The sequence below is a fragment of the Streptomyces sp. NPDC088194 genome, assembly GCF_040702025.1.
Classification (GTDB): domain Bacteria; phylum Actinomycetota; class Actinomycetes; order Streptomycetales; family Streptomycetaceae; genus Actinacidiphila.
This window is the reverse complement of record NZ_JBFBIV010000040.1, coordinates 1-57,538: the sequence shown is the minus strand read 5'-3', so window position 1 is coordinate 57,538 and position 57,538 is coordinate 1. Positions and strand designations below refer to the sequence as shown.

The following is a 57,538-nucleotide window of genomic DNA, read 5'->3' as shown; positions in this document are numbered from 1 at the left end:
CCGGCCCGCGCGGGGGAGCGCCGGCCGGCACGGATCAGGGTGCGGCGTTCCCCGGTGCCCCGCCGACCGTCCAGCCCGTGTCCGCCGCCCACCGTTCGGCACCGGCCATCAGCACCTCCGTGGCCGTCGCCTTGATCTGGCCGTAGTCGAAGATGTCGGGCACGCTCGCGGCCAGCCGCCGCTTGAACGCGCCCCAGCCCGCGCGGGCGGCCTCGTCCGCGCGCAGGTAGTCGCGGAAGAGCAGCGCGAAGCGGGAGTTGGGGCCGTCGGCCCGCCGCAGGTGCACGTTGCAGGAGCGCGCCCCGGGCGGCGGCGCGAAGACGAGCTTGCGGCACTCCCGCCCGCCCGACACCTCCGTCCGGTTCCACGGCTCGGGCCGGCACCGGAAGTCGATCGCGGCGAGCAGCGGCTCCAGCCGTGCCTCGTCCACGTCGCCCACCCGTACCTGCACGTCCACGCAGTCCTTCGCCGCCAGGCCCGGCACGGACGTCGAGCCCACATGGTCGATCGCGACCGCCTCCGCGCCCAGCGCCCCACCCAGCACCCGCGCCAGCTCCACGAAGTCCGCCCGCCACGTGCTCTGGTGCGGCACGACCCGCACCGGCTTCAACTCGTCCTCGAACGGCATGGTTCGGCACGCTACCAAGCCCGGGCGCCGGGGCCGTCGTAGGATCTTCACCCGCTGCCGGAGGGAGCCGCGCGATGTTCACGGTCGAGGAGCGGGACCGCCTGCGGGAGCGGCTGGTCGCGCGCGCGGAGGCCGATGCCGCCGTGGTGGGGGCCGCGTTCACGGGCTCGTACGCGGCCGGCGCCGGCGACCGCTGGTCGGACACCGACCTGGTGCTGTCCGTACGCGGGGAGGTCGCGGACACGGTGGCGCGCTGGACGCGGTGGCTCACCGCCGAACTCGGCGCCCTGCACCACTGGGACCTGCCGGTCGGCACCGGCACCGTCCGGGCGTTCCTGCTGCCCGGCTGGCTGGAGGCCGACGTCACCTTCGCACCCGAGGCCGAGTTCGGCCCGCGCGGACCCAACTGGCGCCTGCTGTTCGGTACTTCGCAGCCGCTGCGGCCCTACCGGGACCCGGACCCCGACCTGCTGACGGGCCTGCTGTGGCATCACGCCCTGCACGTCCGGATCTGCCTGGCGCGTGGCCGCCTGTGGCAGGCCGAGCACTGGATCGGCGCGATGCGCGAGCACCTCCTCACCCTCGCCTGCCTGCGCCTCGGGCTGCCCACGGCCCACGCCAAGGGCGCCCACCTTCTGCCCGACGAGGTCACCGACCCGCTCGCCGCGACCCTCGTCCGCGCCCTCGACGCCGCCGAGATCCACCGCGCGCTGCGCGCGGCTGTCAGCGCGGCGAGCGGCGAACTCGCCCGTGCCGCACCGCGGACCGCGGCCGCTGCCGCCCGACTGGAGCCGCTGCTCACCGAGTTGGCGGAGGCCGACATCCCCCTCTGACCTCGGTTCCGGTCTCGGCTCCGGCCGCGGCCGCCGCTGGGAGGAGGCCGCTGGGGGAGGCGGTCCGCGCGCGGGTCCGGCCCGGCGCCCGCGTGCTCACCAGCGGACGTCCCAACTCGGCGGACGGCTAAGGCGGTGGGGCGCGGGCTCGCCGCCGAGGGGCGAGTCGCGCGACCCGGACCGTTCAGACCGTCGCCGCGTCGAGGAGGAAGGTCCCGCCGGCCGCCTCGGCCAGCTCGGGGCCGAAGAGCGCGCCGGGCGTGTACGCCCCGGGCTTCCCCTCGCCCCGCGCGAGGCGGCTCGCGACCTCCGAGGCCACCGCGGCCGTGAACGACATGCCGTCGCCCGCCCGCAGCCACCCTTCGCGGTGGCCGCCGTCGGCGTCCTGGACCAGGGCGCGCGCCCAGGAGAACTCCCGGTTCCGTTCGCCGGGGCCGACCTGGACCCGGGCGAAGCGGCGCTTCACCGCGTTGCCGAGCGGGCGGCGCGCCAGCAGGACGGCCGCCGCCGGCAGCACCGCGCGGATCGCCCGCCCGGCCGGCATCGCGCCCGACGCGGCGACCACGAAGGGCGCCCCGCTGGCCCGGTGGGCCGCCTCCAGCTCGCCGGACGGGCCGCCGGCGCTGTGGGCCGCCGAACCGTCGGGCAGGGCGAACCGCTCGAAGTCGTCGCCGAGCCGGGCGGACACGAGTCGCCCCCGCTCGTAACGGCGCCCGCCGACCGAGATCGCGTCGACGATGCTCGCCGCCAGCGCGGCCCCGATCGCGCCGGGCTCGTTCTCGACCGCCGCCAGCGCGTCGACCCGCACCCGCGCCGGCGCCGGCCGGCCCGCGCACAGCTTCAGCACGACGCTCTCGGTGGCGAGCACGCCGAACCCGGCGCCGGTCACCAGGCAGCGGCCGTCGGCGGCGGCCTCGTCGTGCAACCCGAGCAACCCGGTGACCGCGAGGAGCTCGTTGGCGAGATCGAGGTAGTGGGTGCCGGGCGGGCACGCGCGGGCGATCGGCAGCGCCGTCTCCGTGAACGGGCCGATCGTGTTGACGACCACGGCGGGCGCGGCCGCCGCGAGCTGCGCGGTGATCGCGGCGACGGTGGCGGCGGAACCGTTGGTACGTCCCCGGCGGGCATCGCCTGTGCCATTGGTACGGGCTGAACCACGGGTTCCTGCTGTGCCATTGGCATCAGCCGATCCCTGGGTATCGGCTGTGCCATGAGGCCCGGCTGCCCCGTCGGTTCCGGCGGCCGGTCCGATCACCACGGTCCGCGAGGTGCCGCCGATCGTCCCGGCCAGCTCGCGCAGCCGCACGGCATCGCGTCCCACCAGGACCAGCGGGGCGTCACCCGCCGCCAGCAGCGCGGCGATCGCGCGTCCGGTCCGGCCGGTCGCTCCCAGAATCCAGATCTCGTTCATGGTCGGCTCGTTCCGCTCGTTCCGCTTGTCTGCTCGTGCCGGTCGCGTTGCCACGGACCGGGCCGTCCGCGACGTGCCCGGGACGGCCGTACGGTGGCGCCCGGCCCGTGCTGCCACCTTGCGGGCGAGCGGCGCCACGGGTCCAATGAATGTTCCGGAATGCGCATCCCGATATTCGCAACATCGCAGGTCAGACCGTAGGCAAGCGGTGAAGCGGCCAGGTGCGGCCGCTACGCTGAAGTCATGACAGACCCGCCCGTGCCTCGCGAGGACCTCGACCTGCGGCTCGTGCGCTCCTTCGCCGCCGTCGCCGAGCACCGGCACTTCGGGCGGGCCGCCGCGGCCCTCCACCTCACCCAGTCCTCGCTGAGCCGCCAGATCAGCCGCCTGGAGGAGCAGGTCGGCGCCCGCCTGCTGGACCGCACCCCGCAGGGCAGCCGGCTCACCGGGGCCGGCGAGGTCTTCCTCCCGCTCGCGCGGGCGCTGCTGCGCTCCGCCGCCCAGGCTTCAGCGCGGGCCCGCTCCGCCGCCGAGCCCAGCCGTATCACCATCGGCTACATCACGAACATCATCATCACCCCGGCCGTGCGCGAGCTGCGTCGCAAGCACCCGGACGCCGACGTGCGCACCCACCACCTGCTCTGGCACGAAGCGGGTGAGGCCCTGCGCGACCACCGGGTGGACGCGGTGGTCACCCGGCTGCCGTTCGCCACCGGCCGGCTGCACGTGACGGTCCTCTACGACGAGCCGCGCGTCCTGCTGGTGCCCTACGACCACCGCCTCGCCGGGCGGGAGTCGGTCACCCTCGACGACGTCGCCGACGAACCCATGCCCCGCGTCGCCGACCCCGCCTGGAACGCCTTCTGGCGGATCGACCCCCGCCCCGACGGCAGCTCCGCGCCCGGCGGTCCCGTGGTGGACTCCGTCGAGGACAAGATCGAGCTGATCGCCGCCGGGCAGGCCGTGGCGATCGTGCCGCTCGGCTCCGGCACGATCGGCCCCCGCCCCGACCTGGCCCTGATCCCGCTCGAAGGCGTCGAACCGAGCCACGTGGTGCTGGCCACCCGCGCCGGCGACCACAGCCGGCTGGTGACCGCCTTCCGCAAGCACGCCGAGGCCCTCCTCACCGGCCCGGGCGGCGCACCCGGTGGGTCCGCGGGCCGGCCGTAGACTGGCCGGGTGACGATCGAGGACCTCGTCCGGCTCCGCAAGGCCAGAGACGCGATGGACCGCGACTACGCACAGCCCCTCGATGTGCCGGCGCTGGCGCGGGTCGCGCTGATGTCTCCCGGGCACTTCTCCCGCAGCTTCCGCGCCGCCTTCGGCGAGACCCCGTACAGCTACCTGATGACCCGCAGGATCGAACGGGCCAAGGCGCTGCTGCGGCGGGGCGACCTGAGCGTGACGGACGTCTGCTTCGCCGTCGGCTGTACGTCGCTGGGGTCGTTCAGCTCGCGCTTCACCGAACTGGTCGGCGAGAGCCCGAGCGCGTACCGGGCCCGCAGCCATGACCCGGGCGCGGCCATCCCGGCGTGCGTGGCCAAGATCCTCACCCGGCCGGTGCGCAACGGTCCGGCCGGGCGCGGAGGCGCGGATTCCGCCGCCCGCCCGTAGCGTGAAGTCCATGGACATCAGGCTTTCGCAGTGCTTCATCGCCGTCGACGACCACGACAAGGCGCTTGCGTTCTACCGCGATGTGCTCGGTCTCGAGGTGCGCAACGACGTCGGGTTCGAGGGGATGCGCTGGGTGACGGTCGGCTCGCCGTCGCAGCCGGACGTGGAGATCGTGCTCGAACCGCCGCTCGCGAACCCGAACGCCTCGCCCGCCGACAAGGACGCGATGGCCGAACTGCTCGCCAAGGGGATGCTGCGCGGCGTGATCTTCGCCACCGACGACGTGGACGCGACCTTCGAGCGCATCCGCGCGGCGGGCGCCGAGGTGCTCCAGGAGCCGGTCGACCAGCCGTACGGCGTCCGCGACTGCGCCTTCCGCGACCCGGCCGGCAACCTCCTGCGCTTCAACCAGCCGCGCAAGCGCTGACGGAGAGCGAGGGCCGACGGCCCCCACCACCCCGGTGAGGTGTGTGTGGCGAAGGTGCGGCTCATCGGCGCGGCCGCGGTCCGGATCGAGCTCGACGGCGAGCCGGCCGCGGTGAGCCTCGTGGTGGCGGACGCGCGGATCACCCGGATCTACGTGGTGCGGGACCCGCGGAAGCTGACGCGGATCGCGGAGCCGGCCGAACTCGGCAGGTAGCGGGCGTGGTTGGGGGGCGTGGTTCGGGCGGTGCGCGCCGTCCGGACCGCGTTGCGGGTGCGTGCCCGTACCCGCGCGGGCGAACTCCCCGCGGTGCGTGGTGCGAAGCGCGGACTGGCCCTCGACCGACTTGAGGGCCCTACGGTCGGCGGCCATGGCCTCACTCGACACCACCGACCCGGTCGTCCCCCCTCCCGCGCGGACGGCGCTTCCCCGGTCGTACCTGCTCTGGCTCGCGGGGACCCGGGCCTCGCTGGCAGGTGACGCGGCTCTCGCCTTCGCCCTGGGGTGGGCGGCCAGTGCGCGCGGCGGCCGGACGGCCGCGCTGGTGCTGACCGCGATCACGCTGCCCCGGGCCGTGTTCCTGCTGGTGGGCGGGGCGGTCGGGGACCGCTTCGGGGCGCGCCGGGTGATGATCGCCGGGGACGTGGTGATGCTCGCGGCCGTACTCGCTCTCGCCGTGGCGGGCCGGGCGTGGGGCGCGCCGCCGGCGATGCTGCTCGGGTTCGCCGCGGTCGTCGGGACGGTGGACGCGTTCTATCTGCCCGCGACGGGGTCCATGCCGCGCCGCCTGGTGGGCAAGGAGCAACTGCCCCGGGCGCTGGCCGTGCGGCAGGCCGGCGGCCAGGTCGCCGCCCTGCTCGGGGCTCCGCTGGGGGCGGTGCTGGTCGCGGTGGCGGGCCTGAGCGGCACCGCGCTGGTCGACGCGGCCACGTTCGCGGCGGTCCTCGCCGTCATGGCGTGGGTGCGGCCGGCCGCCGAGGCGCGACGGTCGCCGCGTCGGGAGGACCCGGGCGGGGAAGTCCCGGGTCGGGAAGCCCTGGGCCGGGAAGACCAGCGTCGGGACGTTCCGGGTCGGGAAGTCCCTTGTACGGAAAGCCTGTTCGCGGGGATCGCCGGCGGGGTGCGGCTGGCCGCGGCCGATCCCGTGCTGCGTCCCGCGCTGCTCCTGACGGCCGTGGCCGCCGCCGGAGTGCTCCCCGTGGTCGGCCTGCTCGCGCCGCTGCTGGCGCGGTCCGACGGCTGGGGGCCGGGTACGGCGGGCCTGGTCGCCGCCGGTCAGGGCGCCGGCGTACTCCTGGCCGCGCTGGTGGCCGCCCGTCGCGGACCGCTGCGGCGGATCGGCGCGGGCGCGGGCCTGGGGCTGGTGTCCGCGGCGGTGGGAGCCGCCGCGCTCGCGGCCGTTCCGGCGTCCGCCCCGGCCGCCGCCGTCGCCGCGGCCGTCCTCGTCGGCACCGGCTCGGGCGTGTTCGCCTGCCACCTGGGCCCCCTGGTCCTCGCGGGCGCCCCCGACACGCACCTGTCCCGCGTCCAGTCGCTCCTCGCACTCGTCCAGAGCCTCGCCCTGGTGGTCGGCAACAACGCCCTCGGCTGGCTCGCACACGCCTCCGGCCCCAGACCCGCGATCGCCCTCTGCGCCACCCTCGCCTGCCTGGCCGGCCTCGCCGCTCTCACCACCCCACCCCTGCGATCCCTGCGCCACGAAGGTCGGTAGCACCGCCGCGTCCACGGGCGGAGCCATGTCGGTGCGCCGGCGAACTCACCTTCCGTTGAAAGGGAGTTCGCGGGCCAGGAAGTCGCCGACCGCGGCGCGGAACGCATGGGGCCGCTCCACCCAGGGGAGGTGGCCGGCGCCGTCGAGCAGCGTCCGGGAGACCCGGGGGAGGGCCTGCTCCAACGAGTCGAGCGCCCAGTCCGGCCGGATGTCCTCGGCGCCGTGCACGATCAGCACGGGCACCTCCAACTCCTGGCAGGCCGCGAGCAGTTCGGGTGTGCCCGAGGTGCGGTTCACGTCGGCGTTGACGGTCGCGTTGCAGGCGAAGTTGACGCCGAACCAGGGTGTGGCCGATTCCTCGGCCTGTTCCCGCGCCTTCTCCCGATCGGCGTAGTCGGCCGACCACTGCAGCACGCACCACTCCCGGATCTCCGCCTCGGTGCGCTGCTCGCGGTCGCCGAGCACCTCCCAACGGTCCACGTCCGCACCGAGGTTGGCGCGCAGGTTCCGGTGGTAGGCCGACCGCCAGGTGTCGCGCGCGTCGATCCCGCTGCCGGAGACGTAGACCAGCGCGCTGACCCGCTCGGGGTGGTCCAGCGCGTACTGAAGGGCCAGTTGGGCCCCGTACGAATGCCCCAGGAGCGCCATCCGCTCCAGCCCGAAGTGGCGCCGTACGGCATCCAGGTCGGCCACCGACCGGGCGACCGAGTACGGCCCGCGCCGCTGCGACCGCCCGCATCCGCGCTGGTCCCAGCGGTACACGGTGGCCCGGTCCGCCAGCAGCCCGGCCAGGTCCCCCAGGAAGTCCCACAACCCGGGCCCACCGTGGCAGCACACCACCGGGGCCCCCTCACCGCCCCGGGTCGCCCACAACCGCGTCCCGTCCTCCGCCGTCACCACCTCATCCGCACCCATCCGCCCCACGGTGCCACCCCCACCGACCCCTGTCACGCCCCCGCCGCGGATGGAGGGAAACAGTTGCAAGCGGGTTGCTTGCAAAAGTTAGCAGGGTGGGGCACGCTGGGGACATGGGTGCGTTGAAGGTGGGCGAGCTGGGGGAGTTCCTGCGGGAGCAGCGGCGCAGCGCGCAGTTGAGCCTGCGGCAGCTCGCTGATGCCGCGGGGGTGTCGAACCCCTATCTGAGCCAGATCGAGCGCGGGCTGCGGAAGCCGAGCGCGGAGATCCTGCAGCAGCTGGCGAAGGCGCTGCGGATATCGGCGGAGACCCTCTACGTGCAGGCGGGAATGCTCGACGCGCGGGAGCGGGACGAGCTGGAGGTGCCCGCGGCGATCCTGGCCGACCCGTCGATCAACGAACGGCAGAAGCAGGTGCTGATCCAGATCTACGAGTCCTTCCGCAAGGAGAACGCCGCGGCCCCTGAGGGGGCGGACGGCACGGGCGCCGCGTGGGAAGCGGGTCGGGACGGGGCGGCCGCTTCGGTGGTGGCGGGCCGGGCAGCACCCGGCAGGACCGGCGGGCAACCGCCGAACGAGTGACTAAGCAAGCGATGAGCAAGTGACGTGCAAGCGACGAAGCAAGGAAGAAGAGGGACGAGAGCAATGACGATCACCGATGACATCGTGAAGGGCCTGCGCAACCCGACCCCGCTCTACGCGGTCGCGGGCACCGCGGACCTGGCCGCGGAGAAGCTGCGGGAGGTCCCGGGCCTGCTGGAGAAGCTGCGCGAGCAGGCGCCCGAGCGGTTCGAGAAGCTGCGGGCGACGGACCCGAAGGACGTGCAGCAGCGCGTCACCGAGGGAGCCAAGGACGCCCAGAGCAAGCTCAACGAGACCTTCTCCGACCTGGACCTGAAGGAGCTGCGGCCGGACCTCCGCAAGATCGGCGAGTCCGTGCAGGGCTTCGCGCTCCAGGGCGTCGGCCGCGCCGCGGAGTACGCGGTGCGCACCCGCGAGACGTACGACGAGCTGGCCGTGCGCGGCAAGGACGCCGTGGCGAAGTGGCGTGGCGAGCCGGCCGACGAGGTCGTGGACTTTCCCGCCGTGGGGCACACGTCGAAGTCCGGCTCGGCATCCGGATCGGCCTCGGCGTCCGCCGCCAAGCCGAAGCCGCAGTCGGGCAAGGCCGCGACCGAGGCCCCCAAGCCCGCCGCCCCGAAGAAGCCGGCCGCCCAGCGCCGTACCACCCCGCGCAAGCCGGCGGAGTGACCCGCCCGCCTCGGCGCGGCCGACCGGGACCGACCGGGGCCGCACGAGGTGAAGACCGACCGATGGACCGGGCACCGGATGCGCGCCCGGTCCGTTAGGTGGGTAGGACCGGTACGGTGGCCATGACCAGACAGTGACTGAGAGGCGGTGGACGACTTGCTGATCACAGCGTTCTTTTCGGTGGTCGGCCTGATCTCGTTGGCGCTTTTCCTCTTCGCGCTCTTCGCGTTCGTCGACGCGGCGATCCGTCGTGAGGACGCCTATCGGGCAGCGGACAAGAACACCAAGGCGTTCTGGCTGATCATCCTCGGCATCGCGGCCGCGGTGATGAAGCTGTTCAGCATCATGTCGTTCCTGCCGGTCATCGGCCTGATCGCCGTGATCGTGTACATGGTCGACGTCCGCCCGGCGGTCCGCGCCGTCAGCGGCCGTGGGCGTAGCGCCGGTGGCGGCGGTGGCCGCTTCGGTCGCCGTGGCGGCAGCCGCAGCGGGGGCAGCAGCAGCGACGGCCCGTACGGCCCGTACAACGGCCGCCGCTGAGAGTCCGTACCGGGTCCTACGCCTGCCGCTCCAGCAGCACCACGGCCACGTCGTCCGTCAGCTCACCACCGTTGAGTTCGCGCACTTTCGCCATGGTCGCGTCCAGCAGTTCCTCACCGCCGAGGCCCGCGGCCATCAGCTGCCCGGCGAGCCCGATCATGCCCTCCTGGCCCAGCCGCTGCGTGCCCTTGCCGATCCGGCCCTCGATCAGGCCGTCGGTGTAGAGCATCAGCGACCACTCGCCGTCCAGCCGGACCCCGATCCGGTCCCAGGAGGCGTCCGGCAGCAGCCCGAGCGCCGGCCCGCCCGCCTCGAACGGCAGCAACGCCGGCGGCCGGTCGGGGGCGGCGAGCATCGGGGCCGGGTGCCCGGCCAGGTGCAGCTCGGCCGAGCGGCCGTCCGGCGCGATGTCGACCCCGCACAACGTGGCGAAGATCTCCTCGTCGGCCCGCTCGTGCACCAGCACGTCCTGCATGGTGCGCAGCAGTTCCTCGCCGCCCAGCCCGGCGAAGGTCAGCGCCCGCCAGGCGATCCGCAGTTCCACGCCGAGCGCGGCAGCGTCCGGGCCGTGCCCGCACACGTCGCCGATCATCGCGTGCACGGTCCCGTCGGGGGTGCGCACCGTGTCGTAGAAGTCGCCGCCGAGCAGGGCCCGGCTGCGGCCCGGCCGGTAGCGCGAGGCGAACCGCAGCCCGGTCGCGCCCTCCAGCAGCGGGGTGGGCAGCAGCCCGCGCTCCAACCGCCGGTTCTCCTGGGCGAGCAGCCGGGTCTGGGTGAGCTGGCGCTGCGCGAGGTCGGCGCGTTTGCGCTCCACCGCGTAGCGCACGGCGCGGGTGACGGTCCCACCGTCCACGCTGTCCCGTACGAGATGGTCCTGCGCGCCGACCCGGACCGCCTCGGCGGCGGTCTCCCCGTCGTCCGTGCCGTCGGTGAGGACGAGGACCGCGGTGCCCGGCGCCAGCCGCAGCACCTGCTGGAGGCCGCCGAGCACGTCCGGCAGATCGAGCAGGATGCAGTGCACGTCGTCGGTGAGCAGCCGCCCCGCCGCGGTCAGGTTGCGCGCCCGCAGCACGCGGATACGGGGGCCGCCCGACTCGTGGAAGTAGGGCGCGGTGAACGCGCCGGCCGGGTCGTCGCCGATCACCAGCAGGGTCAGTACGAGCGGGTCCGGGACGGTGTCCTGGCGCTGCCGGGGCAGCGCCAGCGTCTGACCGGCGGCGGTGGAGCCGGTGGAGGTGGAGCCGGCAGCGGTCGCGCCTGCGGGCGCCGGATCGGACGAGGAGGCCGGTGCCGGGTCCGGCGCCGGGGGCTCCTGGGGAGCGTCGTGCCGCGTCGAGGCGTCCGCGGGCACGCCTGCACGGCCCTGGGCACCGCGGTGGGTGTCCGAGGGCCGTTCGGTGCCGCGCCTGGCAGCGGACATCACTCGGCTCCTTCCCTCCCCCTGAGGTCTCGGTCTGGCGACCCTAGTGGTTCAAGCGGACGGGACGGGAGTGCCGAAAGTGAATCCCCCGTGCCATATGCCGGTACGGGCGGGCGGTTTGGGAGCCAATGGGGGTATCCGCCCATGACCAAGGTCACGCGTGACGGGTGCAACCGTGTGGCGTACGCGACCCTCTTCCGGGTCCGGGGTCCTTCTCGGGGCGCCCCGGACCCCGCGAGGCGCGGCCTCTCACGGCGCGACGGACTCCCACGCCAGCGTGATCTCGCCCTGGCGCCAGCGGGTGGGGCCGTCGAGCACCGGCCAGCCCTGGTCGCGCAGGTCGCGTACCGCCCTGATCCAGCGCTGCCGCGCGCCGAGCGAGGAGAGGGGCGCCGCGGACGCCCAGGCGCGGTCGAACGCCGTGAGGAAGGCGTGGACGGGTTCGCCCGGCACGTTGTGGTGGATGAGCGCCTTGGGGAGGCGCTCCGCGAGGTCGGACGGGCGGTGGAGCGAGCCGAGCCGGGTCGCGAAGGTGATGCTGCGCGGACCCTCCGGGCCGAGCGCGACCCAGACGTGCCGGCGCCCGATCTCGTCGCAGGTGCCCTCGACCAGCAGGCCGCCGGGTGCCAGCCGGGCCCGTAGCGCGGCCCAGACGCCGGCCACCTCGGCCTCGTCGTACTGGCGCAGCACGTTCGCCGCGCGGATCAGCAGGGGGCGGCGGCCGCCGGGCAGCGGGAGTTCGAAGCCGCCGTGCAGGAAGGTCAGGCCGTCGCGGGTATAGGGGAGTGCCGCGGCGACCCGGGCGGGCTCGATCTCGACGCCGACCACCTCGGCCTGCGGCCGTACCCGGCGCAGCCGCGTCAGCAGCTCGACGGCGGTCCAGGGCGCGGCGCCGTATCCGAGGTCGACGGCGAGCGGGTCGGCGGCGCCGCGCAGCTCCCGGGCGAGAGTGGCGGCGATCCAGCGGTCCATCCGGCGCAGGCGGTTGGGGTTGGTGGTGCCCCTGGTCACCGTGCCCACCGCGCCCGCCGCGCGCCCGCCGCTCATGGGCACGAGGGTAGACGAGCGTGAACGGGCGGACCGGACGAGCGTGAACGGGCGGACCGGGGGCATGCGCCCCGCGAAGGGCCCGGCCGCGCGATACACCGGGCGCCGGCCGCCGGGCACGGGGCTTCGCGCGAGGGAGCGCACGGTCACGCCGTCGTCGTACCGGCACGGGTACGGTCATGGCCGGTCACGTGGGTCATGCCGATCGTGGCCCCGGGCGCCGTGGTAACGACCTGACATCGGTGCGGAAGATCGGAAATGGAATCGCACATTCCGGTGTTGTGCGAGGTTGACGACGGGGGTACGGCTGCCGGAAGGATCGCATGGTGACCACGTACACGTCCCGGCTCGGCGCGCGCCGCGGAACCCCGCACAAGCGGTGGACGGTCGGGCGCCGGGTACGGCGGGTGGCGATGCTGAGCGTGCACACCTCTCCTCTGCACCAGCCGGGCACCGGCGACGCCGGCGGCATGAACGTGTACATCGTGGAGCTGGCCAGACGGCTGGCCGAGCGGGACATCGAGGTGGAGATCTTCACCCGGGCCACCACCGGCGGCGCGCCCCCCGCGGTCGAGCTGGCCCCCGGCGTGCTGGTGCGGCACGTGGACGCCGGCCCGTACGAAGGGCTCGCCAAGGAGGACCTGCCGGCCCAGCTCTGCGCGTTCACGCACGGCGTGATGCAGGCGTGGGCCGGTCACCGCCCGGGGCACTACGACCTGGTGCACTCCCACTACTGGCTCTCCGGCCATGTCGGCTGGCTGGCCGCCGAGCGCTGGGGCGTACCCCTGGTGCACGCCATGCACACCATGGCCAAGGTGAAGAACGCCGCGCTCGCCGCCGACGACTGCCCCGAGCCGACCGCCCGGGTGATCGGCGAGACGCAGGTGGTGGCGGCCGCTGACCGGCTGATCGCGAACACCGACGAGGAGGCCGCCGAGCTGGCGCGGCACTACGACGCGGCGCCCGGCAAGGTCGCCGTCGTCCACCCCGGTGTGAACCTCGACCGCTTCCGGCCCGACGCCGGCGGGCGGTCCGCCGCCCGGGCCCGGCTCGGGCTGCCGCAGGACGCGGTGATCCCGCTCTTCGCCGGGCGGATACAGCCGCTGAAGGCGCCCGACGTGCTGGTCCGCGCCGTGGCGGTGCTGCTGGAGCGCGACCCGGCGCTGCGCGAGCGGCTGGTCGTGCCGATCGTCGGCGGCCCCAGCGGCAGCGGGCTGGCCAAGCCCGAGGCGCTGCACAAGCTGGCCGCGCGGCTCGGCGTGTGCGACGTCATCCGGTTCCAGCCGCCGGTGGACCAGGCGCGGCTCGCGGACTGGTACCGCGCGGCGACGGTCCTGGTCATGCCGTCCTACAGCGAGTCCTTCGGGCTGGTCGCGATCGAGGCGCAGGCGTGCGGCACCCCGGTGGTCGCCGCCGCGGTCGGCGGGCTGCCGGTCGCGGTCGCCGACGGCCGCACCGGCTTCCTCGTCCCCGGGCACGACCCGCGGGACTACGCCGAGGCGCTGCGGCGCTTCGTCGACCACCCGCACCTCGCGGACGACCTCGGCGCGGCAGCGGCCCGGCACGCCCGCGGCTTCGGCTGGGGCGCCGCGGCGGCGGACACGGCCGAGGTGTACGCGGCGGCGCAGCAGGAGCACCGGCGTCACCTACGATCGGCCCATGGCTGACGCTTCCCCGGAGCACCCCGAGTCCACGGAGCCCCCGAAGTCCACGGAGTCCTCCGCGCCGAGCGCGCCGGGCGGGCCGTCCGCGTCCTCCGCGCCGTCCGCGTCCTCCGTGCCCTCCGCGCCGGAGGGGTCTGCCGAGCCGCCGGAGCCCGCGGACGCCGGCCGTGCGCCGTCGCCGGCCGCCGCCCGCGCCCGGGCGGCGGTGGAGCAGGCGCTGCGCGAGGCCGAACTCCCGTGGGAGTCACCCCGCGTGGGCACGTACGTCACCCAACTCCCGGGCACCCGCAAGCTGTCCACCACCACCCAGCTCATCGTCGGCGAGCACACCCTCTCCCTCAACGCCTTCGTGATCCGCCACCCCGACGAGAACCACGACGCCTTCCACCGCTGGCTGCTCGAACGCAACCTCCGTACGTACGGCGTCGGTTACGCCATCGACCGGCTCGGCGACGTCTACCTCGCCGGCCGGCTCCCGCTGGCCGCCGTCACCCCGGCGGAGGTCGACCGGCTCCTGGGCGCGGTCCTGGAGAACGCGGACGGCTCCTTCAACGTGCTGCTCGAACTCGGCTTCGCGTCCGCGATCCGCAAGGAGTACGCCTGGCGGGTGGCCCGCGGCGAGTCCACCCGAAACCTGGACGCGTTCACCCACCTGACCAAGCCGTCCTCCGAGGAGTAGCGGGCCGCCGCCCACCCCGGCGCCCGCCCTCTCCCCAGACGTCCACGTCTGCTGGAGGAGTCCGCGGCAGGCGGGTCTTACCCGTTCCCGTCGGAAGTCATCCCGCGTATCGTACCGGCGGACGCATGAGTGAATCGTATTCAGATTCATGAACTCGGTGGAAGGGCGGGGCCATGGCGGAGCACCCGGGCGGCGGGATGTGGGCGGAGTTCGCGGCGAATCCCTACGCGCACCCGCAGATCCCCTACGTGGCGCAGGCCGGCTGCGCGGACGGTGCCACCGACTTCCCCCGGCGCCAACTCCGGGCGCGCGTCGAGGAGTTCGGTGCGCGGGCGGACGGCACGGCGGACGCGGCGCCCGCGATCAACCGGGCGCTGCGTGAGGTGGGGGAGTCCGGCGGCGGGGCGGTGCTGCTGGGCCCCGGCACGTACCGGATCGACGACGTGGTGCAGGTCGGCTGGAGCGGCACCACGCTGCGGGGCGCGGGCAGCGGGCGGACCACGCTGTACGCGACCCGCCCGCTGGAGGAGATCGTCGGTGGCTACGGCAGCAGGTACGGCGGCGACAAGTCCAGCTGGTCGTGGGCGGGCGGCCTGGTCTGGATGTGTCCGGCGGCCCGCTACCGCGAGTTGACCGGCGCGATCCGCGAGCGGGACTGGCCGTTCGAGGGCTGGACCGGCAACCGCCGAACGGACTTCGAGCCGCTGGCCCGGGTCACCACGCAGTCCCGGCAGGGTAGTTGGAGCGTGCGGGTGGACGACCCCTCGTCGCTGCGGGCCGGCGACCGGGTCCTGCTGCAGTACGCCGACACCCCGTCCCATGGCCTGCTGCGGCACATGGCCGGCGACGTGCCGGGCGCGGCGGCGTACGACTGGTCGGACAAGACGAAGCTGCTGTCGTACCTGCCGTACGAGTGGCCGGTGCGGATCGTGTCCGTCGACGGGGACGAGATCGGCCTCGACCGGCCGCTGCCGCTGGACACCCGCTCGGAGTGGCAACCGACGTTCACCACCTGCGTGCGGCCGCTGACCGGCTCCGGAGTGGAGGGCCTGACGATCGCGACGGCGGCCGGCGAGCAGGGCCCGCACCTGCGGGACCGGGGCTGGAACGGCCTTGCCGCGCAATGCACTTGGGACTGCTGGGTGGACGATGTGCACGCGGTCGACGTCGACAACGGCTTTCTGATGGTCGCGGCGAAGGCCACCACCTTCCGGCGCACCCGCGTGGCCGGCCGCGGCTGCCACCACGCGTACGCCTGCCGCGAGGGCTCGCACGACAACCTCGTCACCGACTTCGCCGTCGAGCGCCGCACCACCCCGGCCCCGCCCGACGCCCAACTGCACGGCATCAACGTGGAGGGGCTGTCGTCCTACAACGTCTGGGCGGGCGGGCGGATGGAGATGGGGACCTTCGACACCCATCGCGGGCTGCCGTTCGCCTGCGTGCGTACCGACATCAGCTGCGAGAACGACGGCCGGCACGGTGGCGACCTGACCGCCGGGCCGCTCTACGGCGCCCGGTTCACCCACTGGAACATCACCGTCACCAACGGCCGGGCGGGCTGCGTCCGCATCGACGAGGTCGCCCCGCGCAGCGCGACGGTCGCGGTCTCCGAGGTCACCGAGTTCGCCCAGACCGACACCCCCGACTTCGCCGGCCCGCTCGACACCAGGCTCCAGTCCTACGGTGCCCCCGGTCCGGCCGCGGACGTCCCCGCGGATCTGTACCGGGCGCAGCGCGAACTGCTGCGGTGACGGGGGTGCGTGGCGGGGGTGCGTCGCGGGGGTGCGTGACGGGGGTGCGTGACGGGGGTGCGTGGCGGGGCGGGCGGAGGCGGTGCGGAGGCGGTGCGAGGGCAGTGCGGAGGCGGTGCGGTCAGACCGGGTCGAGGTCGTTCCCGGTCGGCGCGACGGGTGTTGGCGTCTGTGCGGCGAGCGGCGCCGCCGGAGCGGGCACCTCCGCGAGAAGCGGCGACGTACGCGTACGGAGCAGGCCGTAGTAGCCCGCGCCCGCCAGGGTGCCGACGGCCGCGCATCCCCACCAGACGGCGCCCCGCCCGAGGTGGTCCAGGGTGACGCCGCCCGCGAGCGGCCCGGCGAAGGCGGCGGCGGACCAGGACAGGGAGAACATGCCCTGGTAGCGGCCGCGCGCGGAGGCGGGGGCGAGGTCGGCGACCACCGACATGGACGCGGGGGCGTGCACGATCTCGCCGACCGTCCAGATCACGACGGTCAGCGCGTAGACCGCCACGGACCCGGCGAAGGCTGTGGCCCCGAACCCCCAGGCCATCAGCAGCGACCCCGTGGCCAGCAGGCCGGCCGCGCTGCGCGAACGCAGTGCCCGGGTGAGCGGGATCTGGAGCAGCACGATCACCAGGCCGTTCAGCGCGATCACCAGGCCGTACTGCCGCGCGGAGTAGCCGTCGGCGCCCATGTCGACCGCGAGGGTGGAGGAGCCCTGCTGCATCACCGCGCCGACCAGGAAGGTCAGGCCGACCACGGCCATGAAGCGGCGGTCGCGGGCGACGTCGGCGAGGGTGATCGGGCGGGCGGGGCCGGTGGTGGTGCGCGGATCGCGCTTCCCGGCTGCGGCGGTGCGTGCGGCCCTGCGGCCGGGCGCGGCACCCGACGTGGCGTGCGGCGCGGCCCGTGGCGCGGTGCTCGGCGCGGCGCTCGGCACGTCGTTCGGCAGCGTCTCCCGGACCTTGGCGAAGACCACCAGCGCACACAGCAGCGTGGTGACCGCGTCGCCGAGGAACAACCAGAGGTAGCCCTCGGCGGCGACGAAGCCCGCGACGGCCGCCGAGACGCCGAACCCTATGTTGATCGCCCAGTAGTTGAGGGAGAACGCGCGCACCCGGTCCTCCGGCGGCACCAGGTCGGAGATCATCGCGGAGAGCGCGGGGCGGGAGGCGTTGCCGACGAGGCCGAGGAGCGCGGCGACCGCGGCGACGGCGAGCGGTGCGGTGACCAGGCCGAGCACGGCGGTGGCCGCGGCGGCGCCGACCTGCGCGGTGAGCAGGGTGATCCGGCGCCCGATCCGGTCGGCCAGCACCCCGCCGAGCACGGCGCCGCCGGCCCCGCCCAGGCCGTAGAGCGCGGCCACCAGCCCGGCGTACGAAGGGGAGTAGCCGCGCTGCGCCGTCAGGTACAGCGCGAGGAAGGTCGCGACGAAGCCGCCCAGCCGGTTGACCAGGGTGCTTGTCCACAACCACCAGAACTGCCGGGGCAGCCCCGACATGGTCTCCCGCACCGTCGATGTAATAGTCGCTCTCACGATGCGCAGATTACATAGGCCGGTCGCGGGGCGCCACTCGATTTCCATTACGCTCAGAGGCATGGCTGCTGCTGCGTACAAGCTGATCCTGCTCCGCCACGGCGAGAGTGAGTGGAACGCGAAGAACCTCTTCACCGGCTGGGTGGACGTCAACCTCAACGACAAGGGTGAGAAGGAGGCGGTCCGGGGCGGCGAGCTGCTCAAGGACGCCGGCCTGCTCCCCGACGTGCTGCACACCTCCGTACTCAAGCGCGCGATCCGCACCTCCCAGCTCGCCCTGGAGGCGGCCGACCGGCTGTGGGTCCCGGTGCGGCGCTCCTGGCGGCTGAACGAGCGGCACTACGGCGCCCTCCAGGGCAAGGACAAGGCGCAGACCCTCGCGGAGTTCGGCGAGGAGCAGTTCATGCTCTGGCGCCGTTCCTACGACACCCCGCCGCCGGTGCTCGCCGACGGCGCCGAGTACTCCCAGTCCGACGACCCGCGCTACGCCACGATCCCGCCGGAGCTGCGTCCCCGCACCGAGTGCCTCAAGGACGTCGTTGAGCGGATGCTCCCGTACTGGTACGACGGCATCGTGCCCGACCTGCTCACCGGCCGCACCGTGCTCGTGGTCGCCCACGGCAACTCGCTGCGGGCCCTCGTCAAGCACCTCGACGGCATCTCCGACGCCGACATCGCCGGCCTGAACATCCCCACCGGCATCCCCCTCGCCTACGACCTCGACACCGACTTCCGCCCGGTCACCCCCGGCGGCACCTACCTCGACCCCGACGCCGCGGCCGCCGCGATCGAAGCGGTCAAGAACCAGGGCAAGAAGTAGCCCTTCCACCCCGCATGCCCCCTGCCTGCGGGTTCGTCCGCGGGAAGGGGGCATGCGCGTGTCCGGGGCCGTCTGTGGGCCGGCAGGCGTGGCGGTGCCGGCGACGGACGCGGGAACCTCCCTTTCCTGAGGCTTGGTTGTGGCGCAGGCAGGGGAGCCAGTAGGCAGGTGCCTGCGCCGGCGTGCGTTCGGGGAGGGGTCTCGCGCGGGTCGGGCGGTGGGGGATGGGATGGGCGAGCGAAGGCGTTGGCGTCTGCTGATCATTGCGTTGTGCGCCTGGGCTGTTTTCTGTGTCGCCGTGGATCGGTGGGTCTTTGGCGAGTCGTGGCGGCAAGTGGCCTGCATTCCCCTGCTCGTGGCACTTCCGATCCCCGTCGGGGAGTTCAGGCGACGGCGGCAGCGGAAGCGTTGCGCGCCGCCACCGCCGTTGTGATTTCCCCTGTCGGAGCTGGGTGGCGGGGTGGGGTCAGGCATGAAACGCGTCGTGGAGGGTGGTGGCGGTGAGGGTGATCGCGGCCTGGGCGGCGTGGGTTTCGCGGAGAGCGTCGACCATTACGGAGTCGGGGATGACGCCGCTGGTAGCGGACAGCGGCGCGCAGCACGTCCGCCTTGCCGGTGAGCACCAGGACCGGGGGCAGGCCGGCCGGTTGCTCGGTGGCGGCCCGCAGTGGCGAGGCGGCGATCTCGGCGCGCTCCGCCTCGCTGGTCGTGTGCTGGCCCCAGATCCACCTCATGCCTCGCGGGCGACAGCTCACCGCCGACGTGACGGCTGGTTGGCTCCCGCGCGGACGTACGCCGCCGCGGCTGCACCGGCCCGCTGGGCTGCCGGCCCCGGCATGCGTGGGCTCCGCCCGGTCGACCGGGCGGAGCCTGGATACGCGTGCTGGTGGGAGGACCTAGTGGGAGCAGCCGCTGCACTGGCAGGGGCTGCCGGACTGGCAGCCGCAGCCGCAGCCCGAGCCGCAGCCGCAGGCGGCGACCAGGGGGAGCGGGGTGCGCAGGGGGGACGCGTTCTCTGGCGCGGGGCGGTCGCGGTCGCGTACGGGCGGTGGGGTGGGGGACTGCGGCATCGGTGACACCCTCCTCAGGCTTGCCTGACCACCAGTGAACCCCGGCGTGTTCCGGTGTTCAAGGGCGCACGAGCGCATCCCGGGCAGGCGCCGACGCCGCGCGCGCCCCCTCCGCCTGGCCGCCACGCGCGCCACGCCGCCGGCCCCGGGCCGGGACCGTCGACCGTTGACCCGGACCCGGGCCCGGGGGCCCTGCCGTGCGCCGCCGCCGGCCCGGAGCCGCTGACCGGCCCGCCGTAGGACGCGCCTCACCGTAAGACGCGCCCCCGCCGTTACGCGCCCTCGACCGACGTCGGGGTCGGGCTCAGCTCGTCCGCGTGCTCGCCCGTCACCAGGTAGACCACCCGCTTGGCGACCGAGACCGCGTGGTCGGCGAAGCGCTCGTAGTACCGGCCGACCAGTGTGACGTCGACCGCGGTCTCGATGCCGTGCTTCCAGCGGTCGTCGAGGAGGTGCTGGAAGAGCGTGCGGTGCAGCTCGTCCATGCGGTCGTCGTCCGCTTCGAGCTGGAGCGCGTCGTCGACGTCCTTGGTGATGATCACCTCGGCGGCCTTCGCCATCAGCCGCTGCGCGAGCTGGCCCATCTCCAGGATGGTGCTGTGCAGGTCGCGCGGCACGGCCGACTCCGGGAAGCGCAGCCGGGCGAGCTTGGCCACGTGCCGCGCCAGGTCGCCCGAGCGCTCCAGGTCGGCGCTCATCCGCAGGCTCGTCACGACGATCCGCAGATCGGTGGCGACCGGCTGCTGCCGGGCGAGCAGCGTGATCGCGCGGTTCTCCAGCTCGCGCTGGAGGTCGTCGACCTTCTCGTCCGCGGCGATCACGCTCTCCGCGACCTTGAGGTCCGCGTCCAGCATCGCGGTGGTGGCACGGCCGATCGCGGACCCGACCAGCCGGGCCATCTCGACCAGCCCGTCACCGATCGAGTCAAGCTCCTCGTGGTATGCGTCCCGCATCGCTTTCCTTCCGTACAGGCCGAGGGCACACATGCCGTGGCCGAAACGTGTGCTCAGAAACTGTGCTCAAAAGAGAGGCTTCTCCTCCACGCTCACACGCTGATGGGTGTACGCGTACCGATCGCGCCTCGCAGATGAATCAGGACCTTCCTCAAGGTGAACTCTTGGCAACGTACATCCGAGAGCTCGCTCCCGGGGTTGTAAAGCAATTGAGCAGGCCACCTAACCTGTAGGTGTGGACGTGAACGCGGCAGTAGCCGCCGCCAGCGCGATAGCCGGTCTCCTGACCGGCGCCAGCGCCGTACTCGCGTTCCGGTGGAGCGAGCGGGAACAGGCCCGGCCCACCCGCAAAGCGCAACGGACCGACAACATGACCGCTGTACTACCGCCGGGCGTGGACACCGTCCTGTCCGTGCTCCGTTCCTCCGCCGTCGTCCTCGACGAAGGCGACACCGTGGTCAAGGCCAGCTCGGCGGCGTACGCCCTCGGGCTGGTCCGCGGCGGCCGGCTGGCCGTCGACCAGATGCTCCAGATGGCCCGCGAGACCCGCAGGGACGGTGAGATACGCCAGGTCGAGCTGGACCTGCCACGCCGCGGTGCCGGGCGGGGCGAGGGGCTGGCGGTCTCCGCCCGGGTCGCCCCGCTGGGCTCCCGGCTGGTGCTGCTGCTGGTGGAGGACCTGACCGAGGCCCGCCGGATCGAGGCGGTGCGCCGCGACTTCGTGGCGAATGTCAGCCACGAGCTGAAGACCCCGGTCGGCGCCCTCTCGCTGCTCTCCGAAGCGGTGATGGACGCGTCCGACGACCCCGAGGCGGTCAACCGCTTCGCCGGCCGCATGCAGATCGAGGCCACCCGGCTGACCAGCCTGGTGCAGGAGATCATCGACCTGTCCCGGGTCCAGGACGACGACGCCCTCGTCGACGCCGAGCCGGTCGCCGTGGACGACCTCGTCGCCGAGGCCGTCGACCGCTGCCGGCAGCCCGCCAACTCCAAGCAGATCACCATGGCCACCGGCACCACCCCCGATCTCTTCATCTGGGGCAACCGGGGCCAGCTCGCCGCCGCCCTCGGCAATCTCGTCGAGAACGCCGTCAACTACAGTCCGGCCCGCACCCGGGTCGGCATCGCCGGCCGCCGGATCAGCGCGGCCGGCGGGGATCTGATCGAGATCTCCGTGACCGACCAGGGCATCGGCATCTCCGAGCGGGACCGCGAACGGGTCTTCGAGCGCTTCTACCGGGTCGACCCGGCGCGCTCGCGGGCCACCGGCGGCACCGGTCTCGGACTGTCCATCGTCAAACACGTGGCTGCCTCGCACGGCGGGGAGGTCACGGTGTGGAGCGCCGAGGGACAGGGCTCCACCTTCACGCTGCGCCTGCCCGAGGCAGCCCGCGGCCGTCCCCCGGAACCGGGCTCCGGATCGGACCGATCCGACCGCTCCGACCTGCCCCACCAGCCGGAACGGTCCCACCCGTCCGCCCGTTCCGACCCGGACGAGCAGTACGACGACGCCGTCGACGAGCCGACGGACGACAAGCTCTTCCAGACCCTCCCCGAACACATCCCCGCCCCGGAGGTCCTCCCGTGACCCGCGTACTCGTCGTAGAGGACGAAGAGTCCTTCAGCGACGCGCTGTCGTACATGCTCCGCAAGGAGGGCTTCGAGGTCGCGATCTCCGCGACCGGGCCCGACGCGCTGGACGAGTTCGAGCGCAACGGCGCCGACCTGGTACTGCTCGACCTGATGCTGCCGGGCCTGCCCGGCACCGAGGTCTGCCGCCAGCTTCGGCTCAAGTCCAATGTCCCGGTGATCATGGTGACCGCCAAGGACAGCGAGATCGACAAGGTGGTCGGCCTGGAAATAGGTGCCGACGACTATGTGACCAAGCCCTTCTCCTCCCGGGAGCTGGTCGCCCGTATCCGTGCGGTGCTGCGCCGCCGGGGCGAGCCGGAGGAGATCTCGCCGGCCGCCCTGGAGGCCGGTCCGGTCCGGATGGACGTGGACCGGCACGTGGTGACCGTCGGCGGCGGCAAGGTGGACCTCCCGCTGAAGGAGTTCGACCTGCTGGAGATGCTGCTGCGCAACGCCGGGCGCGTGCTCACCCGGATGCAGCTCATCGACCGGGTCTGGGGCGCGGACTACGTCGGCGACACCAAGACCCTCGACGTCCACGTCAAGCGACTGCGGGCGAAGATCGAGCCGGACCCGGGCGCGCCGCGCTACCTGGTGACGGTCCGCGGCCTCGGGTACAAGTTCGAGCCGTAGGCCGGCCCGGCGCGCCGCGAACGGTAAGGGGCTCGACACCTGGTGTCGAGCCCCTTACGTCGTCTACCTGCGCGTGCCTACGCCTTGGGCGTCTCCGTGCCGGTCGGCGTGCCCGTCGAGGTGCCGGACGTCTTGTCCGAGGACTTGCCGGACGACTTGCCTGACGTCTTGTCCGAGGACTTGCCGGAGGTCTTGTCGGACGACCCGGGCGAGCCGGTCGGCGTGGAACCCGTCGTCGGCGTCGTCGGCGCGGTCGTCGTGGGCAGCGAACCCGGCCCGTACGGCGCGAAGTAACTGCTCGCCGGCGTCACGTTGACTTCCATCTTCACCGCGCCGGACGAGCTGAAGGAGAAGACCGCGTTCTGGACGTCGCCGTCGCGCAGCGCCTCGTTCCGCCCGGGCAGGACCGCTGCGGGGTTGCCCTTGCCGCCGATCAGCACGCTGCCGTGCGCCGGCACGCTGATCGTCGACCCGCCGTGCGCGCCCTTGAGCGTGGCCATCGTGGTCCCGCCGATCTGCACGGACTGCAGGCTCTGGGCGGAGGAGCCGTTGTTGAACAGGCGGGCGGTGAGGGTCGCCGGTCCGCTCGGGTCGGTGAGCACGAAGGCGTTCTGCACCTTCACGTTCCCCGTCGACCCCGAGTCGCTGTCCGGGTGAACCTCCAGCGTCGCCGCGTCGTTGCCGGCCGAACAGGCGGCGGCGAGAGGCGCGAGCGAGAGCGCGAGTACGGCGGCGAGAGCGCCGCGACGGATGCTGCGGACCACGGCGGCGGCATCTCCTTGGGCAGGGTACGGAAGATCTTCCAGCGGCCTTACATTACCGACGCCACGCCCTCGGCCGCGCACCGGCCCCGCCATTAGGGCGCGTTGATTACCGGCGCGCCCCAAGATCGGTCACGGGGCCTTTTCCATGATCGGGCAAAATTCGATCTTCGGACGGCCGGTAACCGGCCACCGGCCCGAACGGCGTAGCGATGGTGCACTCCGGTGGAGGCGACAAATCGGGACGTATCGCCCGTTGTTCGGGGCCGTTCGGGGCTGTAACGGGTACGTTTCGGGCCCGGCGTATACCGGCTCCGACCTGCGAATACCCCGTCGCGGGCGCCCCCTCCAGCACGTTCCGGGGGCGGTTGTCAAGCCCCGAGATATGCCCTGACCTGCGGAAACGCCATTCAGAAGACGCCGTTCCCGTGTTACCCTGGATAGCCACGGAAGGGGTACCTGTCACATGACGTTCAAGGTTGGCGACACCGTGGTCTATCCCCATCACGGGGCCGCGCTGATCGAAGCGATCGAAATTCGCCAGATCAAAGGCGTGGACAAGACCTACTTGGTGCTCAAGGTCGCCCAGGGCGACTTGACGGTACGCGTGCCCGCGGACAATGCGGAGTTCGTCGGCGTACGCGACGTGGTCGGTCAGGACGGTTTGGACCGGGTCTTCGAGGTGCTGCGCGCGCCGTACACCGAGGAGCCCACCAACTGGTCCCGCCGCTACAAGGCAAATCTGGAGAAGCTCGCGTCCGGCGACGTCATCAAGGTCGCGGAGGTCGTGCGCGACTTGTGGCGGCGCGAGCGCGAGCGCGGCCTGTCGGCGGGTGAGAAGCGCATGCTCGCCAAGGCGCGACAGATCCTGGTCAGCGAACTCGCACTGGCCGAGAACACCAACGAGGACAAGGCCGAGACTCTGCTCGACGAGGTCCTCGCGTCGTAAGACCGTCCCTTTTCGGACGTTCTCGTGTCGCGTCCTTGCCGGTGTGAGACCCCACGCCGCCCCATGTGACGTACCGACTTACGCAGACGCACCCCCGGCCACCCCCGGGGGACCTGCCGCGGCACCCGGTTGAGCAGGATGACCGGGTGCTGCGGCATGCTGATGCCACGGCATGCCCCTCGTGCCGGGCGAGCGAAGGTCCTCCGGAGGTCACGGAAGGGGTCCGGAGGAACACCGCGCCAGGCACTCTGAGTGCGATACCCATCTGACACAAGGACACAAACCTGCGTACCGCCGCTGTCATTCCCGCCGCCGGACGTGGCGTCCGGCTCGGCCCCGGCGCGCCCAAGGCGCTGCGCACCCTTGGCGGGGTGCCGATCCTCGTCCACGCGGTCCGCGCGATGGCCGCGGCCCGGGCCGTCCAGGTCATCGTCGTGGTCGCCCCGCCCGACGGCGCGGCCGAGGTCAGGGCGCTGCTCGACGCCCACGAACTGCCCGAGGCGACCGCCGTCACCGTCGTCCCCGGCGGCGAGTCCCGGCAGGACTCGGTACGGCTCGGCCTGGCCGCGCTGCCCGACGACGTCGACGTGGTGCTGGTCCACGACGCGGCCCGCCCGCTGGTGCCGGTGGAGACCGTCGAGGGTGTGGTCGAGGCGGTGCGCGCCGGCGCGCCGGCCGTCGTCCCCGGCCTCCCGCTCGCCGACACCGTCAAGAGCGTGGAACCGGAGACCGGCGCGGTCACCGGCACCCCGCAGCGCGCTCTGCTGCGCGCCGTGCAGACACCGCAGGGCTTCGACCGGGCCGTACTCGCCAAGGCGCACGCCACCGTCACCCAGGACGTCACGGACGACGCGAGCATGGTCGAGCAGCTCGGCGTGCCGGTCCGGGTGGTGCCCGGACACGAAGAGGCGTTCAAGGTGACCCGTCCGCTGGACCTCGTGCTCGCCGAGGCCGTACTCGCCCGCAGGAGGGCCCATGGCCACTGAGGAGCACAGCGCAGGACCGTACGACGGCGGGCTGCCGGGGCTGCCGCAGGTCGGCATCGGCACCGACATCCACGCCTTCGAGGAGGGCCGCGAGCTGTGGTGCGCGGGCCTGAAGTGGGAGGGCGAGGGGACCGGCCTCGCCGGGCACTCCGACGCCGACGTGGTCGCGCACGCCGCGTGCAACGCGCTGTTCTCCGCGGCCGGGCTCGGCGACCTCGGCGCGCACTTCGGCACCGGGCGGCCCGAGTGGGCGGGGGCGTCGGGGCTGACGCTCCTCGCCGAGGCCGCCCGGATCGTCCGGGACGCGGGGTTCGTGGTCGGGAACGTGGCCGTCCAGGTGGTCGGGCAGCGGCCCAAGATCGGGAGGCGGCGCGACGAGGCGCAGCGGGTACTGGCCACCGCCGTGGGGGCGCCGGTCTTCGTCAGCGCCGCCACCACGGACGGGCTGGGCTTCACCGGCCGCGGTGAAGGGCTCGCCGCGATCGCCACGGCGCTGGTGGTACGGACCGCGCGCACGACCGCGTCCTGACGGTTCCCGGACCGTCCGTGCGGGGCCGGCCGGCCGTGGTGTGTCGAGGAGATGTCAGGATCGGGCAGAGGGGGCGGGCCGCTCACGTGGAGCCACTACCCTTGTCCCCGTGACTATTCGCCTGTACGACACCAACGCGCGCCAGGTTCGTGATTTCGCCCCGCTCACGCCGGGCCGCGTCTCGATCTACCTGTGTGGCGCCACCGTGCAGGCGGCCCCGCACATCGGCCATATCCGGTCCGGTCTGAACTTCGACATCATGCGCCGGTGGTTCGGCTACCGCGGCTACGAAGTGACCTTCGTGCGCAACGTGACGGACATCGACGACAAGATCATCAGGAAGGCGGCCGAGCAGGACCGCCCCTGGTGGGCGATCGGGTACGAGAACGAGCGCGCCTTCACCAGTGGTTACGACGCGCTCGGCTGCCTCCCGCCGACCTACGAGCCGCGGGCCACCGGCCACGTGCCGGAGATGATCGCGATGATGCGCGGCCTGATCGAGCGCGGCCACGCCTACGAGGCCGACGGGAACGTCTACTTCGATGTGCGCTCGTTCCCCGACTACCTGGAGCTGTCCAACCAGGAGCTGGACAACCTGCGGCAGCCGGAGGGCGACGGCGAGACCGGCAAGCGCGACCAGCGGGACTTCGCGATGTGGAAGGCCGCCAAGCCCGGCGAGCCGTCGTGGGAGACCCCGTGGGGCCGCGGCCGGCCCGGCTGGCACCTGGAGTGCTCGGCGATGGCCCACAAGTACCTGGGCCGCGTCTTCGACATCCACGGCGGCGGCATCGACCTGATCTTCCCGCACCACGAGAACGAGATCGCCCAGGCGAAGGCGTACGGCGACGAGTTCGCCCGGTACTGGGTGCACAACGCGTGGGTCACCATGAGCGGCGAGAAGATGAGCAAGTCGCTCGGCAACTCGGTGCTGGTCTCCGAGATGGTGCGGCGCTGGCGGCCGATCGTGCTGCGCTACTACCTGGGCACCCCGCACTACCGCTCGATGATCGAGTACAGCGAGGAGGCCCTGCGCGAGGCCGAGTCGGCGTTCGCCCGGATCGAGGGCTTCGCGCAGCGCGTGGTGGAGAAGGCGGGTGTGGTCGAGCCGGCCGCCGAGGTCCCGCCGGCCTTCGCCGAGGCGATGGACGACGACATGGGCGTCCCGCAGGCGCTGGCCGTGGTGCACACCACGGTCCGGCAGGGCAACAGCGCGCTCACCGCCGACGACAAGGAGACGGCGGTCGCGCGTCTGGCCGAGGTCCGTGCGATGCTCGGAGTACTGGGTCTCGACCCTCTCGACCCGCACTGGAGCGGCTCCGAGGGCGGCGACGACCTGCACGGCGTCGTCGACTCCCTGGTGCAGCTGGTCCTGGAGCAGCGGCAGTCCGCGCGGTCCCGCAAGGACTACGGCACCGCCGACGCCATCCGCGACCAGCTCGTCCAGGCGGGTCTGGAGATCGAGGACACCCCGACCGGCTCGCGCTGGACGCTCAGGGGCTGACCTCGGCGACCGGCCCGCAGGGGCCGGTCTTCCAGGGGTTGGCCTCCGGGGTCGGCCTCCGGTGTTCACCGGCTCGCGGGACCCGTGGAGCTTTGCAGCGTTCGACCGAAGAAGTGAGAGTGTCCCATGGCCGGGAACAGCCAGCGCAGGAACCGCCGTACGTCCAACAAGAAGGGCGCCACGGTCGGCAGTGGCGGGCAGCGCCGCAAGGCCCTCGAGGGCAAGGGCCCCACGCCGCCGGCCGAGGTGCGCAAGGGGCACAAGAAGAACCGGGTCGCCAACGCGCAGGCCCGCAGGACCGTCTCGTCGCAGTCCCGCCGGCCCTCGGGCCGCGGTGCCAAGTCGACCTCGGAGATGGTGGTCGGGCGCAACCCGGTGGTCGAGGCGCTGCGCGCCGACATCCCCGCGACGGCCGTCTACGTCCAGCAGTACATCGAGAACGACGAACGGGTGCGCGAGGCCGTGACGCTCGCCACCGACCGCGGGGTGCCGCTGCTGGAGGCGCCGCGGCCGGAGCTCGACCGGATCACCGCGGGGCTGAACCACCAGGGGCTGGTGCTCCAGATCCCGCCCTACGAGTACGCCCACCCCGAGGACCTGGTGGCGTCCGCCGCCGGCCGCGGCGAGGACCCGCTGATCGTGGCGCTCGACGGCGTCACCGACCCGCGCAACCTCGGCGCCGTGGTGCGCTCGGTCGCCGCGTTCGGCGGGCACGGCGTGGTGGTGCCCGAGCGGCGCGCGGCGGGTATGACCGCGGGCGCCTGGAAGACCTCCGCGGGCACCGCCGCCCGGGTGCCGGTGGCCCGCGCCACCAACCTCACCCGCACCCTTGAGGCGTACCAGAAGGCCGGGCTGACTGTGGTCGGGCTGGCCGCCGACGGGGAACTGGAACTCCAGGACCTGGAACTGCTGGACGGCCCGGTGGTCGTGGTGGCCGGCAGCGAGGGCAAGGGGCTGTCCCGGCTGGTCGGCGAGACGTGCGACGTGCGGGTGCGGATTCCGATGCCGGGCGGCGCCGAGTCGCTCAACGCGGGTGTCGCCGCCGGCGTGGTGCTGTACGAGGCGTCCCGCCGCCGCGCGTCACGCTGACGCCGCCAGGGGAGCACGGGGTGTACGGAGTGCCAGCGGGGTACGGGTGCGGGGTGCCAGGGGTGTCAGGGGTGTAAGGGCTGCCGCCCAGGAGCGGCGCCCTTACCGGCCGGGCGAGCCCGGGGCGGCCCACCGGGTTCCTAGCAGGGGTACTCCCACTTGCGGGTGATCGCGCGCAGCGGCTCCGGGACGTCCTCCGGGCTCGGCAGCGGGCGCGGTGCCTGGACCCGCCCCGACTTGATCTTGTCGCTCCAGTCGCCCATCGCGACCTGGAACGGGCCGTGGTCCTGGCGCCCGTAACGCACCATCTTCGGCGTCCAGTCGACGCCCAGGAACGTACACAGCCGCCGGCACTCCGCCTCGGGGTCGGCGGTCAGGTCCTCGTAGCGGACGGTGAGGCCGTCGAGCGCGCCGCGGGCGGCGTCGACCTGCTCGACGTAGCGCCGGATGTGCCGGACCGTCCAGTCGATGCCCTTGTCCGGCCGGGAGTCCATCTGGGAGGCGACCACCGAGGCGGGGTGGCGCAGCAGGAAGATGAACCGGGCCCGGGGCCACGCCTCGTGCAGCCGCTGCCACTGGTCGGCGTTGCCCGGCGTCTTGTCGACGATGACCTTCTTCTCGCTGCGCACCAGCTCGCGGTGGAGCACCCGGTCCCACAGCAGGTGCTCCAACTCCCGCTGGTCCAGGTCGAGCAGGCCCATCGCCTTCTCGGTGTAGGGCTCGGCGTAGGTCAGGGTGAGGGTGCGCAGGTGCATCTCGTGCGGGGCGCGGACGTCGGGATGGCTGTTGAGCAGCACCCGCAGCAGCGTGGAGCCCGAACGGATCGAGGAGATGACGAACACCGGGTCGGGCACCAGGCGGGTCGCCTCGGGCCCGAGCACCGGGGGAGGCGCGGTGATCACCCGCCGGGCCTTGAGGCGGACCCGCCGGGCGAGCCGGCGCACTCGGGGGTCGTGCAGGATCATCGCACCGCTCCTGGACCGGGACTTGGGCTGACCACCGCATCCTGCTGGCGGTTTCTTGGTGCCGCCTTGGTGACACCATGGGAGGGGGATGAGATTTCGGTGAGATCCGCCGACGGGTGGAACGGATCGGCCGGTTCCTCCCTCGGGGTCCGACGGCCCGAGGGCTCGACGGGTCCGCGGCGCGGGTGGTCTGACGGGGGACCGTCAGGCAGTGTCCTAAACGACCGTCACTCGGTTAGATGAGTGTGGACACCAGAACACCCCGCACCTCCACGGGGGGAGGGGCGCCCGGGTTTGATGAGCGCGTGATGACCATGGCACGGGTGCCGAGCGATCCCGCCCAGGTCATCGTCAACCACGCGAGCTTCCGGGTGCAGCTCGGCGCCGCCTCGACCCGCGCCCTCGGCGTCGCGGACACGGTACGGATGCCGTCCGCGCGTCGCGGCAAGCCCGTTGTGTGGTCCGGCCACACCTCGCCCGAGTTGACGCAGGCGGTGCGCCGGCAGGCCGGCGCCGCGGCCGGTCCGGGGAGCGCCGGAGCCGCGACGCAGGTGCTGCCGCGGATCGACGACACGTCCGTACTGCCTGCCGCGGCTCCCACGGTGATCGGCCAACGCGCCCCCTTCGACGAGCCGTTGATCGGCAGGAGCGGTCGCGGTTACGACGACGACGGTTACGACGACCGCGACGGCGACGGGCCCGACAGCGGCGACCGCGGCCGCGCGCGCGGGCGCCGCGGTGACGCGGTCAGGCACGCGTACTACCCGCACCGGCGGATGAACCTCGGCATCGTGCTGCTGCCGCTGCGGGTCTTCCTCGGCTTCGTGTCGATCTACGCGGGCATGGGCAAGCTGTGCGACCGGGTCTACTTCGACGGCGGCCACCGCGGCTCGATGGTCAAGTGGCTCTCCTCGCTGCACCCTTGGGGCGCGGCCGAGCCGCTGCGCGACGCCGCGCTCAACCACCCGGTGGGCGCGGGTCTGTCCATCGCCTTCCTGCAGGTCGTGGTGGGCGTACTCACCGTCTTCGGTCTCTGGCAGCGGATCGCCGCGGCGTTCGGTGCCGCCGTGTCGATCGCCCTGCTGGTCACGGTGAGCTGGCGGACCGTCCCGGTCTACGACGCGCCCGACTTCATCTACCTGGCCGCCTGGAGCCCGCTGGTGATCGCCGGTGCCCCGGTCTACTCGATCGACGGCCACCTCGCGAGCGACGCCTGGCGCCGGCTCGGTCCCCGCGTCACCCTGTGGGACCTGCGCCGCCGCGTGCTGCGCAGGGGCGCCGTGCTCGCCACGGTCACCATCGGCCTGACGCTGCTGGTCGGTTCGGTGCTGGGCGCGGCCGTCCGCTCCAGCAGCACGGAGCACGGCCACTCCGGCCCCGCGTCGACTCCCGTGAACAACCTGCCCGGTTCGCCGCTGCCCGAGGTCTCCGGCGGTGACAGCGACGGGGGTTCGACCGGTGCCTCGGCCGACCCGACGCGGTCGTCCGGCGCCGGCAAGCACGGGAAGGGCGGCGCCGACGGGGCGCAGCCCGGCGCGGAGCCGAGCCACACGCACTCGTCGGTCGGCAGCACCGCGCCGCAGAGCACCCACACCACCATCGGTACGGGAGGCGGCTCCACGGGGTCCGGCACCGGTACCGGGTCCGGGTCCGGCGGCTCGTCCGGGGGCTCCTCCGGCAGTTCCCCGGTGACGCACGCGCCGCCGCCCGCCGAGACGCAGGCTCCGCCGCCGCCCGCACCGCCGGCGAAGCCCTCGCAGGGCGCGATCGGCGGGCTGCTCGGCAGCGGGCCGCTGCTGGGTCTTTCGGCGGGGCCCGCGGGCCACTCGGAAGCCCCGCAGAACATGGCCTGACCGTCTGGCACACCGCGCAGGGGCGCCCCCTTTCGAAGGGGGCGCCCCTGCGCGTTCGTTCTGCCTGCCGCGAGGGGGGAGGGGCGGCCTGGGCCGGCTCCGCGGAACGGGCCCTGAGGACGGCTCCGCGGAACGGGCCCTGAGGACGCCTTCCGGGGTGCGGTGCTCCGGGATGGCCGTGGGAGGGCCCTGGCGCGGTCCCGACGCGGCTCTGGAAGGGCCCTGGGACGGCTGCCGGGGTGCGGCGCCAGGGACATCACCCCTGGTGCGAACCCAGCTCCTTGGCGGCCTCGTTGAGGTCCTTGGCGGTGTCGATGGCCCGCCAGTACGCACCGTGGGGGATCGGGAACCCGGCGAGCCGGCGTTCGCGGGCGAGCCGGGGGAAGGTGGTCCGCTCGTGGTCCCCGAGGTCGGGCAGCATCGCAGTGAACTCGGGCGCGAAGACGTACACGCCGGCGTTGATCAGGTAAGGCGACGGGGGCGCCTCGATGAAGTCCAGCACCTGCCCGAACTCGTTGGTCTCCACGGCGCCCCAGGGGATTCGGGGGCGGGCCAGCGCGAGCGTCGCGACGGCGCCGCGCTCCTCGTGGAACTCGGCCATCTCGTGCAGCGGGAAGCGGGTCCAGATGTCGCCGTTGGTGGCGTACCAGGACTCGTCGGGGCGGGGCAGCGAGGCGGCCGCGTACTTCAACCCGCCGCCGCGGCCCAGCGGTTCGCGTTCGATGACGGTGGTGACGTTGAGCGGGAGCGGGGTCCCGTCCAGCCACTCCTGCAGTACCTCGGCGAGGTGGCCGCAGGAGATCACGGCGTCCGTGACGCCTTCCGCGGCCAGCCAGGCCAGTTGGTGGCCGATGATCGGCGTCCCGGTGCCGGGGATCTCCACCATCGGCTTGGGCCGGTCGTCGGTGTACGGCCGCAGCCGTGACCCCTGGCCGCCGGCGAGCAGTACCGCCTGGGTGACTGGGGAGGAAGCTCCGCCACCGGTGTCCCGGGCGGCGGTGGATGAGGCGGTGGTACGGGGTCGTTGGTCGGCGCGCTTCATGGAGCGCACCCTATGCGACGAGGGGCGTACGGCCCGTGTGGTGCGGGCCGTACGCCTGTCCGCGTGCCGTCAGGGCGGGGAACCGTTCAGCCGACGGACGCCACGCCCGTCGCGAACGAGGTGTCGCACACCGGTCGCGACCACGCCTGGGCGCGGTGGGCGGCACCGTCGTACTTGGCGACGGCCGCGCGGCCCAGCGAGCGGGCGATGTCGACGCAGTAGCGCGCCAGGCTGGGCTGCTTGGCCATGGCCACCTGGAGGTCGGTCAGGGCGGCGCCCGGGTCCTTCTCCTGGAGTTCGGCCAGCAGTTTCTGGCGCAGCGCCTCCTGGGGCGCGAGGGCCGCTTGCTTCTTCGACGACGCCGCGGTCAGCACCTGTCCGTCCGAGGACGAACCGGCCCACGGCACGCGGGTGACGGCGAGCGTCCCCGACAGCACGAGGACGACCGGAAGAACGAGCGCGAATGTCTTGCCGAGACGGCGAGCTACCTGGTTCACGCATCGGATCGTAGCGACTGGTGATGATTTGGCGACATTTAGTCACTCTGACGAGGGAGGTGAAACAGGGCAGGCGCAGTCACCGTGTTGACGAACCCACCCGAAAGGCCGGATTTGCGGATTTATGTCGGGTGGTGGGGCGGGCCGGGGTGAACGGTGCCGAGCGGAGCGGGGCATACGCATACGGCGGCGGGCCGGTACGCCCGTCCTGGACGTACCGGCCCGCCGCCGAATCGCTGGTGTCAGCCGCTGAGGCGCTCGGTCGCTCAGTCGCTGAGGCGCTCGCCGGTGGAGGTGGCGAACACGTGGCTCTCACCCGGGCGCGGCACGACGTGCAGCACGGCGCCCTTCTCCGGGATCTCGCGGCCGCCGACGCGGAGCACCAGGTCCTTGTGCTCGCCGCCGACCTCGGCGGAGCCGTACACGTAACCGTCGGCGCCGAGTTCCTCGACGACGTTGACGGTCACGGCCAGGCCCTCCGGGCCCTCCTTCGACAGGCCGCCGGCGCCGGAGGTGATGTCGAAGTGCTCGGGGCGGACGCCGACGGTGACCGTCTTGTCACCCTTGTCGGCCGCGGCCTTCACCGCGTCGCGCGCCACGTTCACCACGGTGTTGCCGAACTTCACGCCACCGTCGGTGATCGGCACCTCGACCAGGTTCATCGCCGGGGAGCCGATGAAGCCCGCGACGAAGAGGTTGGCCGGGCGGTCGTACATGTTGCGGGGGCTGTCGACCTGCTGGAGCAGACCGTCCTTGAGCACCGCCACGCGGTCGCCCATCGTCATGGCCTCGACCTGGTCGTGGGTGACGTAGACGGTGGTGACGCCCAGCCGGCGCTGGAGGCTGGCGATCTGGGTACGGGTCTGCACACGCAGCTTCGCGTCGAGGTTCGACAGCGGCTCGTCCATGAGGAAGACCTGCGGCTCACGCACGATCGCGCGGCCCATCGCGACACGCTGCCGCTGACCACCGGAGAGCGCCTTCGGCTTGCGCGCGAGGTACTCGGTGAGGTCGAGGATCTTCGCGGCCTCTTCCACCCGCTTGCGGATGTCGGCCTTGTTGACGCCCGCGATCTTCAGGGCGAAGCCCATGTTGTCCGCGACGGTCATGTGCGGGTACAGCGCGTAGTTCTGGAACACCATCGCGATGTCCCGGTCCTTCGGCGGCAGGTGCGTGACGTCGCGCTCACCGATGCGGATGGCGCCGGCGTTGACGTCCTCCAGCCCCGCGAGCATGCGGAGCGAGGTCGACTTGCCGCAGCCGGACGGGCCGACCAGCACCAGGAACTCGCCGTCCCCGACCTCGATCTCGAGCCCGTCCACCGCGGGCTTGTCGCCGCCCGGGTAGATCCGGGTCGCCTTGTCGAACGTGACAGTTGCCATGACTGTTCACAGTCCCTTCACCGGCAGGAACGTGCCGGACGATCCGAGTAAAGGAAGCTTCCGGAGTGGCTCCGGAGGTGTTCCGCGAAATCGAACAGCCCGCCTCACCAGCGGGCTCACCGTGACGCTACCTGCCGATTTCCGTCTTGTCACCAGCCCCCGGGGCAAGATTTTCGCCACACCCCCACACCCCTGGCCCGGTACACTGGCCCCCGCGCCTCCTTAGCTCAGTTGGCCAGAGCGACGCTCTTGTAAAGCGTAGGTCGTCGGTTCGAACCCGACAGGGGGCTCTGTCATGGCCCAGTTCAGATGCCCTCTGACCTGGGCCTTTTCGTGTCCGGTGAGCGGTGGGGCCCTTCTGCTTCGGCCGGCGTCGCTCGCGCAGAGGTCAGGGGAGCGCGAGGGGAGCGCATCGGGACGGGCTGAGGACGCCGGGCCCTTCCCGGGGAGCGCTGGGTTCGGATGGCAGAAGTCACCGGTGACCGTGTTCGTGAGGTGGCCCAGCGATTGCTGCAGGCGCTCTGCACGGTCCGGCGGGAGGCGTCAGCTCCCGGTCGGCGTGGGTCTCCGGCGGTCCGGCGCCTTGTAGGCGTTGTCGCATCCTCACAAGGAGGAGCTCGTACGCTGGGGGCGTGCCCGACTTCCAGCAGAGCGTGGACTTCAAGGCGGTGGTCGCCCAGACAAGCGCGGTGCTGTTGACCCGCGGGGTCGAGGTGGAGCCGGTCGCCGTGCGCGACGTGGTGGCCCTGATAGTCCGCTCGGTCACCGAGCGCATGAACATGGACCCGGAGGAGGCCCTTCACCTGGTTGTGCCGGAGACGGTGGCCGATGCGATCGTCGCCGCCGATCCGGATGGTGAGGGTGCTGAAGAGGTGTATGCGGTGCGGCCGGTCCGGGTTGATGCCCGTACCGTCGTGCTGCCGGTGGGGGTCGCGGGCCGCTTGGTGATGGCGGCGGCGCAGGCGGCGAAGTACGCGCGGTTGAACGGCAACGGACGCATCGCGGACCAGGCACTCGACCTGGCTACCGAGCTCGGAGCCGCGCTGGCCGGTGTCGCGGCGGGTGGCCGACCTGGCGTGTCGGTCGGCGTGCTGACCGAACTGGCCGACATCACCGCCGCGGTGGCCGTATACATAGAACGCGATGGCTGGAGTGTCTGCCCCTGCGGCGAAGAGCACGGCAGTGCGAAGTCGATGAGGGCGTGCCCATCAGCCTCCGTGCCGATGGGGCTGCCGCTCGACGTTGGGCGTCTGGGTAGCCCAGGTCGGCGGTGCCGTTGCTTGGCCGCGAACGCGGCCGACTTCCGCGTCGGGGTACAAGGGGGGGAACGTGGCCACAGGGCCAGGCGGTGGGATGCCTCCGCAGCCTGTGCAGATATCGTCATGGCAGCAGGCGGAGCACAACGCCGCCCGCTGGATGCGGTATTGGGGTTACTCGGGTGCCGCGGCCAAGCCCGGAGGGGCAGACGGTGGAGTGGACATCCGCGCCATCGGCGCGCTCGGGCAGGTCAAGTACAAAGCCGCACTGGTGGGACGTCCCGAGCTTCAGCGGTTCGTCGGAGCCCGCCCGCACGGGTCAGACGCACAGCTCATCTTCTTCACCGGCAGCAACTACGCGTCCACAGCCGTCTACTACGCTCAGGAGCGGGATATCGCGCTGTTCCAGTACCGCCTGGACGGGGCGATGGTGCCGGTCAACGCCGCGGCCCGACGCATCAGCAGTCGTGTCCTCCCGGCGGGGAGCCCGCCTGCGGTCAGCGGGACCGCAGAGCAGCCGAACTTTTGGGGACGTAACTGGCGCCTGATCATCGGTTTGGCCCTCCTCGTGGCGCCCATCGGCTCGATCGGCGACGAGAGTACGTACACCGGCCCTCTTCTTGTCGACGTCCTGAAAGGTCTCGGAATCTTCGCTGCCTGTTGGGCGGCGGGAATTTTCCTCCTCGCCTTTCATTCGCGAACGCCCACACACTTCAAGCTCGGCGTGTTGCGGGCGACGGTCTCCCGCGCTGAGGTGCAGTTCGCTTTCGGGACCCGCTCCATGCGCGTTCTCCGTTCAGCGGACAGCTCCGGCAGCTCCGCGGGCCCAGCCAGACCCCACTCGCCTTCTCCTCGCGGTGGCTTCAACGGGTCGTTGGGGAGCACGTCTTCCTCGCCTGACGAGGATCAACTGACGGAGGAGGCCGTACGCATGCTGAGCTCGGGCGGCAGGCCGCACCACGTCGACGCGATGCTCCGCGAGCACGGAGTGAGGTTCCTCGATCGGGTGCGCACAATCAACGAGGCAAAGAAGCTCAGCAAGCGCACCTGAGCTGGCAGAGCTACGGCTGTCCCAGAGGGGAGGCGCGTAGCCGACTCGACTGCACGGGGCAGTCCGCGTGAGTGGCCGCCCCTGCCGGTCTCGGAACCGGCAGGGGCGATGCCCGGACGGGCTCAGACGGTCTGCTCGTCGGCGCCATCCGCCTTGCGCGGCCTCGGACGGGTCATCTGAGTGCGTTGTGGCAAAGGGAGTCCCTGTTCGATGGGCAGGGGCTTCTTCGTGTGCGGGGCATGATCGCGATGGGGTAGGGGCAGGCAGCGGACGGCTTGTTGTTGATCGAGGAGGGTGCGATGCCGTCGGTGCTGGGGTTGATGGAACGGCGTGAGGCGCGGGCGAGGCAGGAGTTGGCGTCCTGGACGGAGGTTCTGGAGCAGGCTCAGGCGGAGGTGGATGCCGCGCGGGAGCGGGTCGAGCGGGCCCGAGTGGGGCGTGAGGAGCTCGTGTCGGTGCTGGCCGAGGAGAGCGCTGTGGATGTGCCGACTGCCGTGCCGTGTGGTGGTGAGGCGGCTGCCGCTGTGGGATCGAGCGGCTTGGGCGCGGGGGCTGGGTATGGCGAGCGTCCGCCGGTGTGGCAGCCGGGTATGGGTGAGGAGGTGCTCAGCGGCCTGTATCGGGAGGTGTTCGCCGCGGTGGTGGCCGCTTCTGGGCCGGTGAGCGGGGTGGAGCTGGCGCGGGCGGTGGGCCGGGAGGCGGACGGCAAGAACGAGGTGGAGAAGATCCGTCACCGTGCCTATGCGCTGGAGAAGCGGGGCTGGCTGGTGTGGGAGAAGAACGGACGGTTCATGCCCGCGCCCGGGCCAGTCGGTCGGGACGCTTCTCCGGCCAGCGCGGGGCGTCGCCGGCCATCCGGCGCGACAGCCTGATCGTGGCGGCCCACCACACCATCTGCTGGTGGTGATCGGGGCGGCGTTCGTGGTCGCGGTTGAGGCGGCGTGAGCGGGAGAGCCAGCTCAGTGTGCGTTCCACCACCCACCTTCGGGCCAGCACGACGAATTGGCGTTGTCCGTCGGATCGGCGCACGATCTCGACCCGGACTCCGTGTCGGGCGAACGCCTTGGCCAGGGCGGGGCCCTGGTAGGCACTGTCGACCCAGACCGGTTTCAGCAGCCGGCCCGGCTGGTCCATGAAGGTCTCCAGCAGCGCGGGAGCGGCCTTGGAGTCGTGGACGTCGGCTGTCGTCACGGTGACCTCCAGGAGCAGGCCCTCGGTGTCGGTCAGGATGTGACGCTTGCGGCCGTCACGTGATTTGCCGCCGTCGTATCCGCGGCTGTCCTCGCCGACGGTCTCGGAGGCGTCCACCGACTGACTGTCGATGATCCCCGCGGTGGGCTCGGCGTTGCGACCATTGCGTTCCCGAGCCGTGCGGCGCAGGCGTTCGTGCAGTTCACGCACGTAGTCGTAGGTCCGCCAGCGGCGGAAGAAGTCGTAGACCGCCCGCCAGCAGGGGAAGTCGACGGGCATGGCCATCCACTTCACGCCGTTGTCGACCAGGTAGCGCATCGCGTCAAGCATCTCGCGGTGGCAGTACGCCTCGGGGCGTCCGCCCTGCTTGAGGAGCCAGGCTGGCACCGGCATCGCGGCACGGACCTCGGCCCACTCCGCATCCGTCATGTCGCTCGGGTAGCAGGCTGCCCGCCGCCCCGGAGGGATCGAACCGTACCGGTGCACGTAGCAGTCACACGCAGGGGTGAGCGCGGTGGACGCGGGCACAGCGATACTGCTCAACTGATCCGACAACGGGCTTCCTTGGTCGTGCTGGGTGTCGTAACCGCGTCACTACCAAGGGGCCCGTTCTTTCATTCCCGCGGCCGTACCCGTACCTCCGTACAGATGGTCACCCGTGCCGTACGCCTCGAACGAGATCCGGTTTGCCACAACGCACTCAGCCGCCGACGTGATCGTCACCTGAAGATCTTCCGTCCGTGAGGACCAGTCCTGCAGCAGAACGGTTGTCTTCGTTGGCCTGCGGACCGGTGATGTTATCGACGGCGGTGCACCGGTCCGCGACCGCGCATCGGAGGAACGCCAGAGCTCACAGACTCACGCAGCTGGAGTTGTGAGGTCCACGCAACCGGCGCCACGCGCGTCCCCTATGCTTGGCATCCCGCGGAGTGCACCAGATCGTTCACGCGAAGTCAGGAGGTCACGGACACCTCCACGGATCGTACGAGCATGGACAGCGGCATGTTGAGTAGGCGGAACACAGAGGTCAAGGGCCTCTGGATCTTGCTTTGACCAGCCCGTATGTGATGTCCTGGTGCTCGTTCATGTCGTCGTGACGGAGGTCGGACTGTGGCTGGCCACTACGGTGTGCCTCTCGAGCGGAGTGATCCACTCAAGCTTGATCCGCACGAGAACAGCTGTACCCCGGAGGAGTTCGAGCAGTGGCTGAAGACTTTCGGCAAGGGCAAAAGGCTTGCTGTTGACCTCTTTTCCGGAGCAGGTGGGCTGAGCTACGGCGTCCAGCAGGCAGGATGGACACTCGCCGCCGCAGTCGACTTCGACGAGCGAGCCCTGGAGACTCACCGCGCCAACTTCCCCGGTCTGACCCTCCGCATGGATCTCGGGGATCCGGCCAAACGTGCGGAGCTCCTGAAACTGCTCGAACCGGCGGATATCGACATGGTCGCGGGGGGGCCACCGTGCCAGCCGTTCAGCAGGGCCGGCCGGAACAAGATCCGCGATCTCGTGGCCAAGCAACAGCGGGACCCGGAGGACCACCGGAAGAAGTTGTGGCGGTCCTACCTGGACGTCGTCAAGGAGATCAGGCCCAGGGTCGTGCTCATGGAGAACGTCCCGGACATGGGCCTCGGCGACGATTTCTCCGTGATCCGAACGATCGAGGAGGAGCTGGAAGATCTCCGTTACGCGATCCAGGTCCGACTCGTCGACGCGTGGAGCTACGGGGTTCCCCAGCACCGCAAACGGCTCATACTGCTCGCGAGAAACGACGTGGACCGGTTCGAGTGGGGTGCCCCCCAGCCTGTCCGGACGACACTCCGAGACGCCATCGGCGATCTGCCTGAGCTCGAGGTCCAGCCGTTGCAGCGGGTCGGTGAGCGCGAGATGCCCTACAGTGAGCCCGCTGATATGGCACCCTTCGCCAAGAACATGCGCGTCGGGGCACCGGAGGGCTTGGTCTGGGACCACATGACCCGGAGAGTCCGGGAGGACGACTACGTCATCTTCTCGGTGATGGACCACACCACGCTGTATTCGGACCTGCGCGAGAAGCTCAAGCCCGAAGAGTGGAAGTACCAGCGGTACAACGCAGACCAGTACACCGACAAGTACAAGAAGCTGCCCTGGGACGACCTGAGCCGGACGATCACCGCTCACATCGCCAAGGACGGCTACTGGTACATCCATCCCGAGCAGCTGCGTACCCTCACGGTGCGTGAGGCGGCCCGTGTCCAGACCTTCCCCGACGGCTTCCGTTTCGCCGGCACCCGGAGCGACGCGTTTCGTCAGATCGGGAACGCGGTGCCGCCCATGTTGGGTAAGGCGGCAGCGGAGGTTCTCAGACCCGTCGATGGAGTCGAGTCTCCTACGGGCGGCGGACTCAGTCCTCACTGGCGCCAGGTCCGCAAGGAGCTCACCAAGTGGGCTCTCGACCGGCGCCGGGAGGCCGACTGGTACGAGTTCCCAGGTGCAGAGCCCGTACCTTTCCACGCCGCTGTGGCTGCTGTGACGTCCGGAGCGCGGATGAAGCCGGAGGAGCGGGCTGCTCTGATGGCGGTCGTGCGTCGGTCCAAGCAGCTCACGGCCAAGGGCTTGCAGAAGCTGCTCGCCGCGGCTCCCAACGCCGTCGTGAGGGGACGCATCGAGCGCTTGGAACTGCTGGCAGACCAGCCTGTGGTCTGGAAGCCGAAGAACCGGTTTGAGGTCCCGGGCATGCTCGCGATGAAGCCGGCAGAGGAGTCGTTGTACAGGTTGCTGATCGGTGATGACCTCATGTTGGTGGGGCAGGGCACAATCCGCGTCGCGGCTCGGATGAACGGGGTCAGGACGGATCACGAGAACCGCCTCAGCGACGGCAGGGTCAATCTAGTGAAGCTCCTCGGAGCAGGGGAGCATGCTCCTCTCCGCATGGCCGCGATCCGGCTGATCGGCTCGGAGCTCTGCCGGGAGCAGCAGACGCTCTGTGCGGAATGTCCGCTCGCCTCCTTCTGCCCGCGTCAGGAGGAGACACCGACGATTTTCTGACCTCACGCTGTCACGTGGAGTCAGATGCAGCGGTGTGGGGTGTGGCACCTACACGGGTTGCCTCCACCACCCGCTGTGCCGCAGCATCCGGGTCATTCCGTATCTCACACTCCCAGACCCGGATCACCCGCCAACCGGCCTCGCGGGCCGACTGGCTGTTGCGCCGGTCGCGGGCCTGGTTGGTCTGGATCTTCTCCGCCCAGCGCGACGCGTTCGGGCCACGGAACTCGCGAGCACCATGCACTGGGCAACCGTGCCAGAAGCAGCCGTCGACGAACACGGCCAAGTGGTGCTTCGGCAGGACGAAGTCCGCGGTGCATCGGGGGGCCACTCGCCGCTGAAGGCGGAATCGGAAGCCGAGTCGGTGCAGGGAACGGCGGAGCGCCACCTCCGGGGCCGTGTCCCGTGCGCGCCGACCCTTCAGGTGCTCGCCCTTCTCAGTCTTCACCCAGCGTCCGCCCGTTCCGCCGCCACGGGAAGTCGGACGCTGCTCGCCCTGCTGTTCGCACCGGCCGTCCGTAGCCTGATCCGCCAGGGACGCAGGCGACCTGCTGGACGCCTCGGGAAGGGAAGTCACAGGGGCCTCGCGTTTCCTCCGGGCATGAACCCCAGATGTAGCGCCTCGCTGCGCACGTGCAGCAGCTGTGCTGCCTGGGCCTCCGAGACGGGCTCGTTCACGCTCAGTCGACGTCCTACGACCTGGAGCAGTTGCCGCTGCCATGGTTCCAGGCTACGCGTGGCCTTCGCCCACTGCTCGATGTCCCCCCACTCCTCCCGCGGGACGCGTGCGACGGCCACCAGGGTCGCATCGGGACCAGGCACGTCGTCCTCGCCGCCATGGTGGCCCTGGACAGCAAGGTCCGACAGCTCGGCCTCCAGAGCGCGAGGCACCGACCACCGTACGCGGGCGACGGCGTCCCAGCACGCCGCCTGCTTGGCCCATTCGCCCACGTGCGTGCCTCGCAGCGGGTTGGTCACGGCAGCCATGACCCTCGGGCACAGGTCGTCGAGAGCGGCCGCAAGTGCCTCTGACACGTGCTGACGACGCCAGATCACGTCGAGGTCGATGCGCTTTGCTGTGGCCAAGGAGAGACGTGCCACCGTGTACGTCGTGATCGCGCTCTTGTAGCTTCCCGCGTCGTGGCCACGGGCGATGCCGTCCGCAGCTCTGAAGAGAATGGCCTTCGCGATGGTCCGCCGACAGTACGCCGCGTCCACCTCGAAGGGCTGCGCTCGGAGGTTGATCATGAACTCGTTGAAGTTCTTCTGAGCCCCTCGGCTCACCAGGAACGGCAGCTGATCCCAGGAGTGGGCGTACTTCGCGAGGTCCGCCTTCGTGAACTTCTGCCTCGTGGGCCAGAGAGCCCTGAACCGCTTCTGGCCGGCGGCGCTCAACTGGGCCAGCTCGTCCGCGTACTGGCCGCGTGCGCGTTCGTAGAACCAGTGCGTCTCGTGACCACTGCCGTCCGCTGCAGGAGCCCAGAGAGAGCGGGTGATCCGCTGCACGTCGACGTGGAACTCGTGGTTGGAGCTGAAGTCGACCAGGGTCACCTTGTTCTGGGTGTTCGAGTACTCGGAGATCCTCGGGACGATCTCCATCAACCTTTCGGGTGAGACCACCGTCAGCTTCATCTGTACCCATACGTTCGCCAGGTCGGCCTTGTCCCGTTTCCTGGCATGGTGGAGAGAGGCCGTGGTCTGGCCGCCGTTCACGATCTGCAGGCCGTGGATCCTCGAGATCCCGAGGCGCTGGCCGTCGGCTCCCTCGACGAACTCCACCTGGGAGGCCGTTGCCGTGATGCCGTTGTTGTACGCCAGGAAGCGGCCAGGTGCGTGTAGCAGCGACTCCCGGATTCCCTTGTTGACCGTGCCTCTCGTCTGCAGGAAGGAACGCACGTTGAGTTCGAGCAGCCTTGTGCCGTGCTCCGCGTAGAGATCAGCCAGTCGGTCTCCGGGGAGGACGGCGAGTGCCACGGAGTGGTCCGGTTCCGTACTCTGTGCGGACAGGCAAGGGAGGGGTGGGTCGAACGAGACGAGGATGGGCTCGCTCAGGGTGCCGGATGTCGCGTGCCGGTGCAGCCTGACAAGATCCCATATCTCGTGGGTGACGGGTGTGCGCCCGAAGCTGGTGGGGCCTGGGGCTTCCGACGTGCTGACAGCGTTGCTCAGCAGGAAGAGGCGGATCTGTGTGGCGTCGGTGAGAGCCTTTTCCACCGCGTCGCACATGTCGTAGACGTCCGACGACTCGTCGATGTGCTGACGTAGCCCGTTCTGGCAGCGGTGCAAGAACGTCAGAAGACGTTTGAAACGGGACTCGGCCTGCGCCTTCGTGAGCTTGTCCTCCAGCGGCGACTGCCGGAAGTCAGTGATGAAGAGATCGAGCCTTCCGGACTCCTCTCCCGCGGCGTAGCCGTGCACCTCCAAGCCGTGGGAACGGTGGTAGGCGCTGTAGGTGCTGGAGACGACGCCCGCCTCCTCGAGCTCCTCGAGTACGCGTGTGGTGAACGCCTCCGGAGTCGTCGTGCGTTCGGCCTCCGCTGTCGCCAGGACATCGCCCACGAGCTGGCGGGCGTACGCACCCTGGTTGAGTTCACTCATTCTCTCCCCTGATCAGGTCGCCCACCTCGGCGTCGCCGACGCGGTACTGGTCGAGTCCCGCAAGCGTCAGGCTGTAGGCACAGTCACTCACGCCGGCGGGCAGTCCGGACTCGACGATCCTGGGAAAACCGTCGCGCACCTCCCAGAACTGGACTTCCCGAGGCGTGTAGCGCGGCTCGTCGTACAGCCCCCTTTGGCCTGGCAGATAGCCAGCCTGTACCAGAAGTCCGTCGAACCGTGCTCGTGCGCCGGGGTTGGCGAGGTGGTGCCGCACCTCGTCGACGAGTGCGTTGAGACTCCGCCCGGTCCCTCCGCGTCTTTCGTCGAGCGTGACGAGTGCAAGGAGCAGAGCGGACGTTCCCGCGTCGTCGAGCTGCCGTTCGCTCGCGATGCGCACAGCCCCCGAGCTCCTAGCCGTGGTCGTCTTGACCTCGATGGCCACGCTCGCGCACTGGAAGTCCTGGTTGGCGCCGGTGGGACCCGTCCAGGCGGCCACCGCCTCGGACTGCGGCAGCGAAACCACCACCTGGTCCCTGAGAACCAGTATCTCGCCGAACAGGCCTCGCCGCGCTTCTGCTCCGAGACCGTCACGCCCCACGGAGCGCAGCAGGTTCTGCCAGTGACCGAACCGGCTGACCACCGCGGTCAGTGCTTCGAGACTGGTGGGCTCGTCCTTGGCAGTCGCAGCGATGTCCGTGACGAGCGGCGTGAAGACCTCTCGCAGGTCGTCCGCAGTGAGCACTACCTGCAGTTCGTACTGGTGGCGCGACAAGGAGGTGAGCGACAGCTCAAGGCCGGCCGTTTGCGGAAGCCGGTCCAGAGAACGGACCACACCCTCGGCAGCGGTGGCGTCTGCCTGGAACACCAGCATCCTACGATGGCCCGGGTGGGAGACGGAGAGGAAGATGTCGTGGGGCGACCTCGAGTGGATCCGACGCATCGAGCGCCCTGGCGTCGCCTGGGGCGCGTCTTCCAGCTCGATCCAGTCGCTCTCGGTGATCGTCACTCGTCGTCCTCCTCGTCGTAGGTCTCGATGTCCTCCTTGATCCAGATGTCGTTGACCACGTACTCGGTCTTCTCCTGGTGACTGGAGCGGGGAAAGCTCGCTGCGAAGCCGACCAACGGTGTCCCGGGATCGAGGTCACCGAAGGCGGGCGGCCTGATGGGGTAGATCAGGAGCAGAGGCTGGTCGGAGCGTCTCTGGCACCGGATCTGCGGGCCGGCCGGCACCTTCGGGTCACGCGGCTCACCCTTGCTGTTGGTCGTTCCCTCGGCGGACTTCTTGGTCCTGACCAGGGCGCTGGCGTACTGCTTCTCGTCGAGGTCGCGGCTCTCGTCGATCGGACTCAGCACCCGACGAATCGTGTACCGGCCCTCGCTCTCCGGGTCGTTCAGCGGTCGGCGCGTGACCATTCCCACGGTGTGCCCCGAGACGTCGACGGAGGGATCTGCGGGGTTCCTGCCCACCAGCCTCACGGTCCACCTTCCCAGTTCACCGACCGCGGCGCACTTGCGGATGTACTCGGCGATGAACGCCGGGCGTACCCGCTGCGCCGCACGGTCGGGCTGGTACGACGCAAAGAATCCCGAGACGATCTCCTCAGGCGGAACGTCCTTCCAGACCACGCTGTTGCCCGGCATTTCTACCGAGGGAGTTGAGATGAGGTCCAACCTGCTGACGAACGCTTCCAGCGTCGCGAAGTTCTGCTGCACGGCCCTCTTGGAGAGGTTGAAGAGCACGGTCTCAGGGCCTTCGGCTGAGAAGCTGAGCAGGACCTTCGTGCCGTTCCTCATCTTGTTGGCCGCTGTGACGCCGAGCCCCAGCGAGGAGGCTTTGACCTTGAGCCCGAACTCACGGGGGGTGAGGCGAAGAGCAGCCATCTCCTCGACCTCCCTGCGGAATTCGTCCGTCGCGGCCGTGATCTCCACATAGGCCCGTTTCAGGGACGCCGTGGTGTACAGGCGGCAGAGGTCCTCGTAGCCGGGTCGGTACCCGAACCACCGGCCCATCTGGAGCAGTGTGTCGTAGGTCTTCGACGCACGAAGGTAGTAGCTGACGGTGAGTCCTTCGAGGGTCAGTCCTCGGGAGAGCTTCTCGCCCCCGACAGCGATGACCGACAGGCCTGTCCTGCGGTGCTCGTAGTAGTCAAGAGCGTCTCTGGCTGCCCCGTTCACCGCCTTCACCTCGATCTTTCGCAGTGCGGGAAGAACGTGAGGGGCGACCTCGTCCCAGGCCAGACGTACCGCGTCGTCCGCGGTGAAGTAGGCCGTGGTGGGCACGTGGTCCCTCTCCCACAGCGCCCGGAGTTCCTCCACGCGTGCCCCTGCCGCGCTGCCGTGGCGGTCGCGGAGACTGTCCTTGGTGAGCCGGAGAAAGTCGTCGATCTGCGTCCGGACGATCTCCTGGACAGCTGTGAACCGTGTGACGTGGACGAGCATCGAGTTGTGGTCCGTGGCACGTCCACGGGCCCGGCGCGCGGCACAGGAAAGGACGAAGGAGCTGACCGCCTCCCTGAGCGAGGTGGGCAGGGTGTCGGCCGGCTCGTGCCCGGACTTGTGCTTGCCTGGCAGCCAGCTGTCAGCGTCCGTCACCTCACGGACGAGAGGCAACGGCTCGATGTTCTCCTCCTCCACGTCGTCAGCCCGGAGACCGAAGACCCTCTCAGGGCCCAGGTAGTTCGAGGGAGCGCGCAGCGTCCGGATGAAACCCTCGGGAAAGAGGTCCTGCCCGTACTTCTTGTGGTTCGCGTCCGGGTCTATGTAGATGTTGGCGAAGGGCGTGGCGGTGTAGCCGACGTACGACGCCTTGTCGAAGCTTTTCAGGAGCTCGCGGACTGCGGCGTTGATCTTCGAGGGGTCGGTGTCGGAGTCCTTGGAGGTGTTGATCGACGCGTTGTCCGCCTCGTCGTCGATCACGAACAACGGAGCGTTGCGGACGACGTCCCGACCCTGCTCCGGGTCGTGTTGTCCGTGGGTGCTCGTCACCCATTCCCGCAGGTTGTCGATGATCTTGCGGTGCTTCTTGATCACGAGGATGACGGGAAAACTCCCGATGGGCAGGTTGGCCTTCGCCGCGGTCCGGCGGTCGAAGTCGCCCTTCTCGGAACTGTTGGTCAGCGACGCGCTGGGCAGCTGTTTCGCGTGCGACATCGCTCCCGCGCCGATGCGTCGGCGGCTGGCCCCCGCTTCGTCGGAGCGCATCAGATGCTGGGTGTCGAATCCCAGAAGCCCCTCGTCCACTCGCAGCTGGGTCTGGCTGCGCAGGTCGTTGTGGATGCCGGCGAGGATGACGATCAACCTGTAGCCGGCGTCCACGGCCTTGGCCGCGAGACCGATGTAGTGCCCCGTCTTGCCGGACTGGACCTGGCCGATCACGAGGCCCGAGCGGCGCCACGAACCCTCACGCCGCGGGTCCTCCAGCTCCCCTAGGACCTCGTCGGTGCTTTCGTCGAGCCGCCAGACGACCCGACGGGGCATGTTGCGCACGTCTTCTAGATAGAGCCGGTAGCGATCCCAGAAGTCCCAGTCCCGGTCGTTCTTCGCGTCCGGCAACCACGCCTTGTGCCCTGCGTCGTCGTGCAGCCCGGACGAGATCTCCTGGTAGACGGCGACCATCTCCTGGAGGTCCTTCGTGAACTGGTCGTGATCGAGGGCCTTCCCCTGGGCGGCCATCATGCCCATGACCGCGTTGACGGCGCTGGTCACTTCCTCTGGGGAGGCCTGACGGTCCACGGGAAGCATGGCCAGGGCGACGCGACGGGCCACCGTGAAGGTGTCGTCGGTGGTGGTGCTCACGAACGGCCTCCGCAAGGTCGGGAGTTGGTGTGGCGCAAGGGTAGGTGCCGTTACCGACAAGAGGGGGTCAGGTGTTCCAGAACCCCTGCATCTGGTCGAAGGGAGGCATGACCCGAATCCGGTCCCGGGCCGCGCTGGGAGAGCGTCCCTGGGCGACGAGTGCTCTGAAGACCTGTTCTGCCACCTCCACAGCCTCAGGGGGAGCCGTAGAGGCTCCTCCGAACGGAACCGGGTCGTCCTCGGAATCCGTCTCGTGGAGGGCGCGAAGTGCTGTGACGGGTACCGTCTCTTCCAGCAGGCGGATCAGCGCGCGAGTCTCCGGTGCCGTGTCCCGACCGTGCTGGAGCAGCTCCCGTACAAGTGGGTGACTCCGGTTGATCCTGCAGATGACCTGTCCGTGCTCTCGCCTGACGGTCCAGGCGTAGAGGAGCGGATCACCATGCGTCCGGGCCGAGACCCGCCCGCGGTGCCGGAGGACCTCTGCGGCGCGGGCACGCGTCTTCGTGCCGATCCGGCGCAGGTGCCGACGCAGCGCCACGGGAGGCACGACGCTGGCCTTACGGACATCCACCCCCCAGTCCGCATCTGTCTCGGCTGAGATGTCGATCGCGATTCGCGCCAGGTTGTACCTCTCCTCCCGTCGCATGCCCGTAAGCCCCAACCAGTCCCCAGCGAGGATCAGCCGGTTCCGACGGTAGACGTAGAAGCCCTGCTGCCCCAGCCATCCTGCCGGGCCTGCGGCCCGGGCGTAGTTGTCCTCGGACAGGCGTTGTGCATTGGGCAGTACGAATGCCTCCACCCTGACCAGGCCGTCGGCCAGCGGGAGGCTCTCGACGGGTAGGCGCTGCACGGACGGATGCGCGCGCATGAACGGGTCCCAGGGTTCGACCGGGTTTCCTGAGACTCGGATGATGCGCCGACCCGATCCAACGAGGAACCGGGCGAACACCATGCCCAAGTGGGATTCGGTACGAGCTGCGTCGTCGTAGAACTGCTGCTGCATCCGCTCGTCATCCGCACCGACGCCCTCGGAGTGGAATCCCCTGAGGCGGCGCCAGAGCACAACTGTGCCACTGTCCTCGCCGTCACGAAGACGCTCGAGGAGGGTGGCGGTCTCCGGATCGGTGCCTCGGCGCAGGAGCCACTTGCCAGAGGCCTCGACGACTTCGAGGTCCCACGTCCGGACGCTCCACTCACCGCCGGCAGAGCTGGCCACAGTGAGTTGCCGGGCCTGTGAGAACGAGGCGGACTTGAGACCGACGCCGAACCTGCCGAGGTCGGTACTCGTCCGTACGGTCCCCGGGCCCCGAGCCGCCACCGTCATGGCTGTCACGAGCTGGTCGTTGGTCATCCCGTCGCCGTCGTCGACCACGGCGACCCACGAGTCGACTCCGGCCCAGGTGAACTCCACGTCGATGTGTCGCGCCCCGGCCGAAATGCTGTTGTCCACGAGGTCCGCGACAGCTGCCTCGAGCGAATAACCGAGCGAACTCAACGACGCGACCATGCCCGCCGGATCCGGCGCGGCGACTTCGTAGTCCTCTTGCTTCACACTCATGTTCGGTGCTGTGTCCCCGTTGGCTGACGGTTGCGATGGGCGGCCGTCCGGGATATCAGAGGACTGCGACGGGCACGGCTCTCGGCCGGTCCCCCTCCATGCCACATCACCTTGAATGCGGATGCCCCACCCCGGAGCAATGATAGGTGCAGAGCGCGCATAGGTGTCCGTATCTGGAACAACGGTGCCGGGGCCGTGATCAGGGCGTCCGACCGTCGTCCAGGGCTACCGGAACCGGGGGCGCCATCGACCCACGGTCACTCCGAGAACGTCCAGATGCACCTGACGGTGCGCTACGGGGAAAGACCTTCTGGTGACCTCGTAGTGCACACCCTGCGTCGGCAGGTCGGGTCTCACCAGCGCTCCCACCAGGGTGCTGAGATCGGGTGGCGGCCCCAGGGCCTGTACGTACCGAAGCGACGTGGCGTGCATCTCCGGCGCCGGGAGGGGACGAAGGCAGAGCTGTTGTGGGGTACCGACGCACCAGGTCCAGTCGATGGCCTCGAACGACGGCCACCCTTCCGGCAGTTGAGCTGTCGCTGCGCCCGCCCGGAGTTCTGCCCTCAGCCGGTCCAGTTGACGAGCCGCGGAGGAGACCCAGTTCTCCACCTTCAAGGCCTCGGGTAGCGAGATCGCCTCGATCGGCCACTTGATCTCCAGGCACAGACCGACACGTCTGGCAGGGTCTACGACGACCACGTCGAGGTCACCGGCAGACCGGCCGTCGGCTCTGGTCGCGGGAACACGCTCGGCCACCATGGCGCCAGGGGTGGTGCGTAGCCATTCGGTCCATGCGGTGGCACGGTCACCTTGCTCACGTCCGATACGACCGAACTGCCGTGAGTCGTGGGCAGCGGACCGAAGCATGAAGGGGTCCACCGCCCTGGGTGTTACCAAGGGTGGACAGATGATCACAGTCTCGCCGTGCCGTACGAGGGGGGACGTCCTGCACGAACGACCGATGCTGTAGGTGAGCCTCTCCACTGCGAGCGCCAGATGGGTTTCGGGAACAGTCGGGCACATCTCCGTTAGGACGACCATGAGCTGCGAGAGCTGCATGTGTGCCAGGGTCGTCTCCAGCCTCGACAGCCTGTGGGCTGTCTGCTCGCACAGCGAGGCGATCCCCATGATCACGGACAGCACCGCGGTCATGTCGCCGGCGGTCATCCCCTCACCGAGTGGGAAGGTGTCGGGCACCTGTCCCTCGGGCACCGCCTTCCGGTACGCCTCGATGGTCTCCGAGGCACGGTCGACGGCAGCCCGCAGTACCTCTGGTGGTGGGCCCGTCCTTGAGCTGCCGGACCTTGTTGCGATCCACCGGCGTTCTGTCTCGGACAGCTTCGGTAGCTGTGAGGGAACCGCGGCTGCGGCAAGGAGCGCGTCGGCGACCTCGACTGAGGCGTCCCAGCTGTGACGCACACGGAAACCACCCCCTGTCGGACGTACCTGGTAGGCACCGGTGCGTATGCCGGTCTCCAGGAGGTCAAGGTGGTGGGCAGCGGCGGCCAGGGCCGTGACCTCCGTGGCGTGGACCTCCGAGCACGGACCCTTGCCAACCGGGAACTCATGGTGCCAGACGACGAGTTGGGCAAGGACACTTTCCCAGGTCAGATCGGACGTCACCCCTGCGGTGATCTCCATAGCGCGCAGCCTGGTCGCCGTGCGGAGCAGATCGTAGATCCGCTCGGGCCCCGACCCCCATGCCGGGTGCGCGCGAACGCGGGCGCGCTCGTCAGAGACTGCGCCCAGAAGATCCAGTTCGGGCTTCACGAGGACTCCTATCCGTCCGCGGACGACGGGAGGCGGGGGAGGGCACCGTGCCGATGCCCTCCCCCACAGTTGGTTCACAGCGACGGATCCCAGTACCCGATCCTGGAACCGTCCGGGGAACCGAACAGGTGCCAACGGGAGAGGTTCCGGTTCCAGGACTGGCAGGCGGTCTCGGGTAGCTGGAGACACCCGTGGTCCGCACCCTCGTTCGTGATCATGCAGTTCGGGTCGTACAGGCACGCGTCGTTGTCGACCGCACGGCTGACCACAGCGTCTAGGTTCTGCTCGAGTACCGTCCGCATGGCGCCGAGGCTGAAATCGCTGCCACCGTTGGGGTAGATGGCGAATGCCAGGTCATACGGAAAGAGGTACTCGGACAGGCTCGTCTCGCTGTAGCCGCTGTCGACCGCCAGGGCACGAAGCAGCTGGTGCGACAGGGAGTGAAGCAGGCCGAACAGTTCGTGGACGGGAAGATCCGGGTGTCCCGGTTCCGGCCGGGTCTCGTGCGACAGGGCCTGCCCGTCACTGGGGCCCAGCTGGTGCACCAGCCACTTGGTGACGCCCCCGGCATCATCCAGGCTGCTGCGGCTCACCAGCTCGTTGCGGACCAACCACTGGCTCACCCGTTCCCGGTCCACTGGGAAGAGGAGGGCCTCCGCCTCGGTGGGGTGGGCATAGAGGAGGGTCTTCTCGGGGGCGCCCCGTGCCACGCGTCCTCGGTAGGGCACCAGGTCCGCCTCCTCGGGACTGAATCCGGTCCGGCTGTATCCGATCGCGAGGTAGGTGATCGGGAGGTCACTGATCAGGCAGGACTCCTGGCCGAGGCCGGCAGCTGCGAGCACGCCGGGATAGCGCTCGTACAGGGCCCGGCGTTCGGGGTTGCGTGCCTCCCTCTGGAGTCGCGGTACACCCAGGCGCTCCAGGTTCAGGACTCGGCGATAGGTGTGGAGCTCTGCTGCGAGGCCCCGTGCGTCGTCGCTCTCGGTGTCCAGTCCGAGGGCTTTGCCCACGTTGTCCCGCAGATGCTCGACCTCGACCGGCATGAAGCGTGCACGGAGCGCGCGTGCCTGTTCGTCCAGGCCGGCCTCCTCCATCACACGGATGCTCTCGACGACCTCGTCGGGAACGTCCACGGTGTGTCCGTCGGTGAGCCGCCGGAACTCGTCCTCGGTGATCTCGCCAAGCCACCAACCGAGCACCGCAGCCGTGTACAAGGGGTTGCCCTGTCGGGTGGCCTCCTCTGTCGTGGTCACATTGACGAGAGTGAGGCCCTGCCCGACGTGAGCCGTCCCCGCGGTGTGGAGCAGGGGATGCATGAACTTGTCCGGGTAACCACACGCGGAGTTGCTGCAACTCCACTGGACAGGCAGGGGAAAGCCGCAGGTCATGCACTCCCAGCGGAAGTCGCGGAATCGGCTTGCCCGGTCGTCCAGCCTGAACCGGGTGTGCCCCCTGGGGCACTTGCTCGGTGGGTACATAGGCGACATCTCGCCGCACTTATGTGCGAAGACGAACTGCAGCTGCCGGTTTCCGGTTGCGTTGCTGCAGACGGGGCATGCCGGCGGCCAGTCGTCCGTCCCGGGTCGCGGGTCACTGGCTGTCCAGACGTGTCCGCAGCCGCCGCTGGAACAGCGCACCACCCGAGGCCAGATGCGACAGAAGACCTTGCCCGGGACCACGACCTCGTAGTGGCGATCGGCAAGCCGGTCCTCGTCCCCGGGGAACTCCGGTGCCCGGTCGGCCCCGGCGGAGAACCCACGGCCAGCGGCCCGCCACCTGCGCACGAACCGCATTGCTTCCCGGACCAGGTGCTCGCGGTCGAGCGAGGGACCGTCGAACTCCTCGTCACGCCCGAACTGCACCACCTGGGCCGTGTAGCCACCGCGGTGGTCGAAGGTCTGACCGGGGCGGTACCGGTAGAGAACCTGACCCCGGGCGCGGGCCATGTCGTCGTTCCTCGGATTGAACGCCATCACGACCTCCTGCTGTCGGACACGATGTGGAACGGGATGCCCTCGGAGACGTCGCGGAGGCTTGTCATGGGCCGGTACTCGAGGCCCAGGTAGTCGCCCGTCGCGCGGTATCCCCGGTTGTTCCCACCCGCGAGACCGGCGGAGGCGCCTGCCGAACGGAGGCTCGCGAGGGCGTGTTCCACCATCTCCTCGAGATCGGTGCGCAGTTCCTGCGCCTCTGGGCGCTCTGACTGGAAGACCGAGTGCAGCGCCTGCAACAGGTCGGTCAGCTGGACGCCTTCCAGACCTCCGCCGGAGGGGCCACGAAGGGCGGCCTGCATCTTCGAGAGGTCGTGCAGGTGGCTCGGGGCGTTACCCGCCCGCCACCAGTCACGGTTCGCGATCTGGAGAAGCTGTCCCATCAGTATCCCCGGCAGGGTCTTGCGTACCGCGAACCTGCTCCAGCGGTTGATGGCCACCGGCTCGACCATGCGGTCCAGGTACTCGTGGAACTTGCCGTGGTAGCGGTAGTGCGACCGGTCCCTTTCCCGCACAGGGTTGAAGAGCATGAAGACCAGGCCGTGATAGGCGCGGCCCACCCTCGACGACGCCTGGATGTACTCCGCCATGGACCTGGGCATGCCGTTGAACAGCATGAGGTTCAACCGGTCCACGTCGACTCCGTGGCTGACCATGCTCGTGGCGACGACCATGCCCGTGCTGCCGTTGGTGCTGCCCAGGTCGTCCAGGACGCCGCGCACCTCGTCCAAGCGCGTTTCACCCTTGAGCTCGGCCACCTTGAGATCGGGAAAGCCCTCCCTGCGCAGGGTCTCGTTGACCTGGGTGTCCAGGGAACGGCGGATGCGCCCGAAGTCGACGAGCGTGGTGGCGTACGTGAGGCTCGTGCGGTAGAGGTCGACAACCGCGCGGAGTTCGTCCTCCGGCCAGCTCGCGAGCGCGAGAGGAAGGTCCTGACGGCTGTCGAGCTTCCACAGCGCACGGTGGGCGGACGTCAGGATCCTGACCAGCGTCATCTCCGCTGTGCCGCGCGTCGGCATGACCCCGACGAAGCGACGAAGCGGAAGGTCCCGGTCGAGCCGCCAGTAGAAGCTCTCTTCGAGGTTGGGTCCGGGGAGGGGAACCACTACCGACCTGAGACCGAAGAGGTGCTCGCTCTGGCGGTCCTCGCCTCGGATGGTGGCGGTGGTGGCGACCACCTTCATCCGGACACCCCGGCCGTCGCCACGCTCTCGGGACGACAGAGTACGCTGTACCTCGGCTAGGAGGCCCTCGTAGTGACCGGAGAAGGCTCCGAGCTCCTCGTTGACCATGTGGAGCTCGTCGATGATCTCCAGCGACGGGGAGGGGTCGTAGAGAGGCTCCCCCAGGGGTTCGAGTGGGATCTTCGGATGACCCGGCGCATGACGCTCGTGGCACTTTCCGCCCCGACCGAAACCGTGGGGACGGCACCAGCAGTCCACGTCGCCGAAGAGGGCGCCGAACTTGTCCGACAGACCGATGTTGGCGAGCTTGTCCAGGGTTCCGACCACGACGGTGGGCAGATACCGGTAGATCTCGGTGTCGACTACGAGGATCGGCAGGACCTTCCCGCACGCATCGTTGCCGCAGACGTGTTGGAGCCTGAGCCGCTGCGGGTCGGGTGCAGGGATGCGTACCGACCGTTCGCCGCAATAAGGACAGTCATGGACAAGGCGGTACGCGTGTCGTTCCTCCTCGCTTGAGCGGAGGCGGTCGATCATCCTGTCCGAGGTCAACGAGTTGGGGGTGTTGCCACCACCGGCGTAGAAGCCGATGAAGAAGGGCCACCCGGGGCCGCCGCCCACCTCGGTGAGCACGGCCGCGTTCTCGCGGCGGACGGTTTCTGCGGCGGCGACCATGTCGAGCTGCCGCTGGGTCTGTTGCAGGGTCAGCAGCCGAAGAGGGAAGCGGCACCATGCCGAGACGCCTACCGTTTTTCCCCGCGCTCGGTCGTAGAACATGCAGACCAGCACCAAGCCGAGGTACGCCTCCGTCTTGCCGCCTCCAGTGGGATACCAGATGACGGTTGCAGCCTCAGTGGGATCCACATCGTGTTCGTCACCCCAGAGGCCGGGCGTGAAGGCGTCCTTAGGGTGCTCTCGCCAGGCCAGGGCGCCGAGTTGACTGACGATGGCGACGAGCTGGAACAGCCTCCACCCGCGGCTCGGCCGCTTCCGTCTTTTGTTGAGCTCCACCATGGACTTGTTGGCCAGCTGGAAGGCCGTAAGGAGGCGCCTATCTCTCCGCAACCACCCGACACCGTCGCGGAAGCGTGCGATCTCCATAGCCGCAGCCCGCCGATCGGTCTCCTTGCGCTGGGCGAGTTCGGGTCGTTCCTGGAGACCCGCAGTGCTCCAGGCAGGAGTCGCCAGATACGCCTCCATCTCTTCGGCGAGCTCGTCGAGGACGGGAAGAGGGTCGGCGGCAAGCGTCGCGTAGCTCCAGCGCTCGTCTGTTCTGGCAACGGCACGATGCGTGTCGTGCTGCGGGACAGGCACGCTTCGTACGGCTACGAGCCGACCCTCGTGCCACCGTGGCTCGACACCGCAGTTGTTCGCGTAGGCCCCGAGCTCCCCGGAATAGCGGTACGCATCGGCGCCGAGATCCATCACGATGGGTAGGAGGTGGTCACCCTCGACTTCCAGACCTGCGCGGAACAGGGCGTTGTCCCTGGACTCGTCGCGACGCGTGCGGCCGGCATTGCTGCCCCGCCCCTGAACCGTGACGACGGGGTCGGTGGCGAGGTTCTGCAGCGTGGCGGTCACGCGAAGCCGTCCCGGTGCAACGGGCCTGGACGTGACGACGACGTGTGCGGCGGGGGAAGGGACGACGGGTTCCCCGCCTACCTCCCGGCCCAGCCAGCGCTCGAAGGCCACGTCGTCTGCCATCGCGGCGGGCGGGACCAACCGCTCCCGGCGGTCGTTTCCGACACGTCGGTCGATCCGCGGGTCCCGCAGGGCCTCCTTCGCGGCCTCTTCGAAGGCATGCCGGAACTCACCTTCCAGGACCTTACGCAGGTCTGCCTCGTGACCGAGAACGACGTCCACGGGCCCGACCTTCACGGCGAGCCGTTTGAACAGCGGCGCCAGCCGATACGGTTCCTCCCGCTCACCGGCCCAATCCAGTTGTTGCGATCGAGTGGGAAGCGCTGCGTAGTAGAAAGATGCCTTCGCCTTGACGGTGATGGAGCTGGCGTTCTCGGCCTCGAACTCGAACCCGAGACTGTCCGGTGTCGTACGGCCGTACCTCGGAGCGCTGCCACCTGGTTCGACAGTGTGCGGGCCGAGGCTCTCCATGAAATACCGAGCACTCGGAGGCTCACCCAAACAGACGTCTCCCTGGGCCTCGCCCGTCGCATCGGAGACAACGGCGTCGACGAGGTGGTCAACGAGAGCGGTCTGCTGCGCCACGCTCGGCGCGAATGAGGACCTGGTCATGGCGCCTCCCCGTCGAACCCGACACGCTCTCCCAGGAGCGGGGTTACGGAGACGAGGCGCCCGCTCTCGCAAGTTATGCGTGGCGAGAGCCCAGACAGCTCAGAAGTGTGTGTCGGTCCGGCTGGGCATACCAGACCGACCCGGGGGGCAAGTGTGCCCACAGGATCTCCAAGGTCCGCGAGTCAGAAGCCGCCATGGCACGGCGCCATGACCGGAGGTCTTCTGCTTCTTCGAACTCCAGCAGCATCGGGTATGGGCACCTGAACTCGCAAACCAGTAGCGGCAGTCGATCAAATCTGGCTTGATCGGGGCCTTCTGGTGATCAATTCGATCACTGGTCGGAACGTATGTTGATCACGTGGATGGTGAACGGTAAGAGGTCCACGCTGTGGCATCCGGAAGCGGTGATCAGAGAGCCTGCTGAGGTCCGGCTTGGCGAGGATGGGTCAGTCGAGATCCCGCTCGGAGTCCTCACCGAGGGCGGCTTGAACCCTGGGATGCTGCTCGTGGCATACAGCGACGGCGACGGTCGGGTGGTGCTGCGTCAGCAGGAGAATGCGATCCGGGATCTGCTCGAGCGCGGAGTCCTTTGAACGCGATGGTTTGCGGGCCGCAGTCCGGACGGTTGCTGTGAGGTCGGGGCGAGGGCCGCCAAGACCTCGACCGTTCGCTGATGTAGCGCTAGACGGTGGCGAGCCCCGGCGTCGAACCCAGCGGCGAGCTGGGTCAGAGCGCCATCACCGTTTACACGACCGGAAACACGGCCTTCTCCTACGATGCCTACTGAACGAGGGGGTCCGCGCAGTCCTCGATGCCGCAGCGCGTCCGGCAGGGACCCGTACCTGCATCAATCTCCGAGCGAGGCCCGCACCGAGGCAGGTGGGAGGGGGACAACATGCTGAGCCTTGCAGCACTGACCGGATGCGCTGAGCGCCATCTGGGCCACTACATCGACATCGGAGGGCCGCGGGCCTTCAACACCTACGATCGTCAGGGCAACCCCGACCGGCTAGAGCCGGTTGACTGCCTCGCGCCGGCACTGCTCAGCGTCCCCATCTCCTACGGTCAAGTCGTCCCCTTGTTCCAGCCGGATGGCGCTGGTGCGTCGCTCTTGGAAGCCATGCAGGCGGTCCTCGGCGACCGCAGATGCGTTACCGCCGACTTCCTCGACGTCCGGCTGGACGACCGCGAAGGCCCCTGGCATCTCGTCGACCGGGCGCTCGCCTTGAGCGGCAACGTCAAAGGGATCAAGGCGGTGGCGGTGACCAAGATTCTCCACCGGAAGCGGCCTCACCTCGTGCCCATCTTTGACAGTAGTGTGTACCGCTTCTACACAGGCGAGGTCCCGCCTGTCGGTGCCTGCCGGGACACGCCACGCACGCTGTGGCCGCTTTACCAGAGTGATCTTCGCGCCCACCGTCGGTGGTTGACCGAACTGGCGTCGCACACGGTGACCCCGGACGGCAGACCGCTCAGTCTGCTACGCGCGGCCGACATCGTCATCTGGGAGCACGAGGTCACCGGCTGCGAGGCCGCAGGCGTAGTGCCAGCATGAAGAAGTCGTCCGGGCGACGGGATGGCCTGGGACTCGGAGGGGGAGCGTGACAGGTCGCTTGAGAAGTGACTGTCCAGCTTCTATAAACCGCCAATTGCTGACCATGGCGCGAGGTCCACGGCTGACGCGTCCGCACGGATGTCCTAGTGTTCTGAGTCGGGAGTTCTGTTCATAACGGTAGGCTGTGTCTGTGGTGCGGACGGGTCGGCCGAAGGCCGAGTTGGTGTTGTCGGATGAT

46 protein-coding genes, 1 tRNA gene and 2 pseudogenes are annotated in these 57,538 nt (G+C 70.4%); 27 read left to right on the top strand and 22 right to left on the bottom strand.

Features of this window, described 5'->3' with window-relative positions; translation table 11 throughout:
* Positions 1-34: 34 nt before the first annotated feature.
* Entirely contained in the window at positions 35-628 is a 594-nt protein-coding gene (locus AB0399_RS22555; protein ID WP_366412541.1) for a GrpB family protein, read from the bottom strand.
* A gap of 74 nt (positions 629-702) precedes the next feature.
* Between AB0399_RS22555 and AB0399_RS22550 the strand changes: the two genes are divergently transcribed.
* Entirely contained in the window at positions 703-1,461 is a 759-nt protein-coding gene (locus tag AB0399_RS22550) for a hypothetical protein (protein WP_366412540.1), read from the top strand.
* Between the two features lie 184 nt (positions 1,462-1,645).
* On the opposite strand, the gene AB0399_RS22545 is transcribed toward AB0399_RS22550, so the two are convergent.
* Positions 1,646-2,872, bottom strand: a complete 1,227-nt coding sequence (locus AB0399_RS22545; RefSeq protein WP_366412539.1) for a hypothetical protein — start codon at positions 2,870-2,872, stop codon at positions 1,646-1,648.
* Between the two features lie 243 nt (positions 2,873-3,115).
* On the opposite strand from AB0399_RS22545, the gene AB0399_RS22540 reads away from it, so the two are divergent.
* The 5 genes and pseudogenes from AB0399_RS22540 to AB0399_RS22520 all read left to right on the top strand — a co-directional run bounded on the left by AB0399_RS22540 (position 3,116) and on the right by AB0399_RS22520 (position 6,621).
* Positions 3,116-4,042 (top strand): LysR family transcriptional regulator, encoded by a 927-nt coding sequence (locus AB0399_RS22540; protein ID WP_366412538.1) that lies wholly within the window; start codon positions 3,116-3,118, stop codon positions 4,040-4,042.
* A 9-nt stretch (positions 4,043-4,051) separates the two neighbouring features.
* Positions 4,052-4,486, top strand: coding sequence for a helix-turn-helix transcriptional regulator (locus AB0399_RS22535; RefSeq protein ID WP_366412537.1), 435 nt, complete (start codon positions 4,052-4,054; stop codon positions 4,484-4,486).
* Between the two features lie 10 nt (positions 4,487-4,496).
* A complete protein-coding gene (locus AB0399_RS22530) occupies positions 4,497-4,913 on the top strand; it encodes a VOC family protein (RefSeq protein ID WP_328467554.1) in 417 nt (138 codons plus the stop codon).
* Between the two features lie 54 nt (positions 4,914-4,967).
* Positions 4,968-5,126 (top strand): annotated as a pseudogene (locus tag AB0399_RS22525) (RNA polymerase subunit sigma-24); the annotation flags it as partial.
* A 154-nt stretch (positions 5,127-5,280) separates the two neighbouring features.
* The gene (locus AB0399_RS22520) at positions 5,281-6,621 is read left to right on the top strand and encodes an MFS transporter (protein ID WP_366412536.1); all 1,341 of its coding nucleotides are present in this window, start codon (positions 5,281-5,283) and stop codon (positions 6,619-6,621) included.
* A 45-nt stretch (positions 6,622-6,666) separates the two neighbouring features.
* Here the strand turns inward: AB0399_RS22520 and AB0399_RS22515 are convergent, their stop codons facing one another.
* Positions 6,667-7,536, bottom strand: coding sequence for an alpha/beta hydrolase (locus tag AB0399_RS22515; protein WP_366412535.1), 870 nt, complete (start codon positions 7,534-7,536; stop codon positions 6,667-6,669).
* A gap of 113 nt (positions 7,537-7,649) precedes the next feature.
* On the opposite strand from AB0399_RS22515, the gene AB0399_RS22510 reads away from it, so the two are divergent.
* From AB0399_RS22510 to AB0399_RS22500, 3 genes are all read left to right on the top strand, one after another.
* Entirely contained in the window at positions 7,650-8,117 is a 468-nt protein-coding gene (locus AB0399_RS22510) for a helix-turn-helix domain-containing protein (protein WP_329366200.1), read from the top strand.
* 63 nt (positions 8,118-8,180) lie between these two features.
* Entirely contained in the window at positions 8,181-8,786 is a 606-nt protein-coding gene (locus AB0399_RS22505) for a hypothetical protein (RefSeq protein WP_366412534.1), read from the top strand.
* A gap of 156 nt (positions 8,787-8,942) precedes the next feature.
* Complete coding sequence (locus tag AB0399_RS22500; RefSeq protein ID WP_328467566.1) at positions 8,943-9,326, top strand: DUF2516 family protein; 384 nt, start codon at positions 8,943-8,945, stop codon at positions 9,324-9,326.
* A 16-nt stretch (positions 9,327-9,342) separates the two neighbouring features.
* On the opposite strand, the gene AB0399_RS22495 is transcribed toward AB0399_RS22500, so the two are convergent.
* Both AB0399_RS22495 and AB0399_RS22490 read right to left on the bottom strand, forming a co-directional pair.
* Positions 9,343-10,746, bottom strand: a complete 1,404-nt coding sequence (locus AB0399_RS22495; protein WP_366412533.1) for a SpoIIE family protein phosphatase — start codon at positions 10,744-10,746, stop codon at positions 9,343-9,345.
* Between the two features lie 249 nt (positions 10,747-10,995).
* Positions 10,996-11,793 (bottom strand): class I SAM-dependent methyltransferase, encoded by a 798-nt coding sequence (locus AB0399_RS22490; RefSeq protein ID WP_366412532.1) that lies wholly within the window; start codon positions 11,791-11,793, stop codon positions 10,996-10,998.
* A gap of 326 nt (positions 11,794-12,119) precedes the next feature.
* On the opposite strand from AB0399_RS22490, the gene mshA reads away from it, so the two are divergent.
* The 3 genes from mshA (at position 12,120) to AB0399_RS22475 (ending at position 15,890) form a co-directional block, all read left to right on the top strand.
* Positions 12,120-13,460, top strand: coding sequence for a D-inositol-3-phosphate glycosyltransferase (gene mshA / locus AB0399_RS22485; RefSeq protein ID WP_329374072.1), 1,341 nt, complete (start codon positions 12,120-12,122; stop codon positions 13,458-13,460).
* Positions 13,461-13,662: 202 nt separating this feature from the next.
* Positions 13,663-14,136 carry a YbjN domain-containing protein gene (locus tag AB0399_RS22480; protein WP_366412554.1) on the top strand — a complete coding sequence of 158 codons (474 nt, stop codon included), beginning with the start codon at positions 13,663-13,665 and terminating at the stop codon, positions 14,134-14,136.
* Between the two features lie 173 nt (positions 14,137-14,309).
* Entirely contained in the window at positions 14,310-15,890 is a 1,581-nt protein-coding gene (locus AB0399_RS22475) for a glycosyl hydrolase family 28-related protein (RefSeq protein WP_366412531.1), read from the top strand.
* 121 nt (positions 15,891-16,011) lie between these two features.
* On the opposite strand, the gene AB0399_RS22470 is transcribed toward AB0399_RS22475, so the two are convergent.
* On the bottom strand, positions 16,012-17,376 hold the full coding sequence (locus AB0399_RS22470; protein WP_366412553.1) for an MFS transporter: 1,365 nt from the start codon (positions 17,374-17,376) through the stop codon (positions 16,012-16,014).
* Between the two features lie 97 nt (positions 17,377-17,473).
* On the opposite strand from AB0399_RS22470, the gene AB0399_RS22465 reads away from it, so the two are divergent.
* On the top strand, positions 17,474-18,232 hold the full coding sequence (locus AB0399_RS22465) for a phosphoglyceromutase (RefSeq protein WP_366412530.1): 759 nt from the start codon (positions 17,474-17,476) through the stop codon (positions 18,230-18,232).
* 466 nt (positions 18,233-18,698) lie between these two features.
* On the opposite strand, the pseudogene AB0399_RS22460 reads toward AB0399_RS22465, so the two are convergent.
* A pseudogene (locus AB0399_RS22460) lies at positions 18,699-18,969 on the bottom strand (alpha/beta hydrolase fold domain-containing protein); the annotation flags it as partial.
* A gap of 605 nt (positions 18,970-19,574) precedes the next feature.
* A complete protein-coding gene (gene phoU / locus AB0399_RS22455; protein WP_328467578.1) occupies positions 19,575-20,255 on the bottom strand; it encodes a phosphate signaling complex protein PhoU in 681 nt (226 codons plus the stop codon).
* Between the two features lie 235 nt (positions 20,256-20,490).
* Between phoU and AB0399_RS22450 the strand changes: the two genes are divergently transcribed.
* Both AB0399_RS22450 and AB0399_RS22445 read left to right on the top strand, forming a co-directional pair.
* Positions 20,491-21,843, top strand: coding sequence for an ATP-binding protein (locus AB0399_RS22450; RefSeq protein WP_329366180.1), 1,353 nt, complete (start codon positions 20,491-20,493; stop codon positions 21,841-21,843).
* Positions 21,840-22,520, top strand: a complete 681-nt coding sequence (locus AB0399_RS22445; RefSeq protein WP_031525271.1) for a response regulator transcription factor — start codon at positions 21,840-21,842, stop codon at positions 22,518-22,520. Before AB0399_RS22450 ends, AB0399_RS22445 begins: the two co-directional genes overlap by 4 nt.
* A 77-nt stretch (positions 22,521-22,597) precedes the next feature.
* Here AB0399_RS22445 and AB0399_RS22440 read toward each other — a convergent pair whose 3' ends face one another.
* Entirely contained in the window at positions 22,598-23,284 is a 687-nt protein-coding gene (locus AB0399_RS22440; RefSeq protein WP_366412529.1) for a DUF461 domain-containing protein, read from the bottom strand.
* A 463-nt stretch (positions 23,285-23,747) separates the two neighbouring features.
* Between AB0399_RS22440 and AB0399_RS22435 the strand changes: the two genes are divergently transcribed.
* The 5 genes from AB0399_RS22435 to rlmB all read left to right on the top strand — a co-directional run bounded on the left by AB0399_RS22435 (position 23,748) and on the right by rlmB (position 28,335).
* On the top strand, positions 23,748-24,230 hold the full coding sequence (locus AB0399_RS22435; RefSeq protein ID WP_103889522.1) for a CarD family transcriptional regulator: 483 nt from the start codon (positions 23,748-23,750) through the stop codon (positions 24,228-24,230).
* 284 nt (positions 24,231-24,514) lie between these two features.
* A complete protein-coding gene (gene ispD, locus AB0399_RS22430) occupies positions 24,515-25,216 on the top strand; it encodes a 2-C-methyl-D-erythritol 4-phosphate cytidylyltransferase (RefSeq protein ID WP_328474354.1) in 702 nt (233 codons plus the stop codon).
* Positions 25,206-25,745 carry a 2-C-methyl-D-erythritol 2,4-cyclodiphosphate synthase gene (gene ispF / locus AB0399_RS22425; RefSeq protein ID WP_366412528.1) on the top strand — a complete coding sequence of 180 codons (540 nt, stop codon included), beginning with the start codon at positions 25,206-25,208 and terminating at the stop codon, positions 25,743-25,745. The genes ispD and ispF overlap by 11 nt, the downstream gene beginning before the upstream one ends.
* A gap of 109 nt (positions 25,746-25,854) precedes the next feature.
* Positions 25,855-27,246, top strand: a complete 1,392-nt coding sequence (cysS, locus tag AB0399_RS22420) for a cysteine--tRNA ligase (protein WP_329366174.1) — start codon at positions 25,855-25,857, stop codon at positions 27,244-27,246.
* Between the two features lie 126 nt (positions 27,247-27,372).
* Positions 27,373-28,335, top strand: coding sequence for a 23S rRNA (guanosine(2251)-2'-O)-methyltransferase RlmB (gene rlmB, locus AB0399_RS22415; RefSeq protein WP_329366172.1), 963 nt, complete (start codon positions 27,373-27,375; stop codon positions 28,333-28,335).
* A 140-nt stretch (positions 28,336-28,475) separates the two neighbouring features.
* Here rlmB and AB0399_RS22410 read toward each other — a convergent pair whose 3' ends face one another.
* Positions 28,476-29,300: a sulfotransferase gene (locus tag AB0399_RS22410; protein ID WP_329366170.1), complete on the bottom strand. Its 825-nt coding sequence runs from the start codon at positions 29,298-29,300 to the stop codon at positions 28,476-28,478.
* A 239-nt stretch (positions 29,301-29,539) separates the two neighbouring features.
* Here AB0399_RS22410 and AB0399_RS22405 point away from each other — a divergent pair, with 239 nt between their 5' ends.
* Positions 29,540-31,153: a DoxX family protein gene (locus tag AB0399_RS22405; RefSeq protein ID WP_366412527.1), complete on the top strand. Its 1,614-nt coding sequence runs from the start codon at positions 29,540-29,542 to the stop codon at positions 31,151-31,153.
* Positions 31,154-31,409: 256 nt separating this feature from the next.
* Here the strand turns inward: AB0399_RS22405 and AB0399_RS22400 are convergent, their stop codons facing one another.
* The 3 genes from AB0399_RS22400 to ugpC form a co-directional block, all read right to left on the bottom strand.
* Entirely contained in the window at positions 31,410-32,195 is a 786-nt protein-coding gene (locus AB0399_RS22400; protein ID WP_366412526.1) for a nucleotidyltransferase family protein, read from the bottom strand.
* 86 nt (positions 32,196-32,281) lie between these two features.
* On the bottom strand, positions 32,282-32,692 hold the full coding sequence (locus AB0399_RS22395) for a hypothetical protein (RefSeq protein ID WP_328467598.1): 411 nt from the start codon (positions 32,690-32,692) through the stop codon (positions 32,282-32,284).
* 266 nt (positions 32,693-32,958) lie between these two features.
* The gene (gene ugpC / locus AB0399_RS22390; RefSeq protein ID WP_329366166.1) at positions 32,959-34,074 is read right to left on the bottom strand and encodes a sn-glycerol-3-phosphate ABC transporter ATP-binding protein UgpC; all 1,116 of its coding nucleotides are present in this window, start codon (positions 34,072-34,074) and stop codon (positions 32,959-32,961) included.
* A gap of 216 nt (positions 34,075-34,290) precedes the next feature.
* Here ugpC and AB0399_RS22385 point away from each other — a divergent pair.
* The 3 genes from AB0399_RS22385 to AB0399_RS22375 all read left to right on the top strand — a co-directional run bounded on the left by AB0399_RS22385 (position 34,291) and on the right by AB0399_RS22375 (position 37,253).
* Positions 34,291-34,364, top strand: a tRNA-Thr gene (locus AB0399_RS22385).
* A 1,063-nt stretch (positions 34,365-35,427) separates the two neighbouring features.
* The gene (locus AB0399_RS22380) at positions 35,428-36,381 is read left to right on the top strand and encodes a restriction endonuclease (protein WP_366412525.1); all 954 of its coding nucleotides are present in this window, start codon (positions 35,428-35,430) and stop codon (positions 36,379-36,381) included.
* Positions 36,382-36,659: 278 nt separating this feature from the next.
* On the top strand, positions 36,660-37,253 hold the full coding sequence (locus tag AB0399_RS22375) for a hypothetical protein (protein ID WP_366412524.1): 594 nt from the start codon (positions 36,660-36,662) through the stop codon (positions 37,251-37,253).
* Here AB0399_RS22375 and AB0399_RS22370 read toward each other — a convergent pair.
* Positions 37,171-38,001, bottom strand: a complete 831-nt coding sequence (locus tag AB0399_RS22370) for an IS5 family transposase (RefSeq protein ID WP_366412523.1) — start codon at positions 37,999-38,001, stop codon at positions 37,171-37,173. The two genes, AB0399_RS22375 and AB0399_RS22370, sit on opposite strands and share 83 nt — an antisense overlap.
* A gap of 681 nt (positions 38,002-38,682) precedes the next feature.
* On the opposite strand from AB0399_RS22370, the gene AB0399_RS22365 reads away from it, so the two are divergent.
* Complete coding sequence (locus AB0399_RS22365; protein ID WP_366412522.1) at positions 38,683-40,596, top strand: DNA cytosine methyltransferase; 1,914 nt, start codon at positions 38,683-38,685, stop codon at positions 40,594-40,596.
* A gap of 10 nt (positions 40,597-40,606) precedes the next feature.
* Here the strand turns inward: AB0399_RS22365 and AB0399_RS22360 are convergent, their stop codons facing one another.
* The 8 genes from AB0399_RS22360 to AB0399_RS22325 all read right to left on the bottom strand — a co-directional run bounded on the left by AB0399_RS22360 (position 40,607) and on the right by AB0399_RS22325 (position 55,745).
* Positions 40,607-41,044, bottom strand: a complete 438-nt coding sequence (locus AB0399_RS22360; RefSeq protein WP_366412521.1) for a very short patch repair endonuclease — start codon at positions 41,042-41,044, stop codon at positions 40,607-40,609.
* 125 nt (positions 41,045-41,169) lie between these two features.
* Complete coding sequence (locus AB0399_RS22355; protein ID WP_366412520.1) at positions 41,170-43,194, bottom strand: AIPR family protein; 2,025 nt, start codon at positions 43,192-43,194, stop codon at positions 41,170-41,172.
* Complete coding sequence (locus AB0399_RS22350; protein ID WP_366412519.1) at positions 43,187-44,200, bottom strand: PD-(D/E)XK motif protein; 1,014 nt, start codon at positions 44,198-44,200, stop codon at positions 43,187-43,189. Before AB0399_RS22350 ends, AB0399_RS22355 begins: the two co-directional genes overlap by 8 nt.
* A complete protein-coding gene (locus AB0399_RS22345) occupies positions 44,197-46,989 on the bottom strand; it encodes a Z1 domain-containing protein (protein ID WP_366412518.1) in 2,793 nt (930 codons plus the stop codon). The genes AB0399_RS22350 and AB0399_RS22345 overlap by 4 nt, the downstream gene beginning before the upstream one ends.
* Positions 46,990-47,056: 67 nt before the next feature.
* Positions 47,057-48,547, bottom strand: coding sequence for an ATP-binding protein (locus AB0399_RS22340; RefSeq protein ID WP_366412517.1), 1,491 nt, complete (start codon positions 48,545-48,547; stop codon positions 47,057-47,059).
* 225 nt (positions 48,548-48,772) lie between these two features.
* Positions 48,773-50,317 carry a hypothetical protein gene (locus tag AB0399_RS22335; RefSeq protein WP_366412516.1) on the bottom strand — a complete coding sequence of 515 codons (1,545 nt, stop codon included), beginning with the start codon at positions 50,315-50,317 and terminating at the stop codon, positions 48,773-48,775.
* A gap of 74 nt (positions 50,318-50,391) precedes the next feature.
* Complete coding sequence (locus AB0399_RS22330; protein WP_366412515.1) at positions 50,392-52,290, bottom strand: hypothetical protein; 1,899 nt, start codon at positions 52,288-52,290, stop codon at positions 50,392-50,394.
* Positions 52,290-55,745, bottom strand: coding sequence for a helicase-related protein (locus AB0399_RS22325; protein WP_366412514.1), 3,456 nt, complete (start codon positions 55,743-55,745; stop codon positions 52,290-52,292). Before AB0399_RS22325 ends, AB0399_RS22330 begins: the two co-directional genes overlap by 1 nt.
* Positions 55,746-56,107: 362 nt before the next feature.
* Between AB0399_RS22325 and AB0399_RS22320 the strand changes: the two genes are divergently transcribed.
* Together AB0399_RS22320 and AB0399_RS22315 are read left to right on the top strand one after the other, a co-directional pair.
* Positions 56,108-56,338 (top strand): hypothetical protein, encoded by a 231-nt coding sequence (locus AB0399_RS22320; protein ID WP_366412513.1) that lies wholly within the window; start codon positions 56,108-56,110, stop codon positions 56,336-56,338.
* A gap of 302 nt (positions 56,339-56,640) precedes the next feature.
* On the top strand, positions 56,641-57,300 hold the full coding sequence (locus AB0399_RS22315; protein ID WP_366412512.1) for a DUF6308 family protein: 660 nt from the start codon (positions 56,641-56,643) through the stop codon (positions 57,298-57,300).
* Positions 57,301-57,538: the final 238 nt, after the last annotated feature.

Excerpts from the sequence above, each read along its gene's own strand:
- AB0399_RS22495 (WP_366412533.1), bottom strand. The coding sequence starts at position 10,746 with ATGTCCGCTGCCAGGCGCGGCACCGAACGGCCCTCGGACACCCACCGC.
- AB0399_RS22370 (WP_366412523.1), bottom strand. The coding sequence starts at position 38,001 with ATGACGGATGCGGAGTGGGCCGAGGTCCGTGCCGCGATGCCGGTGCCA.
- AB0399_RS22400 (WP_366412526.1), bottom strand. The coding sequence starts at position 32,195 with ATGAAGCGCGCCGACCAACGACCCCGTACCACCGCCTCATCCACCGCC.
- AB0399_RS22340 (WP_366412517.1), bottom strand. The coding sequence starts at position 48,547 with ATGAGTGTGAAGCAAGAGGACTACGAAGTCGCCGCGCCGGATCCGGCG.
- AB0399_RS22405 (WP_366412527.1), top strand. The coding sequence starts at position 29,540 with ATGAGTGTGGACACCAGAACACCCCGCACCTCCACGGGGGGAGGGGCG.
- AB0399_RS22320 (WP_366412513.1), top strand. The coding sequence starts at position 56,108 with ATGGTGAACGGTAAGAGGTCCACGCTGTGGCATCCGGAAGCGGTGATC.
- AB0399_RS22515 (WP_366412535.1), bottom strand. The coding sequence starts at position 7,536 with ATGGGTGCGGATGAGGTGGTGACGGCGGAGGACGGGACGCGGTTGTGG.
- AB0399_RS22555 (WP_366412541.1), bottom strand. The coding sequence starts at position 628 with ATGCCGTTCGAGGACGAGTTGAAGCCGGTGCGGGTCGTGCCGCACCAG.
- AB0399_RS22410 (WP_329366170.1), bottom strand. The coding sequence starts at position 29,300 with ATGATCCTGCACGACCCCCGAGTGCGCCGGCTCGCCCGGCGGGTCCGC.
- AB0399_RS22540 (WP_366412538.1), top strand. The coding sequence starts at position 3,116 with ATGACAGACCCGCCCGTGCCTCGCGAGGACCTCGACCTGCGGCTCGTG.
- AB0399_RS22380 (WP_366412525.1), top strand. The coding sequence starts at position 35,428 with ATGCCTCCGCAGCCTGTGCAGATATCGTCATGGCAGCAGGCGGAGCAC.
- AB0399_RS22510 (WP_329366200.1), top strand. The coding sequence starts at position 7,650 with ATGGGTGCGTTGAAGGTGGGCGAGCTGGGGGAGTTCCTGCGGGAGCAG.
- ugpC (WP_329366166.1), bottom strand. The coding sequence starts at position 34,074 with ATGGCAACTGTCACGTTCGACAAGGCGACCCGGATCTACCCGGGCGGC.
- ispF (WP_366412528.1), top strand. The coding sequence starts at position 25,206 with ATGGCCACTGAGGAGCACAGCGCAGGACCGTACGACGGCGGGCTGCCG.
- phoU (WP_328467578.1), bottom strand. The coding sequence starts at position 20,255 with ATGCGGGACGCATACCACGAGGAGCTTGACTCGATCGGTGACGGGCTG.
- AB0399_RS22490 (WP_366412532.1), bottom strand. The coding sequence starts at position 11,793 with ATGAGCGGCGGGCGCGCGGCGGGCGCGGTGGGCACGGTGACCAGGGGC.
- AB0399_RS22550 (WP_366412540.1), top strand. The coding sequence starts at position 703 with ATGTTCACGGTCGAGGAGCGGGACCGCCTGCGGGAGCGGCTGGTCGCG.
- AB0399_RS22520 (WP_366412536.1), top strand. The coding sequence starts at position 5,281 with ATGGCCTCACTCGACACCACCGACCCGGTCGTCCCCCCTCCCGCGCGG.
- rlmB (WP_329366172.1), top strand. The coding sequence starts at position 27,373 with ATGGCCGGGAACAGCCAGCGCAGGAACCGCCGTACGTCCAACAAGAAG.
- AB0399_RS22505 (WP_366412534.1), top strand. The coding sequence starts at position 8,181 with ATGACGATCACCGATGACATCGTGAAGGGCCTGCGCAACCCGACCCCG.
- AB0399_RS22470 (WP_366412553.1), bottom strand. The coding sequence starts at position 17,376 with ATGTCGGGGCTGCCCCGGCAGTTCTGGTGGTTGTGGACAAGCACCCTG.
- AB0399_RS22315 (WP_366412512.1), top strand. The coding sequence starts at position 56,641 with ATGCTGAGCCTTGCAGCACTGACCGGATGCGCTGAGCGCCATCTGGGC.
- AB0399_RS22435 (WP_103889522.1), top strand. The coding sequence starts at position 23,748 with ATGACGTTCAAGGTTGGCGACACCGTGGTCTATCCCCATCACGGGGCC.
- AB0399_RS22545 (WP_366412539.1), bottom strand. The coding sequence starts at position 2,872 with ATGAACGAGATCTGGATTCTGGGAGCGACCGGCCGGACCGGACGCGCG.
- AB0399_RS22325 (WP_366412514.1), bottom strand. The coding sequence starts at position 55,745 with ATGACCAGGTCCTCATTCGCGCCGAGCGTGGCGCAGCAGACCGCTCTC.
- AB0399_RS22355 (WP_366412520.1), bottom strand. The coding sequence starts at position 43,194 with ATGAGTGAACTCAACCAGGGTGCGTACGCCCGCCAGCTCGTGGGCGAT.
- AB0399_RS22475 (WP_366412531.1), top strand. The coding sequence starts at position 14,310 with ATGGCGGAGCACCCGGGCGGCGGGATGTGGGCGGAGTTCGCGGCGAAT.
- AB0399_RS22465 (WP_366412530.1), top strand. The coding sequence starts at position 17,474 with ATGGCTGCTGCTGCGTACAAGCTGATCCTGCTCCGCCACGGCGAGAGT.
- AB0399_RS22530 (WP_328467554.1), top strand. The coding sequence starts at position 4,497 with ATGGACATCAGGCTTTCGCAGTGCTTCATCGCCGTCGACGACCACGAC.
- AB0399_RS22330 (WP_366412515.1), bottom strand. The coding sequence starts at position 52,290 with ATGGCGTTCAATCCGAGGAACGACGACATGGCCCGCGCCCGGGGTCAG.